The 51,102-nt window shown below is 60.4% G+C and carries 56 protein-coding genes, 4 tRNA genes and 1 pseudogene (1 of these 61 cut by a window edge); 56 read left to right on the top strand and 5 right to left on the bottom strand.

Translation table 11 applies throughout. The features are described from left to right. Positions 1-232: 232 nt before the first annotated feature. From AB3X86_RS29810 to dsbD, 50 genes and pseudogenes are all read left to right on the top strand, one after another. Positions 233-318 (top strand) — tRNA-Tyr (locus AB3X86_RS29810). Between the two features lie 40 nt (positions 319-358). After that, positions 359-432 (top strand) — tRNA-Gly (locus AB3X86_RS29805). 16 nt (positions 433-448) lie between these two features. Continuing rightward, positions 449-523, top strand: a tRNA-Thr gene (locus AB3X86_RS29800). A 62-nt stretch (positions 524-585) separates the two neighbouring features. After that, complete coding sequence (gene tuf / locus AB3X86_RS29795) at positions 586-1,776, top strand: elongation factor Tu (protein WP_013090760.1); 1,191 nt, start codon at positions 586-588, stop codon at positions 1,774-1,776. 64 nt (positions 1,777-1,840) lie between these two features. Beyond that, a tRNA-Trp gene (locus AB3X86_RS29790) sits at positions 1,841-1,916 on the top strand. Between the two features lie 35 nt (positions 1,917-1,951). After that, on the top strand, positions 1,952-2,332 hold the full coding sequence (gene secE, locus AB3X86_RS29785) for a preprotein translocase subunit SecE (RefSeq protein WP_368598748.1): 381 nt from the start codon (positions 1,952-1,954) through the stop codon (positions 2,330-2,332). A 1-nt stretch (position 2,333) separates the two neighbouring features. Continuing rightward, the gene (gene nusG, locus AB3X86_RS29780) at positions 2,334-2,891 is read left to right on the top strand and encodes a transcription termination/antitermination protein NusG (RefSeq protein ID WP_075303275.1); all 558 of its coding nucleotides are present in this window, start codon (positions 2,334-2,336) and stop codon (positions 2,889-2,891) included. A 160-nt stretch (positions 2,892-3,051) separates the two neighbouring features. After that, a complete protein-coding gene (gene rplK / locus AB3X86_RS29775; protein WP_368598747.1) occupies positions 3,052-3,483 on the top strand; it encodes a 50S ribosomal protein L11 in 432 nt (143 codons plus the stop codon). Beyond that, positions 3,484-4,182 carry a 50S ribosomal protein L1 gene (gene rplA, locus AB3X86_RS29770; RefSeq protein WP_013090766.1) on the top strand — a complete coding sequence of 233 codons (699 nt, stop codon included), beginning with the start codon at positions 3,484-3,486 and terminating at the stop codon, positions 4,180-4,182. A gap of 304 nt (positions 4,183-4,486) precedes the next feature. Next, entirely contained in the window at positions 4,487-4,990 is a 504-nt protein-coding gene (gene rplJ, locus AB3X86_RS29765) for a 50S ribosomal protein L10 (protein WP_176110093.1), read from the top strand. Positions 4,991-5,053: 63 nt separating this feature from the next. Beyond that, on the top strand, positions 5,054-5,431 hold the full coding sequence (gene rplL / locus AB3X86_RS29760; RefSeq protein ID WP_018420143.1) for a 50S ribosomal protein L7/L12: 378 nt from the start codon (positions 5,054-5,056) through the stop codon (positions 5,429-5,431). Between the two features lie 369 nt (positions 5,432-5,800). Next, positions 5,801-9,907, top strand: coding sequence for a DNA-directed RNA polymerase subunit beta (rpoB, locus tag AB3X86_RS29755; protein WP_368598746.1), 4,107 nt, complete (start codon positions 5,801-5,803; stop codon positions 9,905-9,907). 21 nt (positions 9,908-9,928) lie between these two features. After that, entirely contained in the window at positions 9,929-14,167 is a 4,239-nt protein-coding gene (gene rpoC / locus AB3X86_RS29750; protein ID WP_368598745.1) for a DNA-directed RNA polymerase subunit beta', read from the top strand. A 225-nt stretch (positions 14,168-14,392) separates the two neighbouring features. After that, positions 14,393-16,240 (top strand): DNA helicase RecQ, encoded by a 1,848-nt coding sequence (gene recQ / locus AB3X86_RS29745; RefSeq protein WP_368598744.1) that lies wholly within the window; start codon positions 14,393-14,395, stop codon positions 16,238-16,240. A 220-nt stretch (positions 16,241-16,460) separates the two neighbouring features. After that, the gene (gene rpsL, locus AB3X86_RS29740) at positions 16,461-16,841 is read left to right on the top strand and encodes a 30S ribosomal protein S12 (RefSeq protein WP_006053290.1); all 381 of its coding nucleotides are present in this window, start codon (positions 16,461-16,463) and stop codon (positions 16,839-16,841) included. A 181-nt stretch (positions 16,842-17,022) separates the two neighbouring features. Beyond that, positions 17,023-17,493, top strand: a complete 471-nt coding sequence (gene rpsG, locus AB3X86_RS29735) for a 30S ribosomal protein S7 (RefSeq protein WP_006053291.1) — start codon at positions 17,023-17,025, stop codon at positions 17,491-17,493. Positions 17,494-17,626: 133 nt separating this feature from the next. Continuing rightward, positions 17,627-19,729 (top strand): elongation factor G, encoded by a 2,103-nt coding sequence (gene fusA / locus AB3X86_RS29730; RefSeq protein ID WP_013090761.1) that lies wholly within the window; start codon positions 17,627-17,629, stop codon positions 19,727-19,729. Positions 19,730-19,777: 48 nt separating this feature from the next. Continuing rightward, on the top strand, positions 19,778-20,968 hold the full coding sequence (gene tuf / locus AB3X86_RS29725; protein ID WP_013090760.1) for an elongation factor Tu: 1,191 nt from the start codon (positions 19,778-19,780) through the stop codon (positions 20,966-20,968). Between the two features lie 127 nt (positions 20,969-21,095). Further along, the gene (rpsJ, locus tag AB3X86_RS29720; protein WP_006998489.1) at positions 21,096-21,407 is read left to right on the top strand and encodes a 30S ribosomal protein S10; all 312 of its coding nucleotides are present in this window, start codon (positions 21,096-21,098) and stop codon (positions 21,405-21,407) included. Positions 21,408-21,606: 199 nt separating this feature from the next. Further along, complete coding sequence (rplC, locus tag AB3X86_RS29715) at positions 21,607-22,266, top strand: 50S ribosomal protein L3 (RefSeq protein ID WP_176124239.1); 660 nt, start codon at positions 21,607-21,609, stop codon at positions 22,264-22,266. Beyond that, positions 22,266-22,886 (top strand): 50S ribosomal protein L4, encoded by a 621-nt coding sequence (gene rplD / locus AB3X86_RS29710; protein ID WP_008923346.1) that lies wholly within the window; start codon positions 22,266-22,268, stop codon positions 22,884-22,886. Before rplC ends, rplD begins: the two co-directional genes overlap by 1 nt. Next, the gene (gene rplW, locus AB3X86_RS29705; RefSeq protein WP_008923345.1) at positions 22,883-23,197 is read left to right on the top strand and encodes a 50S ribosomal protein L23; all 315 of its coding nucleotides are present in this window, start codon (positions 22,883-22,885) and stop codon (positions 23,195-23,197) included. The genes rplD and rplW overlap by 4 nt, the downstream gene beginning before the upstream one ends. Positions 23,198-23,199: 2 nt before the next feature. Continuing rightward, on the top strand, positions 23,200-24,027 hold the full coding sequence (gene rplB / locus AB3X86_RS29700; protein ID WP_008923344.1) for a 50S ribosomal protein L2: 828 nt from the start codon (positions 23,200-23,202) through the stop codon (positions 24,025-24,027). A gap of 10 nt (positions 24,028-24,037) precedes the next feature. Continuing rightward, positions 24,038-24,313: a 30S ribosomal protein S19 gene (gene rpsS, locus AB3X86_RS29695; protein WP_006998484.1), complete on the top strand. Its 276-nt coding sequence runs from the start codon at positions 24,038-24,040 to the stop codon at positions 24,311-24,313. Positions 24,314-24,325: 12 nt separating this feature from the next. Beyond that, entirely contained in the window at positions 24,326-24,655 is a 330-nt protein-coding gene (gene rplV / locus AB3X86_RS29690) for a 50S ribosomal protein L22 (protein WP_007730533.1), read from the top strand. A gap of 11 nt (positions 24,656-24,666) precedes the next feature. Further along, a complete protein-coding gene (gene rpsC, locus AB3X86_RS29685; protein ID WP_176110098.1) occupies positions 24,667-25,473 on the top strand; it encodes a 30S ribosomal protein S3 in 807 nt (268 codons plus the stop codon). A 2-nt stretch (positions 25,474-25,475) separates the two neighbouring features. Further along, on the top strand, positions 25,476-25,892 hold the full coding sequence (gene rplP, locus AB3X86_RS29680) for a 50S ribosomal protein L16 (protein ID WP_008923342.1): 417 nt from the start codon (positions 25,476-25,478) through the stop codon (positions 25,890-25,892). 10 nt (positions 25,893-25,902) lie between these two features. After that, positions 25,903-26,097, top strand: coding sequence for a 50S ribosomal protein L29 (gene rpmC / locus AB3X86_RS29675; RefSeq protein WP_007180130.1), 195 nt, complete (start codon positions 25,903-25,905; stop codon positions 26,095-26,097). Next, complete coding sequence (gene rpsQ / locus AB3X86_RS29670) at positions 26,094-26,366, top strand: 30S ribosomal protein S17 (protein WP_007180129.1); 273 nt, start codon at positions 26,094-26,096, stop codon at positions 26,364-26,366. The genes rpmC and rpsQ overlap by 4 nt, the downstream gene beginning before the upstream one ends. A 290-nt stretch (positions 26,367-26,656) precedes the next feature. Continuing rightward, complete coding sequence (rplN, locus tag AB3X86_RS29665) at positions 26,657-27,025, top strand: 50S ribosomal protein L14 (RefSeq protein ID WP_006998478.1); 369 nt, start codon at positions 26,657-26,659, stop codon at positions 27,023-27,025. A 9-nt stretch (positions 27,026-27,034) separates the two neighbouring features. Further along, positions 27,035-27,343, top strand: a complete 309-nt coding sequence (gene rplX, locus AB3X86_RS29660) for a 50S ribosomal protein L24 (protein WP_008923340.1) — start codon at positions 27,035-27,037, stop codon at positions 27,341-27,343. 16 nt (positions 27,344-27,359) lie between these two features. Continuing rightward, the gene (rplE, locus tag AB3X86_RS29655; protein ID WP_176110099.1) at positions 27,360-27,899 is read left to right on the top strand and encodes a 50S ribosomal protein L5; all 540 of its coding nucleotides are present in this window, start codon (positions 27,360-27,362) and stop codon (positions 27,897-27,899) included. A 7-nt stretch (positions 27,900-27,906) separates the two neighbouring features. Further along, positions 27,907-28,212: a 30S ribosomal protein S14 gene (gene rpsN / locus AB3X86_RS29650; RefSeq protein WP_090802162.1), complete on the top strand. Its 306-nt coding sequence runs from the start codon at positions 27,907-27,909 to the stop codon at positions 28,210-28,212. A 14-nt stretch (positions 28,213-28,226) separates the two neighbouring features. Beyond that, positions 28,227-28,622 (top strand): 30S ribosomal protein S8, encoded by a 396-nt coding sequence (gene rpsH, locus AB3X86_RS29645; protein ID WP_006052216.1) that lies wholly within the window; start codon positions 28,227-28,229, stop codon positions 28,620-28,622. Positions 28,623-28,640: 18 nt separating this feature from the next. Continuing rightward, entirely contained in the window at positions 28,641-29,171 is a 531-nt protein-coding gene (rplF, locus tag AB3X86_RS29640) for a 50S ribosomal protein L6 (protein WP_176110100.1), read from the top strand. Between the two features lie 12 nt (positions 29,172-29,183). Next, entirely contained in the window at positions 29,184-29,549 is a 366-nt protein-coding gene (gene rplR, locus AB3X86_RS29635) for a 50S ribosomal protein L18 (RefSeq protein ID WP_008923336.1), read from the top strand. 14 nt (positions 29,550-29,563) lie between these two features. Then, on the top strand, positions 29,564-30,082 hold the full coding sequence (gene rpsE, locus AB3X86_RS29630) for a 30S ribosomal protein S5 (RefSeq protein WP_004197945.1): 519 nt from the start codon (positions 29,564-29,566) through the stop codon (positions 30,080-30,082). Between the two features lie 11 nt (positions 30,083-30,093). Continuing rightward, complete coding sequence (gene rpmD, locus AB3X86_RS29625) at positions 30,094-30,276, top strand: 50S ribosomal protein L30 (protein WP_008923335.1); 183 nt, start codon at positions 30,094-30,096, stop codon at positions 30,274-30,276. Between the two features lie 29 nt (positions 30,277-30,305). Next, positions 30,306-30,740 (top strand): 50S ribosomal protein L15, encoded by a 435-nt coding sequence (gene rplO / locus AB3X86_RS29620; RefSeq protein WP_368598743.1) that lies wholly within the window; start codon positions 30,306-30,308, stop codon positions 30,738-30,740. A 46-nt stretch (positions 30,741-30,786) separates the two neighbouring features. After that, positions 30,787-32,133 carry a preprotein translocase subunit SecY gene (gene secY, locus AB3X86_RS29615; protein ID WP_013090753.1) on the top strand — a complete coding sequence of 449 codons (1,347 nt, stop codon included), beginning with the start codon at positions 30,787-30,789 and terminating at the stop codon, positions 32,131-32,133. Positions 32,134-32,141: 8 nt separating this feature from the next. Further along, positions 32,142-32,360 (top strand): translation initiation factor IF-1, encoded by a 219-nt coding sequence (infA, locus tag AB3X86_RS29610; RefSeq protein ID WP_004521905.1) that lies wholly within the window; start codon positions 32,142-32,144, stop codon positions 32,358-32,360. A 20-nt stretch (positions 32,361-32,380) separates the two neighbouring features. Beyond that, complete coding sequence (gene rpmJ / locus AB3X86_RS29605; RefSeq protein WP_004199844.1) at positions 32,381-32,497, top strand: 50S ribosomal protein L36; 117 nt, start codon at positions 32,381-32,383, stop codon at positions 32,495-32,497. A 41-nt stretch (positions 32,498-32,538) separates the two neighbouring features. Further along, entirely contained in the window at positions 32,539-32,904 is a 366-nt protein-coding gene (rpsM, locus tag AB3X86_RS29600) for a 30S ribosomal protein S13 (protein ID WP_008923332.1), read from the top strand. A gap of 28 nt (positions 32,905-32,932) precedes the next feature. After that, complete coding sequence (gene rpsK / locus AB3X86_RS29595; RefSeq protein ID WP_006052224.1) at positions 32,933-33,337, top strand: 30S ribosomal protein S11; 405 nt, start codon at positions 32,933-32,935, stop codon at positions 33,335-33,337. Between the two features lie 147 nt (positions 33,338-33,484). Then, positions 33,485-34,108, top strand: coding sequence for a 30S ribosomal protein S4 (rpsD, locus tag AB3X86_RS29590; protein WP_013090752.1), 624 nt, complete (start codon positions 33,485-33,487; stop codon positions 34,106-34,108). 124 nt (positions 34,109-34,232) lie between these two features. Further along, positions 34,233-35,210 carry a DNA-directed RNA polymerase subunit alpha gene (rpoA, locus tag AB3X86_RS29585; RefSeq protein ID WP_007730697.1) on the top strand — a complete coding sequence of 326 codons (978 nt, stop codon included), beginning with the start codon at positions 34,233-34,235 and terminating at the stop codon, positions 35,208-35,210. 190 nt (positions 35,211-35,400) lie between these two features. Continuing rightward, complete coding sequence (gene rplQ / locus AB3X86_RS29580) at positions 35,401-35,793, top strand: 50S ribosomal protein L17 (RefSeq protein ID WP_013090750.1); 393 nt, start codon at positions 35,401-35,403, stop codon at positions 35,791-35,793. A 450-nt stretch (positions 35,794-36,243) separates the two neighbouring features. Continuing rightward, positions 36,244-37,544 (top strand): annotated as a pseudogene (ltrA, locus tag AB3X86_RS29575) (group II intron reverse transcriptase/maturase). Between the two features lie 232 nt (positions 37,545-37,776). After that, complete coding sequence (gene cutA, locus AB3X86_RS29570) at positions 37,777-38,103, top strand: divalent-cation tolerance protein CutA (protein WP_368598750.1); 327 nt, start codon at positions 37,777-37,779, stop codon at positions 38,101-38,103. Then, on the top strand, positions 38,096-39,976 hold the full coding sequence (gene dsbD, locus AB3X86_RS29565; protein ID WP_368598742.1) for a protein-disulfide reductase DsbD: 1,881 nt from the start codon (positions 38,096-38,098) through the stop codon (positions 39,974-39,976). The genes cutA and dsbD overlap by 8 nt, the downstream gene beginning before the upstream one ends. Before the next feature lie 123 nt (positions 39,977-40,099). Here dsbD and hemB read toward each other — a convergent pair whose 3' ends face one another. Together hemB and yihA are read right to left on the bottom strand one after the other, a co-directional pair. After that, positions 40,100-41,098 (bottom strand): porphobilinogen synthase, encoded by a 999-nt coding sequence (gene hemB / locus AB3X86_RS29560; protein ID WP_013090747.1) that lies wholly within the window; start codon positions 41,096-41,098, stop codon positions 40,100-40,102. Between the two features lie 285 nt (positions 41,099-41,383). Beyond that, the gene (gene yihA / locus AB3X86_RS29555) at positions 41,384-42,046 is read right to left on the bottom strand and encodes a ribosome biogenesis GTP-binding protein YihA/YsxC (protein ID WP_368598741.1); all 663 of its coding nucleotides are present in this window, start codon (positions 42,044-42,046) and stop codon (positions 41,384-41,386) included. A 220-nt stretch (positions 42,047-42,266) separates the two neighbouring features. On the opposite strand from yihA, the gene AB3X86_RS29550 reads away from it, so the two are divergent. The 5 genes from AB3X86_RS29550 (at position 42,267) to msrQ (ending at position 48,375) form a co-directional block, all read left to right on the top strand. After that, complete coding sequence (locus AB3X86_RS29550) at positions 42,267-42,920, top strand: cytochrome c (protein WP_368598740.1); 654 nt, start codon at positions 42,267-42,269, stop codon at positions 42,918-42,920. Between the two features lie 118 nt (positions 42,921-43,038). Next, the gene (locus AB3X86_RS29545) at positions 43,039-45,249 is read left to right on the top strand and encodes a cytochrome c biogenesis protein ResB (RefSeq protein ID WP_368598739.1); all 2,211 of its coding nucleotides are present in this window, start codon (positions 43,039-43,041) and stop codon (positions 45,247-45,249) included. A gap of 4 nt (positions 45,250-45,253) precedes the next feature. Beyond that, positions 45,254-46,462 (top strand): c-type cytochrome biogenesis protein CcsB, encoded by a 1,209-nt coding sequence (ccsB, locus tag AB3X86_RS29540; protein WP_368598738.1) that lies wholly within the window; start codon positions 45,254-45,256, stop codon positions 46,460-46,462. A gap of 205 nt (positions 46,463-46,667) precedes the next feature. Further along, the gene (gene msrP / locus AB3X86_RS29535; protein ID WP_176124245.1) at positions 46,668-47,663 is read left to right on the top strand and encodes a protein-methionine-sulfoxide reductase catalytic subunit MsrP; all 996 of its coding nucleotides are present in this window, start codon (positions 46,668-46,670) and stop codon (positions 47,661-47,663) included. Positions 47,664-47,673: 10 nt separating this feature from the next. Next, a complete protein-coding gene (gene msrQ, locus AB3X86_RS29530; protein ID WP_368592726.1) occupies positions 47,674-48,375 on the top strand; it encodes a protein-methionine-sulfoxide reductase heme-binding subunit MsrQ in 702 nt (233 codons plus the stop codon). A 120-nt stretch (positions 48,376-48,495) separates the two neighbouring features. Here msrQ and lysA read toward each other — a convergent pair whose 3' ends face one another. After that, positions 48,496-49,758, bottom strand: coding sequence for a diaminopimelate decarboxylase (lysA, locus tag AB3X86_RS29525; protein ID WP_368598737.1), 1,263 nt, complete (start codon positions 49,756-49,758; stop codon positions 48,496-48,498). A 9-nt stretch (positions 49,759-49,767) separates the two neighbouring features. Then, positions 49,768-50,112: a lipoprotein gene (locus tag AB3X86_RS29520; protein WP_368598736.1), complete on the bottom strand. Its 345-nt coding sequence runs from the start codon at positions 50,110-50,112 to the stop codon at positions 49,768-49,770. Positions 50,113-50,147: 35 nt separating this feature from the next. Here AB3X86_RS29520 and cyaY point away from each other — a divergent pair, with 35 nt between their 5' ends. Then, on the top strand, positions 50,148-50,468 hold the full coding sequence (gene cyaY / locus AB3X86_RS29515; RefSeq protein ID WP_368598735.1) for an iron donor protein CyaY: 321 nt from the start codon (positions 50,148-50,150) through the stop codon (positions 50,466-50,468). Between the two features lie 101 nt (positions 50,469-50,569). On the opposite strand, the gene AB3X86_RS29510 is transcribed toward cyaY, so the two are convergent. Next, positions 50,570-51,102, bottom strand: partial view of a penicillin-binding protein 1A gene (locus AB3X86_RS29510; protein WP_368598734.1) — the 3' portion only. It continues 1,864 nt past the right edge of the window; only the last 533 of its 2,397 coding nucleotides appear in the window; its start codon lies beyond the right edge, outside the window — the gene reads right to left on this strand; its stop codon occupies positions 50,570-50,572.

Raw genomic sequence — 51,102 nt, 5'->3', positions numbered from 1 at the left:
CCGAACAGGACCGTGAAACGACTCCACGCCGATGATAGTGCGGATTGCCCGTGTGAAAGTAGGTAATCGTCAGGCTCCCCCAAAAGCCAGAAACCCCACCCGCAGCGGTGGGGTTTTTGCGTTTACGGAAAGCTAACAGCCAATCACTATATAAGTGAGAGCGTTGGGATCGGAACGGTCAAGCAGGTCTTGACAAAAGGATGTTGTTCCCCCATAATCATCAGTTCTCTGCGGAGGGGTGCCCGAGTGGCTAAAGGGGGCAGACTGTAAATCTGTTGGCTTACGCCTACGTTGGTTCGAATCCAACCTCCTCCACCAGAATGCAAGTTGCAGTAGTTGTTGGGAATCCATGATCCTTGCGGGTGTAGCTCAATGGTAGAGCAGAAGCCTTCCAAGCTTACGACGAGGGTTCGATTCCCTTCACCCGCTCCAGCAGCACAGATGTAGCGCCCATGTGGCTCAGTGGTAGAGCACTCCCTTGGTAAGGGAGAGGTCGGCAGTTCGATCCTGCCCATGGGCACCAGAAGTAATCGGTGATTGTTTGCGCCCGGCGCAACGTACGGAAAATCCTCTTAGGAGTCGAAAATGGCCAAGGGTAAGTTTGAGCGGACCAAGCCGCACGTGAACGTGGGCACGATCGGTCACGTTGACCACGGCAAGACCACGCTGACGGCAGCGATCACGACGGTTCTGACGCAGAAGTTTGGCGGCGAAGCGAAGGCGTACGACCAGATCGACGCGGCGCCGGAAGAAAAAGCGCGCGGCATTACCATCAACACCGCGCACGTCGAGTACGAAACGGCTAACCGCCACTACGCACACGTTGACTGCCCGGGCCATGCTGACTACGTGAAAAACATGATCACGGGTGCGGCGCAGATGGACGGCGCGATCCTGGTGTGCTCGGCTGCTGACGGCCCGATGCCGCAAACGCGTGAGCACATCCTGCTGGCGCGTCAGGTTGGCGTTCCGTACATCATCGTGTTCCTGAACAAGTGCGACATGGTGGACGACGCTGAGCTGCTGGAGCTCGTCGAGATGGAAGTTCGCGAACTTCTGTCGAAGTACGACTTCCCGGGCGACGACACGCCGATCATCAAGGGTTCGGCCAAGCTGGCGCTGGAAGGCGACAAGGGCGAGTTGGGCGAAGTGGCGATCATGAACCTGGCCGACGCGCTGGACACGTACATCCCGACGCCGGAGCGCGCGGTTGACGGTTCGTTCCTGATGCCGGTGGAAGACGTGTTCTCGATCTCGGGTCGTGGCACGGTGGTGACGGGCCGCGTCGAGCGTGGCGTGATCAAGGTCGGCGAGGAAATCGAGATCGTCGGCATCCGTGCAACGGCCAAGACGACCTGCACGGGTGTGGAAATGTTCCGCAAGCTCCTCGATCAGGGTCAGGCCGGCGACAACGTTGGTATCCTGCTGCGCGGCACGAAGCGTGAAGACGTGGAGCGTGGTCAGGTTCTGGCCAAGCCGGGTTCGATCAACCCGCACACGCACTTCACGGCTGAAGTGTACGTGCTGAGCAAGGACGAAGGCGGCCGTCACACGCCGTTCTTCAACAACTACCGTCCGCAGTTCTACTTCCGTACGACGGACGTGACGGGCTCGATCGAGTTGCCGAAGGACAAGGAAATGGTGATGCCGGGCGACAACGTGTCGATCACGGTGAAGCTGATCAACCCGATCGCGATGGAAGAAGGCCTCCGCTTCGCAATCCGCGAAGGCGGCCGTACGGTCGGCGCTGGTGTCGTCGCAAAGATCATCGAGTAACGCCAGACAGTTCTCGACAATCGGTTGTATCGGGGTTGGCGGTGTCGTCAACCCCAAATGGTTTAGGGGTATAGCTCAACTGGCAGAGCGTCGGTCTCCAAAACCGAAGGTTGGGGGTTCGATTCCCTCTGCCCCTGCCAACTATCGCGTCGTAGTGGCGCTTCGTTAAGGTGTTATGGCGAATCCTTCCGTCGAAACTGTAAATACATCCGGCGACAAGATGATGTTGATCGCCGGTGTGTTGCTGGTCTTGGCCGGGTTCGTGGGGTTCTTCTGGCTTGGTGGCCAGGAATGGTACATCCGCGGAGCTGCCTTGGCCATTGGTGCGATCGCGGGTGCCGCAGTCGGGCTTCTCTCGGCGCCGGGCAAGGGTTTCATCGCTTTCGCCAAAGACTCGTATAAAGAAGTCCGTAAGGTCGTTTGGCCGACTCGCAAAGAAGCCACGCAAACGACGCTTGTAGTGTTCGGCTTCGTAGTCGTGATGGCCATCTTTCTCTGGGTTTGTGATAAATCCATCGAGTGGGCGATTTTCTCGGCGATTCTGGGTTGGAAATGATATGAGTGATACTCCGGCATCCCCGAGTGGCAAGCGTTGGTACGTGGTGCACGCATACTCAGGTATGGAGAAGAGTGTGCAGCGAGCGCTCCAGGAGCGCATCGAGCGGGCTGGCATGCAGGATCAGTTCGGGCAGATCCTCGTTCCCACAGAAGAAGTTGTTGAGGTAAAGGGTGGTCACAAATCAGTGACGGAACGTCGTTTTTTTCCCGGCTACGTTTTGGTCGAGATGGAAATGACAGATGAAACGTGGCACCTCGTGAAGAACACGGCGAAGGTGACCGGCTTCGTAGGCGGGGCGCGCAACCGCCCGAGTCCGATTTCCCCTCGGGAAGTTGAAAAGATCATGTCGCAGATGCAGGAGGGCGTGGAGAAACCGCGTCCGAAGACCCTGTTCGAAGTAGGCGAGATGGTGCGGGTAAAAGAAGGCCCGTTCACAGATTTCAACGGCAGCGTCGAAGAAGTGAACTACGAAAAGTCGCGAGTCCGTGTTTCCGTTACGATCTTCGGCCGGGCAACGCCGGTCGAGTTGGAATTCGGTCAGGTCGAAAAGTTGTAGTCCAAGTTTTACGGAACGCATCGCTAGGTGCATTCCGTATTTCGCGCTTACGGTCCGCGTAATGGCCGTTGAGGAGCGTAATTAGCCAACTGTCGGCGAACACGCGCTACTACTCACTGAGCGTCCGCACGTAGGTCGGCGTTCCAAAGAGGTTCTCGAAATGGCAAAGAAAATTATCGGCTTTATCAAGCTGCAGATTCCTGCAGGTAAAGCCAACCCGTCGCCGCCGGTTGGTCCGGCACTGGGTCAGCGCGGCCTGAACATCATGGAGTTCTGCAAGGCGTTCAACGCGCAGACTCAAGCAATGGAGCCGGGTCTGCCGATTCCTGTCGTGATTACGGCATTCGCAGACAAGAGCTTCACGTTCGTCCTGAAGACGCCGCCGGCAACGGTTCTGATCAAGAAGGCAGCGAAGCTCGACAAGGGTTCGAGCAAGCCGCATACCGACAAGGTCGGCAAGATGACCCGCGCTCAAGCCGAAGATATCGCCAAGACCAAGATGCCCGATCTGACGGCTGCTGATCTGGATGCAGCGGTTCGTACAATCGCTGGTAGCGCCCGCTCGATGGGCATCACCGTGGAGGGCGTGTAAATGGCTAAGCTTTCGAAGCGTCTGCAAGCATTTGCAGCCAAAGTGGATCGTCAGAAGCTGTATCCGATTGAGGATGCTCTGTCGCTCGTGAAGGAATGTGCAAGCGCGAAGTTTGACGAGTCGATCGACGTCGCCGTGCAACTCGGGATCGACGCAAAGAAGTCGGATCAAGTGGTTCGTGGGTCGGTCGTGTTGCCGGCTGGCACCGGTAAGTCGGTGCGCGTCGCTGTGTTCGCGCAGGGGGACAAGGCTGAGCAGGCTCGTGCCGCTGGTGCTGACGTCGTGGGTATGGAAGACCTGGCTGAACAGGTCAAGGCCGGCAACTTGAACTTCGACATCGTAATCGCTTCGCCGGACACGATGCGTATTGTCGGTACGCTCGGTCAGATCCTGGGGCCGCGAGGCCTGATGCCGAACCCGAAGGTTGGCACGGTCACCCCGGACGTCGCGACTGCGGTCAAGAACGCCAAGGCGGGTCAGGTGCAATTCCGTGTCGACAAGGCCGGTATCATCCACGCAACGATCGGCCGTGCTTCGTTCGAACCGGCAGCCCTGCGCAACAACCTGAACGCGCTGATCGAAGCGCTGCAAAAGGCGAAGCCGGCAACGAGCAAGGGCGTGTACCTCCGCAAGGTCGCGCTGTCGAGCACGATGGGTGTGGGCGTTCGCGTCGACCAGACGTCGATCGCTGCACAGTAATGAATTTGGCCGCTCTGGTGCGAATCGGGGCGGTTTTTTAAGGGCTTTGGGCGGTTGCGAGGTGGCAGTCTGCATTGCGCAACCGGTTGTCAAAGACCGTTGGCGGGCACGCAGCGGGTAGGCGGGTCCTTAATGTAAGGCCAACGCAGATGGCGAACCCGAAAAGGTTTTGTAGTGATGAAGCCGTCCGATGTCCGTAGGAATGCGGGCTTAAGACGGTCGAAATACTCCTGACTGGTCGGACGCCGTTATTGAACGCGGTACACAAGGCGCACGCTGCGTGTATCGAATCTGGAGGTTAACCGTGCCACTCAACAAAGAAAGCAAGCAGGCCGTCGTCGCTGAGGTTGCCGCGCAAGTCGCGAAAGCTCAGACCGTGGTTCTGGCTGAGTATCGTGGAATCGCGGTTGGCGATCTGACCAAGCTACGCGCGAAAGCGCGCGAGCAACAGGTTTACCTTCGCGTGTTGAAGAACACGCTGGCGCGTCGCGCCGTTGAGGGTACCCCGTTTGCTCCGCTGGCAGAGCAGATGACTGGCCCCCTGATCTACGGCATCTCGGAAGATGCAATTGCTGCTGCTAAGGTCGTCAATGACTTCAGCAAGGGCAATGACAAGTTGGTCATCAAGGCTGGTTCCTACGAAGGCAAGGTGATGGACAAGGCTGGCGTGCAAGCGCTGGCAAACATCCCGAGCCGCGAGGAACTGCTCTCCAAGCTGTTGTTCGTTATGCAGGCACCTGTTTCGGGCTTTGCGCGCGCCTTGGCCGCGCTGGCAGAAAAGAAACAAGGCGAAGAAACCGCTGCGTAATGCACTTCAGTCGAGCGTAATTGATCGCTGGCTGTATCCGAATTCAATTTAGGAGTATTTCAAATGGCAATCGCAAAAGAAGACATCCTCGAAGCCGTAGGCTCGATGTCGGTTCTGGAACTGAACGAGCTGGTCAAGGCGTTCGAAGAAAAGTTTGGCGTGTCGGCAGCTGCTGTTGCAGTGGCAGGCCCGGCAGGTGCAGCCGGCGGCGCAGCTGCTGCTGAAGAGCAGACCGAATTCACGGTCATCTTGGCTGAAACCGGTGCAAACAAGGTTTCGGTAATTAAGGCTGTTCGCGAACTGACGGGTCTCGGCCTGAAGGAAGCGAAGGATCTGGTCGATGGTGCACCGAAGCCCGTTAAGGAAGCGGTGCCCAAGGCTGCTGCTGAAGAAGCCAAGAAGAAGCTGGAAGAAGCCGGCGCGAAGGTTGAAATCAAGTAAGCTTCAACGCGCTGTGCGAAGGCTGGCGGTTTTTCACCGCCGGCCTTTTTGTGCTTTGTGGAGGACGCGTTTTTGCAGGTGTACGCCAGCAGAAATGTAATTTCCAGAAGCCAAAGAAAAACGCCTTCCGTAATATTGACCGGTGTTTCTCTTTGTCTTCTGAAGCGACTGCAGAAGGCAAGTTTGGTCGGGTAGCGGGCAACACAGGCATCCGCTGCCGTCAGCCAGCGGTTGGTAGCGGCCAACCACCAAGCTTCTAGGCTCGTTCAAGCCATCGGACGGCCATCGGGTCTCAGTCGGTGAACACTCGGGTTGTCTCATCAAGGTATCCTGCCTCGACAACTATGCCCGCCGTGATTCGGAGATCGTATGCAATATTCCTTCACCGAGAAGAAGCGTATTCGCAAGAGTTTTGCGAAGCGCCCCATCGTTCACCAAGTACCTTTCCTGCTGGCTACCCAGCTTGAATCATTCAGCACGTTTCTGCAAGCAGATACGTCGTCTACGCAACGCAAGCCGGAAGGCCTGCAGGCCGCGTTTACTTCTGTTTTCCCGATCGTTTCGCACAACGGCTTCGCGCGTCTCGAGTTCGTCAGCTACATGCTGTCGCCGCCAGCATTCAACATCAAGGAATGCCAGCAGCGCGGTCTGACGTACTGCTCGGCGCTGCGCGCCAAGGTACGTCTGGTGCTGCTCGACAAGGAATCGCCGAGCAAGCCGGTCGTCAAGGAAGTGAAGGAGCAGGAAGTGTACATGGGCGAAATCCCGCTCATGACACCGACCGGTTCGTTCGTCATCAACGGCACGGAACGCGTGATCGTTTCGCAGCTGCACCGTTCGCCGGGTGTGTTCTTCGAGCACGACAAGGGCAAGACGCACAGCTCGGGCAAGTTGTTGTTTTCGGCACGTATTATTCCTTACCGTGGCTCGTGGCTCGACTTCGAGTTCGACCCGAAGGACGTGCTTTACTTCCGCGTCGACCGCCGCCGTAAGATGCCGGTCACGATCCTGCTGAAGGCAATCGGCCTGACGCCGGAACAGATCCTCGCAAACTTCTTCGTGTTCGACAATTTCACGCTGATGCCGGAAGGCGCGCAGATGGAATTCGTGCCGGAGCGTCTGCGCGGTGAAGTCGCGCGCTTCGATATCACGGACCGCGACGGCAACGTGATCGTCCAGAAGGACAAGCGGATCAACGCCAAGCACATTCGCGATCTCGACAACGCGAAGACCAAGTTCATCTCGGTACCGGAAGATTATCTGCTCGGCCGCGTGCTCGCGAAGAACGTAATCGACGGCGATACGGGCGAAGTCATCGCGAATGCGAATGACGAAATCACGGAATCCGTGCTCGAGAAGCTGCGCGAAGCGAAGATCAAGGACATCCAGACGCTCTACACGAACGATCTGGACCAGGGTCCGTATATCTCGTCGACGCTGCGTATCGACGAAACGGCCGACAAGATGGCCGCGCGCATTGCAATCTATCGCATGATGCGTCCGGGCGAGCCGCCGACCGAAGAAGCGGTCGAGGCGTTGTTCAACCGCCTGTTCTACAGCGAAGAAGCGTACGACCTGTCGAAGGTGGGTCGTATGAAGTTCAACCGCCGCGTCGGCCGTGACGAAATCGTCGGCCCGATGACGCTGCAGGACGACGACATCCTCGCGACGATCAAGATCCTCGTGGAACTGCGCAACGGCAAGGGCGAAGTGGACGACATCGACCACCTCGGCAACCGTCGTGTGCGTTGCGTCGGCGAACTCGCAGAGAACCAGTTCCGTGCGGGCCTCGTGCGTGTCGAACGTGCTGTGAAGGAACGCCTCGGCCAGGCCGAAAGCGAAAACCTGATGCCGCACGACCTGATCAACTCCAAGCCGATCTCGTCGGCGATTCGCGAGTTCTTCGGTTCGTCGCAGCTGTCGCAGTTCATGGACCAGACCAACCCGCTGTCGGAAATCACGCACAAGCGTCGTGTTTCCGCGCTGGGCCCGGGCGGTCTGACGCGTGAGCGCGCCGGCTTCGAAGTCCGCGACGTGCATCCGACCCACTACGGCCGCGTGTGCCCGATCGAAACGCCGGAAGGTCCGAACATCGGTCTGATCAACTCGCTCGCTCTGTACGCGCACCTGAACGAATACGGCTTCCTCGAAACGCCGTATCGCAAGGTTGCGGACGGCAAGGTGACCGACCAGATCGACTACCTGTCGGCGATCGAAGAAGGCCGTTACGTGATCGCTCAGGCGAACGCGGCGGTGGCCGACGACGGCACGCTGACCGACGAACTCGTGTCGTCGCGTGAAGCGGGCGAAACGCTGATGGTCACGCCGGACCGCATCCAGTACATGGACGTAGCACCGTCGCAGATCGTGTCGGTCGCTGCCTCGCTGATTCCGTTCCTCGAGCACGACGACGCGAACCGCGCATTGATGGGCTCGAACATGCAGCGTCAGGCGGTGCCGTGTCTGCGTCCGGAAAAGCCGGTTGTCGGTACGGGCATCGAGCGCACCGTGGCGGTCGACTCGGGCACGACGGTTCAGGCACTGCGTGGCGGTGTGGTCGATTACGTCGACGCGGGCCGTATCGTGATTCGCGTGAACGACGACGAAGCGGTCGCAGGTGAAGTTGGTGTCGACATTTACAACCTGATCAAATACACGCGTTCGAACCAGAACACGAACATCAACCAGCGTCCGATCGTGAAGATGGGCGACAAGGTTGCGCGAGGTGACGTGCTGGCTGACGGCGCATCGACCGATCTGGGCGAGCTCGCGCTCGGCCAGAACATGCTGATCGCGTTCATGCCGTGGAACGGCTACAACTTCGAAGACTCGATCCTGATCTCGGAGAAGGTGGTGGCGGACGACCGTTACACGTCGATCCACATCGAAGAACTGAATGTCGTTGCTCGCGACACGAAGCTCGGACCGGAAGAAATCACGCGCGACATCTCGAACCTCGCGGAAGTGCAGCTTGGCCGTCTCGACGAGTCGGGCATCGTGTACATCGGCGCGGAAGTCGAAGCGGGCGACGTGCTGGTCGGCAAGGTCACGCCGAAGGGCGAAACCCAGCTGACGCCGGAAGAAAAGCTGCTGCGCGCGATCTTCGGTGAGAAGGCATCTGACGTGAAGGACACGTCGCTGCGTGTGCCGTCGGGCATGAGCGGTACCGTGATCGACGTTCAGGTGTTCACGCGTGAAGGCATCCAGCGCGACAAGCGCGCCCAACAGATCATCGACGATGAACTGAAGCGCTATCGTCTCGACCTGAACGACCAGCTGCGTATCGTAGAAGGCGATGCGTTCCAGCGTCTCGCGCGAATGCTCGAAGGCAAGGTTGCGAACGGCGGTCCGAAGAAGCTCGCGAAGGGCACGAAGATCGAGCGCGCTTACCTCGAAGATCTGGACCACTACCACTGGTTCGACATCCGCCTCGCGGATGAAGAAGCAGCGGCCCAGCTCGAAGCGATCAAGAACTCGATCGAAGAGAAGCGTCACCAGTTCGACCTTGCGTTCGAAGAGAAGCGCAAGAAGCTCACCCAGGGCGACGAACTGCCGCCGGGCGTGCTGAAGATGGTCAAGGTGTATCTGGCAGTGAAGCGCCGTCTGCAGCCTGGCGACAAGATGGCAGGCCGTCACGGTAACAAGGGTGTCGTGTCGAAGATCGTGCCGATCGAAGACATGCCGTACATGGCCGACGGCCGTCCGGCTGACGTCGTTCTGAACCCGCTCGGCGTGCCGTCGCGGATGAACGTGGGTCAGGTTCTCGAAGTGCATCTGGGTTGGGCCGCGAAGGGTCTCGGCTGGCGTATCGGCGAAATGCTGCAGCGGCAGGCGAAGATCGCTGAACTGCGCGAATTCCTGATCAAGATCTACAACGAATCGGGCCGCGCCGAAGAGCTGGACAGCTTCAGCGACGACGAAATCCTCGAACTGGCGAAGAATTTGCGCGAAGGTGTGCCGTTTGCAACGCCGGTGTTCGACGGTGCGACGGAAGAAGAAATGTCGCGCGCGCTGGATCTGGCGTTCCCGGACGAGATCGCTGACAACCTCGGCATGACGCCGTCGAAGAACCAGGTGCGTCTGTTTGACGGCCGCACGGGCGAGATGTTCGAACGGACGGTGACGGTCGGCTACATGCACTACCTGAAGCTGCACCACCTGGTCGACGACAAGATGCACGCGCGCTCCACGGGTCCGTACTCGCTCGTGACGCAACAGCCGTTGGGCGGTAAGGCGCAGTTCGGTGGCCAGCGTTTCGGTGAAATGGAAGTGTGGGCGCTCGAAGCGTACGGCGCATCGTACGTGCTGCAGGAAATGCTGACGGTGAAGTCGGACGACGTGACGGGCCGGACCAAGGTTTACGAGAACCTGGTCAAGGGCGATCACGTGATCGATGCCGGCATGCCTGAGTCGTTCAACGTGTTGGTGAAGGAAATCCGGTCGCTGGGTATCGACATCGACCTGGACCGGAACTAATCGGACTACTGGAGAGAAGCGATGAAAGCTTTGCTCGATCTATTCAAGCAAGTCCAACAACCTGAAGTTTTTGACGCGATCAAGATCGGTCTGGCCTCGCCGGACAAGATCCGTTCGTGGTCGTTCGGTGAAGTCAAAAAGCCGGAAACCATCAACTACCGCACGTTCAAGCCGGAGCGCGATGGTCTGTTCTGCGCGAAGATTTTCGGTCCGATCAAGGACTACGAATGCCTTTGCGGCAAGTACAAGCGCCTGAAGCACCGCGGCGTGATCTGCGAGAAGTGCGGCGTCGAAGTGACGCTCGCGAAGGTGCGTCGCGAGCGCATGGGCCACATTGAACTGGCCTCGCCGGTTGCGCACATCTGGTTTCTGAAGTCGCTGCCGTCGCGTCTGGGCATGGTGCTCGACATGACGCTGCGCGACATCGAGCGCGTGCTGTACTTTGAAGCATACGTGGTGATCGATCCGGGCATGACGCCGCTCAAAGCGCGGCAGATCATGACTGAAGAGGATTACTACAACAAGGTCGAGGAATACGGCGACGAATTCCGTGCCGAAATGGGCGCGGAAGGTATTCGCGAGCTGCTGCGCGCGATCAACATCGACGAGCAGGTCGAAATGCTGCGCACGGAGCTGCGCAACACCGGCTCGGAAGCGAAGATCAAGAAGTACGCGAAGCGCCTGAAGGTGCTCGAGGCATTCCAGCGTTCGGGCATCAAGCCGGACTGGATGGTCCTCGAAGTGCTGCCGGTGCTGCCACCGGAACTGCGTCCGCTGGTGCCGCTCGACGGCGGCCGTTTCGCGACGTCGGACCTGAATGACCTGTATCGCCGCGTGATCAACCGTAACAACCGGTTGAAGCGTCTGCTCGAGCTGAAGGCGCCTGAGATCATCGTCCGCAACGAAAAGCGGATGCTGCAGGAAGCCGTCGACTCGCTGCTCGACAACGGCCGTCGCGGCAAGGCGATGACCGGCGCGAACAAGCGTCCGTTGAAGTCGCTCGCAGACATGATCAAGGGTAAGGGCGGTCGCTTCCGTCAAAACCTGCTCGGTAAGCGCGTCGACTACTCGGGCCGTTCGGTGATCGTGGTCGGCCCGACGCTGAAGCTGCATCAGTGCGGTCTGCCGAAGCTGATGGCGCTCGAACTGTTCAAGCCGTTCATCTTCAACAAGCTCGAAGTGATGGGTGTCGCTACCACCATCAAGGCTGCGAAGAAGGAAGTCGAGAACCAGACGCCGGTCGTGTGGGACATCCTTGAAGAGGTGATCCGCGAACATCCGGTCATGCTGAACCGCGCGCCGACGCTGCACCGTCTCGGCATCCAGGCTTTCGAGCCGGTGCTGATCGAAGGTAAGGCGATACAGCTGCACCCGCTCGTCTGCGCGGCGTTCAACGCCGACTTCGACGGTGACCAGATGGCCGTTCACGTGCCGCTGTCGCTCGAAGCGCAGATGGAAGCGCGCACGCTGATGCTCGCGTCGAACAACGTGCTGTTCCCGGCCAACGGCGATCCGTCGATCGTGCCGTCGCAGGACATCGTGCTCGGCCTGTACTACGCGACGCGTGAAGCGGTGAACGGCAAGGGCGAAGGCCTGACGTTCACGGGCGTGTCGGAAGTGCTGCGCGCGTACGAGAACAAGGAAGTCGAGCTTGCATCGCGCGTCAACGTGCGGATCACCGAAATGGTCCACAACGAAGACAAGTCGGAAGGCGCGCCGGCGTTCGTGCCGAAGATCACGCTGTACGCGACCACGGTTGGCCGCTCGATCCTGTCGGAAATCCTGCCGCCGGGTCTGCCGTTCTCGGTGCTGAACAAGCCGCTGAAGAAGAAGGAAATCTCGCGTCTGATCAACACCGCGTTCCGCAAGTGCGGTCTGCGTGAGACGGTGATTTTCGCCGACCAGCTGATGCAGTCGGGCTTCCGCCTGGCAACGCGCGCCGGTATTTCGATCTGCGTCGACGACATGCTCGTGCCGCCGCAGAAAGAAACCATCGTCGGCGATGCCGCGAAGAAGGTGAAGGAATACGACCGTCAGTACATGTCGGGTCTCGTCACCGCGCAGGAACGCTATAACAACGTGGTCGACATCTGGTCGGCAACGTCGGAAGCGGTCGGCAAGGCGATGATGGAGCAGCTGTCGACGGAACCGGTCATGGACCGTGACGGCAACCAGACGCGTCAGGAGTCGTTCAACTCCATCTACATGATGGCGGACTCGGGCGCTCGTGGTTCCGCGGTTCAGATCCGTCAGCTGGCTGGTATGCGCGGCCTGATGGCGAAGCCGGACGGTTCGATCATCGAGACGCCGATTACGGCGAACTTCCGCGAAGGTCTGAACGTGTTGCAGTACTTCATCTCGACCCACGGCGCACGTAAGGGTCTGGCTGATACGGCACTGAAGACCGCGAACTCGGGTTACTTGACGCGTCGTCTGGTCGACGTGACGCAGGATCTGGTCGTCGTCGAGGAAGATTGCGGCACGTCCAACGGCGTGGCAATGAAGGCGCTCGTGGAAGGCGGCGAAGTGGTCGAAGCGCTGCGTGACCGTATTCTGGGTCGCGTGGCCGTGGCTGACATCGTCAACCCGGAATCGCAGGAAACGCTTTTCGAAGCGGGCACGCTGCTCGACGAAGACGCGGTCGAAGATATCGAACGCCTCGGCATCGACGAAGTCCGCGTGCGCACGCCGCTCACCTGCGAAACCCGTTATGGTCTGTGCGCGGCCTGCTACGGTCGCGACCTTGGCCGCGGCTCGCTGGTGAACGTCGGCGAAGCGGTCGGCGTTATCGCAGCGCAGTCGATCGGTGAACCGGGCACGCAGCTCACGATGCGTACGTTCCACATCGGTGGCGCGGCGTCGCGTGCGGCGGTGGCTTCCTCGGTCGAAGCGAAGTCGAACGGTACGGTGCGTTTCACGTCGACGATGCGTTACGTTACGAATGCGAAGGGCGAGCAGATCGTCATCTCGCGTTCGGGCGAAGCGATGATCACCGACGATCACGGCCGCGAGCGCGAGCGTCACAAGGTGCCGTACGGCGCCACGCTGCTGCAGCTCGACGGCGCGCAGATCAAGGCCGGCACGCAACTGGCCACCTGGGATCCGATGACGCGTCCGATCATCACCGAGTACGGTGGTACGGTGAAGTTCGAGAACGTCGAGGAAGGCGTGACGGTCGCGAAGCAGATCGACGACGTGACGGGTCTGTCAACGCTCGTCGTGATCGACGTGAAGCGTCGTGGTTCGCAGGCGTCGAAGACGGTGCGTCCGCAGGTCAAGCTGCTCGATGCGAACGGCGAGGAAGTGAAGATCCCGAACACCGAGCACTCGGTGCAGATCGGCTTCCAGGTCGGCGCGCTGATCACCGTGAAGGACGGTCAGCAGGTGCAGGTCGGTGAAGTGCTTGCACGTATCCCGACCGAATCGCAGAAAACGCGTGACATTACCGGTGGTCTGCCGCGTGTGGCGGAACTGTTCGAAGCACGTTCGCCGAAGGATGCAGGTATCCTGGCGGAAGTCACGGGTACGACGTCGTTCGGTAAGGACACGAAGGGCAAGCAGCGTCTCGTTATCACGGACCTCGAGGGCAACCAGCACGAGTTCCTGATCGCGAAGGAAAAGCAGGTTCTGGTGCACGATGGTCAGGTCGTCAACAAGGGCGAAATGATCGTCGACGGACCGGCGGATCCGCACGACATCCTGCGTCTGCAGGGCGTCGAGGCGCTGTCGCGCTACATCGTGGACGAAGTGCAGGACGTGTACCGTCTGCAAGGCGTGAAGATCAACGACAAGCACATTGAAGTGATCGTGCGTCAGATGCTGCGCCGCGTCCAGATCACGGACAACGGCGATACGCGTTTCATCCCGGGCGAACAGGTCGAGCGGTCGGACATGCTCGACGAGAACGACCGTATGATCGCGGAAGACAAGCGTCCGGCAACGTACGAAAACGTGCTGCTCGGTATCACGAAGGCGTCGCTGTCGACCGATTCGTTCATCTCCGCGGCGTCGTTCCAGGAAACGACCCGCGTGCTGACCGAAGCGGCGATCATGGGCAAGCGCGACGACCTGCGTGGCCTGAAGGAAAACGTGATCGTCGGCCGTCTGATTCCGGCCGGTACCGGCCTCGCGTTCCACAAGGCGCGCAAGAGCAAGGAACTAGCCGACCGCGAGCGTTTCGATCAGATCGCAGCGGAAGAGTCGTTCGAATTCGGTACGCCGGAAACCCCGGCTGCAGAGCAGCAGCACTCGGGCGAGTAAGCGCTGGCGGCGCAAGCCGCCTTGCCTGACGAGCCACGAAAGCCGCTCAGTTTCGACTGAGCGGCTTTTTTTTGCTCATTTTTGCGCGTGCATCGGTGCCAGGCGCCGGCGCATCCCTAGGCCGGATGGCCAAGGTTGTCGCAAAGCGCGGGCGCGGCGCGAATGCGTTGGTAAAATTCGTCTCACCGCCTGCGTGCCGTTCCCTTCGCCGTCTCTGTCAAATACATGTCCCGTCCGCTCGAAATCCTCAACGAAGTCTTTGGTTATCCCGCGTTCAGAGGGCAGCAGGGCGAAATTGTCGAGCACGTCGCCGATGGCGGCGATTGCCTCGTGCTGATGCCGACGGGCGGCGGCAAATCGCTGTGCTATCAGATTCCGTCGCTGGTGCGGCGCGAACGCGGCTTTGGCACCGGCATCGTGGTGTCGCCGCTGATCGCGTTGATGCAGGATCAGGTGGCCGCGTTGACCGAAGTCGGCGTGCGGGCCGCGTACCTGAACTCGACGCTGTCGAGCGCGGAGGCGATGGCCACCGAGCGGGCGCTTCGCGACGGCGACATCGATCTGCTCTACGTTGCACCGGAGCGGCTGATGACGTCGCGCTTCCAGGAACTGCTCGAGCGCACGCGCATCGGTCTTTTCGCGATCGACGAAGCGCACTGTGTGTCGCAATGGGGACACGATTTCCGGCCCGAATATATCCAGCTGTCGGTGCTGCACGAGCGCTTTCCGAATGTGCCCCGCATTGCGCTGACGGCGACCGCCGACGCGATCACGCGCGACGAAATCATCCACCGTCTCGCGCTCGAGGATGCGCGCGTGTTCGTGTCGAGTTTCGATCGGCCGAACATTCGCTATCGCATTGCCGAAAAAGACAACGCACGTACGCAGCTGCTCGACTTCATCCGCGCCGAGCATATGAAGGCCGACGGCACGACCGACGCGGGCGTTGTCTATTGCCTGTCGCGCCGCAAGGTCGAGGAGACCGCCGACTGGCTGAAGGAAAAGGGCATGCGCGCGCTGCCATACCACGCCGGCATGGAATTCGAAGTGCGCCAGAAGCATCAGGAAATGTTCCAGCGCGAGGAAGGCATCGTGATGTGCGCGACGATCGCGTTCGGCATGGGCATCGACAAACCCGACGTGCGGTTCGTCGCCCATCTCGATTTGCCGAAGAGCGTCGAAGGGTACTACCAGGAGACCGGCCGCGCGGGCCGGGACGGGCTGCCGTCGAATGCGTGGATGGCCTACGGGCTCGGCGACGTCGTGCAGCAGCGCAAGATGATCGACGAATCCGAAGCCGATGACGCCCACAAGCGCGTCCAGACCGGCAAGCTCGATGCGCTGCTCGGTTTGTGCGAAACCGCGACCTGCCGACGGGTGCGCCTGCTCGCGTACTTCGGCGAAACGAGCCAACCGTGCGGCAACTGCGACAACTGCCTCGAGCCGCCCCCGACCTGGGATGCGACGCGCGAGGCTCAGATGGCGCTGTCGTGCGTGTTTCGCGCGCAGCGCGCGAGCGGCTTTCATTTTGGCGCCGGACATCTGATCGATATTTTGCGCGGCAACCGCAGCGAGAAAATCCTGCAGCGCGGGCACGAGAAGCTGACCACGTTTGGTATCGGCGCAGCGCTCGGTGAGCCGGAGTGGCGTGCGATCTTCCGTCAGCTAGTTGCATTCGGCTACCTGACTGTCGACCACGAGGGCTTCGGTTCGCTCGTGCTCACGGAGGCGAGCAAGCCGGTGCTAAAGGGCGAGCAGAAGGTGACGATGCGGCGCTACGTCAAGCCCACACGCACGCGTCAATCGGCGGGGCGTACGAGCGAACGCGCCGATCCGACCATCGGCATGGGCCCTCGCGAGCGCGCCCGCTGGGAGCGTCTACGCATGTGGCGCACCGAAACCGCGAAAAGCGACGGCGTGCCGGCTTATGTGATTTTCCATGACGCGACGCTTGCGGAAATCGCCCGTCTCGGCCCGGATTCGATCGAGGATCTGCGTGGGATTCCTGGCATGGGCGCCCGTAAACTTGACCGTTTCGGTTACGAATTGCTAAGCGTCGTAGCTGCCGACTGACCTCATCCGGCTGTTTCGCCGGATTGACAGGGATGCGAAACATCGCAACCTGTTGACTCCCTTAGTATTTTCGGAATATTATGCTAGGTTCCGGTTCTTGGCATGCGTGCGCGCGGCTTCAGTTCGTGCGCAGGTAGGCCAACCGGAAGTTCGATGCGCAGGCGTTTCCGCTTTGCCCGGAAACAGATGCGTCGATTTTGTTCAATTTCAGGAATAAACAATGCCAACCATCAATCAACTGGTTCGCAAAGGCCGCACGTCCGAAACGACGAAGAGCAAGAGCCCGGCCTTGCAGGACTGCCCCCAGCGTCGCGGCGTGTGCACCCGTGTGTACACCACGACGCCGAAGAAGCCGAACTCGGCACTCCGTAAGGTCGCCAAAGTTCGCCTGACGAATGGCTTCGAAGTCATTTCGTATATCGGTGGTGAAGGCCACAACCTGCAGGAACACTCGGTCGTGCTGATTCGCGGCGGCCGTGTGAAGGACTTGCCGGGTGTGCGTTACCACATGGTTCGCGGCTCGCTGGATACCCAAGGCGTCAAGGATCGTAAGCAGGCTCGCTCGAAGTATGGTGCGAAGCGTGCCAAGGCTGGCAAGTAATTAGCCCGTCAATCGTAGTTTCAGGTCGCCTGCAAAGGCGGTAATAGCGATGGTGCCGGAGTCGCCGGTGCTATCGAGTAAGTGGTCACCCGACCAGGCTGGTTAGTCTTACGGATGAATCGGGTTAGTTGGTGGCCGCGGGGCTGCAATCAGCTCCAACTGAAAAGGTAAAGGAAGAAACATGCCGCGTCGTCGCGAAGTCCCCAAGCGGGAAGTGTTGCCGGATCCGAAGTTCGGCAACGTTGATGTAGCAAAATTCATGAACGTCCTGATGCTCTCCGGCAAGAAGTCGGTCGCCGAGCGTATCGTGTACGGCGCTTTCGAACAGATCCAGACCAAGGGTGGCAAGGACCCGCTGGAGGTGTTCACGGTGGCGCTCAACAACGTCAAGCCGGTGGTCGAAGTGAAGAGCCGCCGCGTTGGTGGTGCGAACTATCAGGTTCCGGTCGAAGTGCGCCCGTCGCGTCGTATGGCATTGGCGATGCGTTGGCTGCGTGAAGCCGCGAAGAAGCGCAGCGAGAAGTCGATGGCCCTGCGTCTGGCAGGTGAACTCTCCGAAGCGGCCGAAGGCCGTGGCGGCGCGATGAAGAAGCGCGACGAAGTTCACCGGATGGCAGAAGCCAACAAGGCGTTCTCGCACTTCCGTTTCTAAGCTTTCCCGACCCCGGGTTTAGCGGAATAACGGAAAGAAATTCCGGGCGGGTGCGCTTCAAGGGCGCCTCGCCCGTTTGTGTTACAGCGCGATGGGTATCTCTCGCATCGCGCCATCCCAATAGAGGATCAAAGTGGCTCGCAAGACTCCTATCGAGCGCTACCGTAACATCGGTATTAGCGCTCACATCGACGCCGGCAAAACGACGACGACCGAGCGCATTCTGTTCTACACGGGCGTGAACCACAAGATTGGTGAAGTTCACGACGGCGCTGCCACCATGGACTGGATGGAGCAGGAACAGGAACGCGGCATCACGATTACTTCCGCTGCTACCACGGCATTCTGGAAGGGCATGGCGGGCGACCGCGCCGAGCACCGCATCAACATCATCGACACCCCGGGTCACGTCGACTTCACGATCGAAGTCGAGCGCTCGATGCGCGTGCTCGATGGCGCGTGCATGGTGTACTGCGCTGTGGGCGGTGTGCAGCCCCAGTCGGAAACCGTGTGGCGTCAAGCTAACAAGTACAAGGTTCCCCGTCTCGCGTTCATCAACAAGATGGACCGTACCGGGGCGAATTTCTTCAAGGTCTACGACCAGCTCAAGCTGCGTCTTAAGGCGAACCCGGTTCCGGTCGTCGTGCCTATTGGCGCGGAAGAGAACTTCACGGGCGTCGTCGATCTGATGAAGATGAAGGCGATCATTTGGGACGACGCGTCCCAAGGTACCAAGTTCTCGTACGAAGACATCCCGGCAGAACTCGTCGACACGTGCAACGAATGGCGTGAAAAGATGGTCGAAGCCGCGGCTGAAGCGAACGAAGACATGATGAACAAGTACCTCGAGTCGGGCGAACTGACCGAAGAGGAAATCATCAAGGGTCTGCGCGACCGTACGATCGCTTGCGAGATCCAGCCGATGCTGTGCGGCACCGCGTTCAAGAACAAGGGTGTGCAGCGCATGCTGGACGCCGTGCTCGACTTCCTGCCGTCGCCGATCGACATTCCGCCGGTTACCGGCGAACTGGAAAACGGTGAAAAGGCGGAGCGCCGCGCGGCCGACGACGAAAAGTTCTCGGCACTGGCATTCAAGATCATGACCGACCCGTTCGTCGGCCAGCTGATCTTCTTCCGAGTGTACTCGGGCGTCGTCAATTCGGGCGACACGGTGCTGAACGCGACCAAAGACAAGAAGGAACGTCTGGGTCGTATTCTGCAGATGCACGCGAACCAGCGCGAAGAAATCAAGGAAGTGCGCGCAGGCGACATCGCTGCCGCGGTCGGCCTGAAAGAGGCGACCACGGGCGACACGCTGTGCGATCCGCAGAACCCAATCGTGCTCGAACGCATGATTTTCCCGGAACCGGTGATTTCGCAGGCTGTCGAGCCGAAGACCAAGGCTGACCAGGAAAAGATGGGTCTGGCACTGAACCGCCTGGCCCAGGAAGATCCGTCGTTCCGCGTTCAGACGGACGAAGAATCGGGTCAAACGATCATTTCGGGTATGGGCGAACTGCACCTCGAAATTCTGGTCGACCGGATGAAGCGTGAATTCGGCGTGGAAGCGACCGTCGGCAAGCCGCAGGTGGCTTACCGCGAAACGATCCGCAGCACGGCGGCTGACGTTGACGGCAAGTTCGTCAAGCAGTCGGGCGGCCGCGGTCAGTACGGTCACGCAGTCATCACGCTCGAGCCGAACGAACAAGGCAAGGGTTACGAGTTCCTCGACGAGATCAAGGGCGGCGTGATTCCGCGTGAATACATTCCGGCAGTCGACAAGGGTATCCAGGAAACGCTGAAGGCTGGTGTGCTGGCAGGCTTCCCGGTCGTTGACGTGAAGGTTCACCTGACGTTCGGTTCGTACCACGACGTTGACTCGAACGAAAATGCGTTCCGCATGGCCGGTTCGATGGCGTTCAAGGAAGCAATGCGTAAGGCAAGCCCGGTCATCCTCGAACCGATGATGGCTGTGGAAGTCGAAACGCCGGAAGATTACATGGGCAACGTGATGGGCGACCTGTCGGGCCGTCGCGGTATCGTCCAGGGCATGGAAGACATGGTTGGTGGCGGCAAGATCGTTCGCGCCGAAGTACCGCTGTCGGAAATGTTCGGCTACTCGACGTCGCTGCGTTCGCTGACGCAGGGTCGTGCAACGTACACGATGGAGTTCAAGCACTACGCTGAAGCTCCGCGCAACGTGTCGGAAGCGATCATCAACGCGAAGTCGAAGTAATCGCGCGGCAAAGTCATTCAACGATTAACTTACTGAAAGAAGAGAAACATGGCTAAAGGTAAATTCGAACGGACCAAGCCGCACGTGAACGTGGGCACGATCGGTCACGTTGACCACGGCAAGACCACGCTGACGGCAGCGATCACGACGGTTCTGACGCAGAAGTTTGGCGGCGAAGCGAAGGCGTACGACCAGATCGACGCGGCGCCGGAAGAAAAGGCGCGCGGCATTACCATCAACACCGCGCACGTCGAGTACGAAACGGCTAACCGCCACTACGCACACGTTGACTGCCCGGGCCATGCTGACTACGTGAAGAACATGATCACGGGTGCGGCGCAGATGGACGGCGCAATCCTGGTGTGCTCGGCTGCTGACGGCCCGATGCCGCAAACGCGTGAGCACATCCTGCTGGCGCGTCAGGTTGGTGTTCCGTACATCATCGTGTTCCTGAACAAGTGCGACATGGTGGACGACGCTGAGCTGCTGGAGCTCGTCGAGATGGAAGTTCGCGAACTTCTGTCGAAGTACGACTTCCCGGGCGACGACACGCCGATCATCAAGGGTTCGGCCAAGCTGGCGCTGGAAGGCGACAAGGGTGAGTTGGGCGAAGTGGCGATCATGAACCTGGCCGACGCGCTGGACACGTACATCCCGACGCCGGAGCGCGCGGTTGACGGTTCGTTCCTGATGCCGGTGGAAGACGTGTTCTCGATCTCGGGTCGTGGCACGGTGGTGACGGGCCGCGTCGAGCGTGGCGTGATCAAGGTCGGCGAGGAAATCGAGATCGTCGGCATCCGTGCAACGGCCAAGACGACCTGCACGGGTGTGGAAATGTTCCGCAAGCTCCTCGATCAGGGTCAGGCCGGCGACAACGTTGGTATCCTGCTGCGCGGCACGAAGCGTGAAGACGTGGAGCGTGGTCAGGTTCTGGCCAAGCCGGGTTCGATCAACCCGCACACGCACTTCACGGCTGAAGTGTACGTGCTGAGCAAGGACGAAGGCGGCCGTCACACGCCGTTCTTCAACAACTACCGTCCGCAGTTCTACTTCCGTACGACGGACGTGACGGGCTCGATCGAGTTGCCGAAGGACAAGGAAATGGTGATGCCGGGCGACAACGTGTCGATCACGGTGAAGCTGATCAACCCGATCGCGATGGAAGAAGGCCTCCGCTTCGCAATCCGCGAAGGTGGCCGTACGGTCGGCGCTGGTGTCGTCGCAAAGATCATCGAGTAAAATCGCAGATTGCTGTAGCAGTATGTAGCGCCCGGGCTCGGGCGCTCGCTCTCCGCAAGCACCCGAGCCTACGTTCTTTTTCTACTCGGCGGTGCAATATCGCCTCGCTCTTTCCAAGGAATTTGTCATGCAGAACCAGAAAATCCGCATCCGCCTGAAGGCTTTCGACTATCGCCTGATCGATCAATCGGCAGCTGAAATCGTCGACACGGCGAAGCGGACTGGCGCAATCGTTCGTGGCCCGGTGCCCCTGCCGACCCGCATTCAACGCTTCGACATTTTGCGTTCGCCGCACGTCAACAAGACGTCGCGCGATCAGCTCGAAATCCGCACGCACCAGCGTCTGATGGACATCGTCGACCCGACGGACAAGACCGTTGATGCGCTCATGAAGCTCGATTTGCCGGCTGGCGTCGACGTTGAAATCAAGCTGCAATAAGGCTTCAGCCCTTGTCCGGCGATCCGGGCAGCGCTAAGTCTTTGATTGCTTGCGGAAAACGAAAAGGCTCGCTATACTAGTGAGCTTTTCGCGCATTTGCGTAAAAAGTCGGTGTGCTGCAGCATGGTCTCATGCCCGAAACGGCGCCGACATTTTGTAAATTAGCCCCGACCAATCGCAGTCGGGAATGGAGAAAACGATGAGCCTTGGACTCGTAGGTCGCAAGGTTGGCATGACCCGTATCTTCACGGCTGAGGGGGATTCGATTCCCGTCACCGTGCTGGACGTGTCCGACAACCGCGTGACGCAGATCAAGACTGTTGAAACCGACGGCTACACGGCCGTGCAGGTTGCCTTCGGTACGCGCCGCGCATCGCGCGTGACGAAGCCGTTGGCAGGTCATCTCGCCAAAGCCGGCGTTCAAGCCGGTGAAATCCTCAAAGAATTTCAGATCGACCCCGCTAAGGCTGCCGAGTTGTCGAACGGCACCGTAGTTGGTCCCGAGCTGTTCGAAGTGGGCCAGAAGGTCGACGTGCAAGGCGTGTCGATCGGTAAGGGCTACGCCGGTACCATCAAGCGTTACAACTTCTCGTCGGGCCGTGCCTCGCACGGTAACTCGCGCTCGCACAACGTGCCGGGCTCGATCGGTATGGCGCAGGATCCGGGTCGTGTTTTCCCGGGTAAGCGCATGACTGGTCACATGGGTGACGAGAAGGTAACGGTGCAAAACCTCGAAATCGCTCGTATCGACGCTGACCGCAAGCTGCTGCTGGTCAAGGGCGCCGTTCCGGGTGCGAAGGGTGGCAAGGTATTCGTTACGCCGGCCGTGAAGACGCGTGCCGTGAAAGGAGCGAAATAATGGAACTTAAGCTCCTGAATGCCAATGGTCAGGAAGGTGCGGGCGTTAGCGCGTCGGACGTCGTGTTCGGCCGCGATTATAACGAAGCCCTCATTCACCAGGTGGTGGTTGCGTACCAGGCGAACGCCCGTAGCGGCAACCGCGCGCAGAAAGATCGTGAGCAGGTCAAGCACACGACCAAGAAGCCGTGGCGCCAGAAGGGTACAGGCCGCGCCCGCGCCGGTATGTCGTCGAGCCCGCTGTGGCGCGGCGGTGGCCGCATCTTCCCGAATTCGCCGGAAGAAAACTTTTCGCACAAGGTCAACAAGAAGATGCATCGCGCAGGTCTCTGCTCGATCTTCTCGCAGCTGGCCCGCGAAGGCCGCATCTCGGTGGTCGACGAGCTGACGCTCGAGGCGCCGAAGACGAAGCTGCTGGCCGAAAAATTCAAGGCGATGGGTCTCGACTCCGTGCTGGTGATTACCGACACGGTTGACGAAAACCTGTACCTCGCGTCGCGCAATCTCGCCCACGTGGCGGTTGTCGAGCCGCGTTACGCCGACCCGCTGTCGCTGATCTACTTCAAGAAAGTCCTGATCACGAAGGCTGCGGTCGCCCAGATCGAGGAGTTGCTGTCATGAGCGAGATTCGCAAGAACGATCATCGTTTGATGCAGGTCCTGCTCGCGCCGGTGGTCTCCGAAAAGGCGACGCTGGTTGCCGACAAGAACGAGCAGGTTGTGTTCGAAGTCGCGCCGGATGCTACGAAGCAGGAAGTGAAAGCTGCAGTCGAGCTGCTGTTCAAGGTGGAAGTCGACTCCGTCAACGTGCTGGTCGCGAAGGGCAAAGCCAAGCGCTTTGGCCGCTTCATGGGCAAGCGCAAAGACGTGAAGAAGGCGTACGTCTGCCTGAAGCCCGGCCAGGAAATCAACTTTGAAGCGGAGGCCAAGTAATCATGGCAATCGTGAAAGTTAAGCCGACTTCGCCGGGCCGCCGCGCGATGGTCAAGGTGGTCAACAAAGAACTGCACAAGGGCAAGCCGTTTGCGGCACTGCTCGACACGCAGTCGTCGACCGCCGGCCGTAACAACAACGGTCACATCACTACGCGTCACAAGGGCGGTGGTCACAAGCATCACTATCGTGTCGTCGACTTCCGTCGCACGAAGGATGGTATTCCGGCAAAGGTCGAACGTCTTGAGTACGACCCGAACCGTAGCGCGAACATCGCGCTGGTTCTGTACGCAGACGGCGAGCGCCGCTACATCATCGCTCCAAAGGGTGTCACCGTCGGTCAGCAACTGATGTCGGGTTCGGAAGCGCCGATCCGCGCAGGTAACACGCTGCCGATCCGCAACATTCCGGTCGGTACGACGATTCACTGCATCGAAATGCTGCCGGGCAAGGGCGCGCAAATGGCGCGTTCGGCTGGCACGTCGGCGATGCTGCTCGCTCGCGAAGGCGTCTACGCGCAGGTTCGTCTGCGTTCGGGCGAAATCCGCCGCGTGCACGTTGAATGTCGCGCGACGATCGGAGAAGTGGGCAACGAAGAGCACAGCCTCCGTCAAATCGGTAAGGCGGGCGCGAACCGCTGGCGGGGCATCCGCCCGACGGTGCGTGGCGTTGCAATGAACCCGGTCGACCACCCGCACGGTGGTGGCGAAGGCAAGACTGCGGCAGGCCGCGATCCGGTGAGCCCGTGGGGCACGCCGACGAAGGGCTATCGTACCCGCAGCAACAAGCGCACGACGAGCATGATCGTCCAGCGCCGTCACAAGCGTTAAGGAGTAGGCAATGGCACGTTCTATTAAGAAAGGTCCGTTCTGCGACGCCCATTTGCTGAAGAAGGTTGAGGCGGCTGCAGCATCGCGTGACAAGAAACCGATCAAGACCTGGTCGCGTCGCTCGACGATCCTGCCGGACTTCATCGGTCTGACGATCGCCGTTCACAATGGCCGTCAACACGTTCCGGTGTATGTCACGGAAAACATGGTCGGCCACAAGCTTGGCGAGTTCGCACTGACCCGTACGTTCAAGGGTCACGCGGCCGACAAGAAGGCCAAGAAATAAGGGGCAATCAAGATGGAAGTGAAAGCAATTCATCGCGGTGCCCGCATCTCGGCGCAAAAAACGCGCCTTGTGGCTGACCAGATCCGCGGTTTGCCGGTCGACAAGGCGCTGAACGTTCTGACGTTCTCGCCGAAGAAGGCTGCGGGAATCGTGAAGAAGGTCGTGCTGTCGGCGATCGCGAATGCGGAGCACAACGAAGGTGCCGATATCGACGAGCTCAAGATCACGAGCATCTACGTCGACAAGGCAGCATCGCTGAAGCGATTTACCGCGCGCGCCAAGGGCCGTGGTAACCGCATCGAGAAGCAATCCTGTCACATCACTGTGACGGTCGGGAATTAAGGGGTCATACGATGGGACAGAAAATTCATCCGACTGGCTTCCGTTTGGCCGTCAGCCGCAATTGGGCTTCGCGTTGGTACGCGAACAACAACAATTTCGCGGCGATGTTGCAGGAAGACATCGGTGTTCGTGAGTACCTGAAGAAGAAGCTGAAAAACGCGTCCGTCGGCCGCGTTGTGATCGAGCGTCCTGCAAAGAACGCGCGTATCACGATTTTCAGCTCGCGTCCGGGTGTCGTGATCGGTAAGAAGGGTGAAGACATCGAACTGCTGAAGTCCGAGCTGCAAAAGCGCATGGGCGTTCCGGTTCACGTCAACATCGAAGAAATTCGCAAGCCGGAAACCGACGCGCAACTGATCGCTGATTCGATCACGCAGCAGCTCGAGCGCCGGATCATGTTCCGTCGTGCGATGAAGCGTGCGATGCAGAACGCGATGCGTCTGGGTGCTCAAGGCATCAAGATCATGAGCGCAGGCCGTCTGAACGGTATCGAAATCGCTCGCACGGAATGGTACCGCGAAGGTCGCGTGCCGCTTCACACGCTGCGTGCAGATATCGACTACGCAACGTCGGAAGCAAAGACGACGTACGGCATCATCGGCGTGAAGGTGTGGGTCTACAAGGGCGATACGCTCGGCCGCAATGACGCACCGGTGGTCGAAGAAGTCGCCGAAGAAAAGCGTCCGCGCCGCAACGCACGTCCGGGTGGCGATCGCCGTCCGCGTCGTGATGGTGAAGGTGGTGGCCCGGCAGGTGCGCGCCGTGGCGCTCCTCGTCGTGCTGGCGGTACCGGCGGCGACGGGAAGACTGGAGAATAACGATGCTGCAACCGAAACGCAGAAAGTATCGCAAAGAGCAGAAAGGTCGTAACACCGGCGTTGCTACCCGCGGCAACGCGGTGTCGTTCGGTGAGTTCGGCCTGAAGGCTGTCGGTCGTGGCCGTCTGACCGCGCGCCAGATTGAAGCGGCGCGTCGTGCAATGACGCGTCACATCAAGCGCGGTGGCCGCATCTGGATCCGGATCTTCCCGGACAAGCCGATCTCGACCAAGCCGGCGGAAGTTCGTATGGGTAACGGTAAAGGTAACCCAGAGTACTACGTCGCTGAGATTCAACCGGGCAAGATGCTGTACGAAATGGACGGCGTAACCGAAGAACTGGCGCGCGAAGCGTTCCGTCTGGCTGCAGCGAAGCTGCCGCTGAAGACGACGTTTATCGTGCGTCAGCTCGGCGCCTAAGGAGCAAATGATGAAGGCTTCCGAACTTCACCAGAAAGATCAGGCCGCGCTCAACAAGGAGCTGTCGGACCTGTTGAAGGCGCAATTCGGCCTGCGCATGCAACTCGCGACCCAGCAGCTCACGAACACGAGCCAGCTGAAGAAGGTTCGTCGCGACATCGCACGTGTGCGGACCGTCCTGACTGAGAAGGCGAACCAGAAATGAACGATAGCGTAAAAACCTCGCTCAAGCGGACGCTGGTCGGCAAGGTCGTCAGCAACAAGATGGACAAGACGGTTACCGTGCTGGTCGAGCACCGCGTGAAGCACCCGATCTACGGCAAGTACGTCGTGCGTTCGAAGAAGTACCACGCGCATGACGACGCGAACACGTACAACGAGGGCGACCTCGTTGAGATCCAGGAAACTCGTCCGATTTCGAAGACGAAGGCTTGGGTTGTGGCTCGCCTGGTCGAGGCTGCTCGCGTCATCTGATGTCGCAAAGCAGTAGAAGTAGTTGAAATCGCAGTAAGTTTCGCTTGCAAGACCGGGATTATTTGATATAATCTCGGTCTTCCCTCTTTATGGGAGCCCCGTCGCGGGCGAAGTTGGTGGGGGAAGCGGTCCGGGCGCCAGCCTGTACCGAAGGATTCACCGGATTGCGATGGCGGGTTTCGTTTGCCGTCGCTGCTGTTCTAACCCAAGCAGCCGATCGGCTGACGGGACCAAGACTGACCGGGAAGCACCATGGTGGTGTGACCGGATTAAGTTGGGAAAGATAAACCATGATCCAGACCGAAACTCGGCTTGAAGTGGCCGACAACACGGGTGCACGTGAAGTCATGTGCATCAAGGTGCTCGGCGGCTCGAAGCGTCGTTATGCCAGCATTGGCGACATCATCAAGGTGACCGTCAAAGAGGCAACGCCGCGCGGGCGCGTGAAGAAAGGCGAAATCTACAACGCCGTGGTGGTTCGCACCGCCAAGGGCGTGCGCCGCCAGGACGGCTCGCTGATCAAGTTCGACGGCAACGCAGCTGTGTTGCTCAACACCAAGCTCGAACCGATCGGCACCCGTATTTTCGGGCCAGTCACGCGCGAGTTGCGTAGCGAACGATTCATGAAGATCGTTTCGCTGGCGCCTGAAGTGCTGTAAGGAGTCGCGATGAACAAGATTCGCAAGGGTGACGAAGTTATCGTCATCACTGGCAAAGATAAGGGCAAGCGTGGCGTTGTGCTGGCCGTTCACGGCGAGACCGTGACCGTCGAGGGCATCAATCTCGTCAAGAAGCACGTCAAGCCGAACCCGATGAAGGGTACGACGGGCGGCGTGGAAGCCAAGACGATGCCGCTGCAAATTTCGAACGTCGCATTGGTCGACGCGAATGGCAAGCCATCGCGTGTAGGCATCAAGGTCGAAGGAGACAAGAAGGTCCGTTTCCTGAAGACGACCGGTGCCGTGCTGAGCGCCTGACGCTGCGGAGTAAAAAATGGCTCGTTTGCAAGAGTTTTACAAAGAAAAGGTTGTACCCGGCCTCATCGAGAAGTTCGGTTACAAGTCCGTGATGGAAGTACCGCGCATCACCAAGATCACCCTGAATATGGGTCTTGGTGAAGCCGTCGCTGACAAGAAGATCATCGAAAACGCGGTTGGCGATCTGACGAAGATCGCAGGTCAGAAGCCGGTGATCACGAAGGCGCGCAAGGCAATTGCTGGCTTCAAGATCCGTCAGGGCTATCCGATCGGCGCCATGGTCACGCTGCGTGGCCAGGCAATGTACGAATTCCTCGACCGTTTCGTGACGGTTGCGCTCCCCCGTGTGCGCGACTTCCGTGGCGTGTCGGGTAAGGCGTTTGATGGTCGCGGCAACTACAACATCGGTGTGAAAGAGCAGATCATTTTCCCCGAAATCGATTACGACAAGATCGACGCACTGCGTGGGCTGAACATCAGCATCACGACGACTGCGAAGACTGACGACGAAGCAAAGGCTCTGCTCGCCGGCTTCAAGTTCCCGTTCAGAAACTGAGGTTACCGTGGCTAAACTGGCACTGATCGAACGTGAAAAGAAGCGTGCTCGCCTCGCCGCCAAGTACGCTCCCAAGCGTGCTGCACTGAAGGCAATCATTGGCGACACGAGCAAGTCGGAAGAAGAGCATTACGCAGCACGTCTGGAACTGCAGCAACTGCCGCGCAACTCTAACCCGACCCGTAAGCGCAACCGTTGCGCAATTACCGGTCGTCCGCGCGGGACGTTCCGTAAATTCGGCCTGGCGCGTAACAAGATTCGTGAAATCGCGTTCCGCGGCGAGATCCCTGGCCTGACCAAGGCGAGCTGGTAATAGGAGAAACATAAATGAGCATGAGTGATCCTATCGCCGATATGCTGACTCGCATCCGCAATGCGCAGATGGTCGAGAAGGTTTCGGTGACTATGCCCTCGTCGAAAGTCAAGGTTGCGATTGCGCAGGTCCTGAAGGACGAAGGTTATATCGACGATTTCGCAGTGAAGTCCGAAGGTGCGAAGTCGGAATTGAACATCGTGTTGAAGTATTACGCTGGCCGCCCGGTCATCGAGCGCATCGAACGCGTCTCGAAGCCTGGTCTGCGTGTGTACCGCGGCCGTAACGACATCCCCGTGGTCATGAATGGCCTCGGCGTGGCAATCGTGTCGACGCCCAAGGGCGTGATGACGGACCGCAAGGCACGTGCAACGGGCGTTGGCGGCGAAGTCATCTGCTACGTCGCTTAAGGCCGAAAGGAGAGAAACATGTCTCGAGTAGGTAAGAGCCCGATCGCGCTGCAAGGCGCGGAAGTGGCCCTGAGCGCCGACAGCATTACTGTCAAGGGTCCGCTGGGTACGATTTCGCAGGCTGCCAACAGTCTCGTGAAGGTGGTTAACGACAACGGCACGCTGAAGTTCGAGCCGGTCGACGGAAGCCGCGAAGCGAATGCGATGTCGGGCACCATGCGCGCACTGGTTGCGAATATGGTGTACGGCGTGACGAAGGGTTTCGAGCGCAAGCTGACGCTGGTTGGCGTCGGTTATCGCGCACAGGCGCAAGGCGACAAGCTGAACTTGTCGTTGGGTTTCTCGCACCCGGTGGTGCACCAGATGCCGGCTGGCGTCAAGGCAGAAACCCCGTCGCAAACCGAAATCGTGATCAAGGGGATCAACAAGCAACAAGTCGGTCAAGTCGCTGCAGAAGTGCGCGGCTACCGTCCGCCGGAGCCCTATAAGGGCAAGGGCGTGCGTTACGCCGATGAGGTTGTGATCCTCAAAGAAACGAAGAAGAAGTAAGGGTGCGCAATCATGGATAAGACTCAATCTCGCCTGCGCCGCGCTCGTCAGACGCGTATCAAGATCGCTGAGCTGCAGGTCGCGCGTCTCGCCGTGCATCGCACGAACACGCACATCTATGCGCAAGTGTTCTCGCCGTGCGGCACCAAGGTGCTCGCCAGCGCGTCGACGCTCGAAGCCGAAGTGCGTGCGCAACTGGCCGATCAATCGGGCAAGGGCGGCAACGTTGCTGCTGCAACCCTGATCGGCAAGCGCATTGCAGAAAAGGCTAAGGCTGCCGGCATCGAATCCGTCGCCTTCGACCGTTCGGGTTTCCGTTACCACGGCCGCGTGAAAGCGTTGGCTGATGCGGCGCGCGAAGCCGGACTCAAGTTCTAAGGGAAGAATTCGTCATGGCAAAGATGCAAGCTAAAGTTCAGGCTGACGAACGCGACGACGGCCTTCGTGAAAAGATGATCTCGGTCAACCGCGTGACCAAGGTCGTGAAGGGTGGCCGTATTCTCGGCTTCGCTGCACTGACCGTGGTTGGCGACGGTGATGGCCGCGTCGGTATGGGCAAGGGCAAGGCGAAGGAGGTGCCGGTCGCTGTCCAGAAGGCGATGGAACAGGCTCGCCGCAACATGTTCAAGGTGCCGCTGAAGAACGGTACCCTGCAACACGAAGTGCATGGTAAGCACGGCGCATCAACGGTTCTCCTCGCTCCGGCGAAGGACGGTACCGGCGTGATCGCTGGCGGTCCGATGCGCGCAGTGTTCGACGTGATGGGCGTGCAGAACGTCGTGGCCAAGAGCCACGGTTCGACGAACCCGTACAACCTCGTTCGTGCGACGCTCGACGGCCTGCGCAAGCAGTCCACGCCGGCCGACATCGCTGCGAAGCGCGGCAAGTCCGTCGAAGAAATTCTGGGCTAAAGGTGGACACCATGTCTGATAAAACTGTCAAGGTCCAGCTCGTCAAGAGCCTGATCGGCACCCGTGAATCGCACCGCGCAACGGTGCGTGGCTTGGGCCTGCGCCGACTCAACTCGGTTAGCGAGTTGCAGGATACGCCGGCTGTGCGCGGCATGATCAACAAGGTTTCGTACCTCGTTAAGGTCATCAGCTAAGCGGCTGACCAGGACTCAAGGAGTTGATAATGGAATTGAATAACCTGAAGCCGGCTGAAGGCGCGAAGCACGCAAAGCGTCGCGTTGGTCGCGGCATCGGCTCCGGCCTCGGCAAGACCGCAGGCCGTGGTCACAAGGGTCAGAAGTCGCGTTCGGGCGGCTTTCACAAGGTTGGCTTCGAAGGCGGTCAAATGCCGCTGCAACGTCGCCTGCCGAAGCGTGGCTTCACCTCGCTGACGAAGGAATTCGTCGGTGAAGTGCGTCTCTCGGATCTGGAGAAGCTGCCGGTTGACGAAATCGATCTGCTGGCTCTGAAACAAGCCGGCCTGGTCGGCGAGCTGATCCGTAGCGTCAAGATCATCGCGACCGGCGAGCTCAAGCGCAAGGTCGTTGTGAAGGGCTTGGGTGCGACGAAGAGCGCACGTGCTGCTATTGAAGCAGCCGGTGGCTCGTTTGCCGAGTAACGCGCAAGTTATTTGCCGTCACTAGCATTTGCATCGGAGAAGGTACTTGGCTAACAGCCCGAGTCTCGCAAAACCCGGTCGCAGCGCGGCGAAGTTTGGCGATCTGCGTCGGCGAGCAGTATTCCTGCTGCTGGCGCTGGTCGTCTACCGCATCGGCGCGCATATTCCGGTGCCGGGTATCGACCCGGACCAACTGGCGAAGTTGTTCCAAAGCCAGTCGGGCGGCATCCTTGGCATGTTTAACATGTTCTCGGGTGGCGCACTTTCGCGGTTCACCATTTTCGCGTTGGGGATCATGCCGTACATTTCGGCGTCGATCATCATGCAGTTGCTGGCGATTGTCTCGCCGCAACTCGAAGCGCTGAAAAAGGAAGGGCAGGCAGGTCAGCGGAAGATTACGCAGTACACGCGGATCTTTACGGTCGTGCTGGCGACATTTCAGGCGTTCGGCATTGCCGTGGCGCTCGAAAATCAGCCTGGCCTCGTGATTGATCCGGGGATGGTTTTCCGGTTGACGACGGTCGTGACGCTTGTGACCGGCACGATGTTCCTGATGTGGCTGGGGGAGCAAATCACGGAGCGCGGGCTCGGCAATGGTATCTCGATCATCATTTTCGGCGGTATTGCGGCGGGCTTCCCGAACGCAATCGGTGGTCTCTTTGAACTGGTGCGAACCGGCTCGATGAGTATCATCTCGGCGATTATCGTCGTCGCGCTGATTGCTGCTGTGACGTATCTGGTGGTGTTCATCGAACGCGGCCAGCGCAAGATTCTTGTGAATTACGCAAAGCGGCAGGTAGGCAACAAGATTTACGGCGGGCAGTCTTCGCATTTGCCGCTGAAGCTGAACATGTCGGGCGTGATTCCGCCGATCTTCGCATCGTCGATCATTCTCTTCCCGGCAACTATCCTGAACTGGTTCAGTTCGGGTTCGCGTACCAGCTGGTTCGCAGACACGTTGCACAATGTGGCCGAAGCCCTGAAGCCCGGTCAACCCGTGTACGTGTTGCTGTACGCGTTGGCGATCGTTTTCTTCTGCTTCTTCTACACCGCACTGGTGTTCAACAGCAGGGAAACGGCCGACAACCTGAAAAAGAGTGGCGCTTTCGTCCCTGGCATCCGCCCGGGCGATCAGACGGCGCGATATATCGACCGCATCCTTACGCGTCTGACGCTGGCCGGTGCGATCTACATCGTGTTCGTTTGCCTGCTGCCCGAATTTCTGGTGCTGCGCTGGAACGTGCCGTTTTATTTTGGTGGAACGTCGCTGCTGATCATTGTCGTCGTCACAATGGATTTCATGGCGCAGGTGCAGTCGTACGTTATGTCGCAACAGTATGAATCGCTGCTGAAGAAAGCTAATTTCAAAGGCGGCGGCGTCCCGATGCGTTGAAAGGACTTATGGCCAAAGACGATGTGATCCAGATGCAGGGCGAAGTAATTGAAAACCTGCCTAACGCTACCTTCAGGGTGAAGCTGGAAAACGGCCATGTCGTGTTGGGACACATATCCGGCAAGATGCGGATGCACTACATCCGAATCCTGCCGGGCGACAAGGTGACGGTTGAATTGACGCCTTACGATCTGTCGCGTGCGCGGATCGTGTTCCGGGCGAAGTGATTTGAAAAAAGGGTAATATCATGAAAGTGATGGCATCGGTTAAGCGCATTTGCCGCAATTGCAAGATCATCAAGCGCAAAGGCGTTGTGCGCGTGATTTGCAGCTCTGATCCGCGCCACAAACAGCGTCAAGGCTGAACGCCGCGCTTTTGCTTGCGCTTTTTGTTTGAGGAAAAACAATGGCTCGTATCGCAGGGGTTAACATCCCGAATCACCAGCATACTGAAATCGGCCTGACGGCTATTTACGGTATCGGTCGCACGCGCTCGCGCGACATTTGCGTCGCTGCTGGTGTGGCATTTTCGAAGAAGGTCAAAGACCTGACTGACGCAGACCTCGAAAAGCTGCGTGAAGAAGTCGGCAAGTTCATCGTTGAAGGCGATTTGCGCCGTGAAACGACGATGAACATTAAGCGCCTGATGGATCTCGGCTGCTATCGTGGCGTGCGGCATCGTAAGGGTCTGCCCCTGCGCGGCCAGCGTACGCGTACGAATGCCCGTACGCGCAAGGGTCCGCGTCGTGCAGCGCAATCGCTGAAGAAGTAAGCGGAACTGACAGTTACAGGAAAACGTAATGGCTAAGGCTTCGAACAACTCCGCGGCGCAACGCGTTCGCAAGAAGGTCAAGAAGAACGTCGCCGAGGGCGTGGTTCACGTTCACGCGTCGTTCAACAACACCATCATCACGATCACCGACCGTCAAGGCAACGCGCTTGCTTGGGCAACGTCGGGTGGCCAGGGCTTCAAGGGTTCGCGTAAGTCGACCCCGTTTGCAGCTCAGGTCGCAGCTGAATCGGCTGGTCGAGTGGCGATGGAATACGGCGTGAAGAACCTCGAAGTGCGGATCAAGGGCCCCGGTCCTGGCCGCGAATCGGCGGTGCGCGCGTTGCATGGTCTTGGCATCAAGATTACCGCGATCTCCGACGTGACGCCGGTCCCGCATAACGGCTGCCGTCCGCCGAAGCGTCGTCGTATCTAAGACGCTGGTTTTGCGAGCGCCTGTTGCCGCCTTGCGCGGCGGCGGGCTGCGCGCGTTATTGAATAGACTAAGCCCACCGTTCGACCCAAAGGGTTCGGACTAGCGCGAGTGGAAGCATTCGCGTGATTAATTACAGAAGGAATCAACGTGGCACGTTATATCGGCCCCAAGGCCAAGCTGTCCCGCCGTGAAGGCACTGACCTCTTCCTGAAGAGCGCGCGCCGCTCGCTCGCTGACAAGTGCAAGCTGGACAGCAAGCCCGGCCAGCACGGCCGTACTTCGGGCGCGCGTACGTCCGACTATGGCACGCAGTTGCGCGAGAAGCAAAAAGTAAAGCGTATCTACGGTGTCCTCGAGCGCCAGTTCCGTCGCTACTTCGCTGAAGCAGACCGCCTGAAGGGCAACACGGGTGAAAACCTGCTGCAACTGCTCGAATCGCGTCTGGACAACGTCGTGTATCGGATGGGCTTCGGCTCGACGCGTGCTGAAGCACGTCAGCTGGTTGGCCACAAGGCGATCACGGTGAACGGCGTCGTGACGAACATCCCGTCGATGCAAGTGAAGGCTGGCGACGTCGTTGCCGTGCGCGAACAGAAGCGCAAGCAGGCTCGCATCATCGAGGCGTTGTCGCTCGCCGAACAAGGCGGCATGCCGAGCTGGGTCGCGGTCGACGCGAAGAAGTTCGAAGGTACCTTCAAGCAGAAGCCGGAACGCAGCGACATCGCTGGCGACATCAACGAAAGCCTGATCGTCGAATTGTATTCGCGGTAATCGGATTGACGGCCGGGGCGTCCTGATTGCGTTGCGCAAGGGGGCGTCTCGGCTGTTTATTTTCAGGTTGTTACCGGTCAGCCTTATCGGTGTAACGAGCCGAGGGTATTGAAAAGGAAAACCTATGCAAACCAGTTTGTTGAAGCCCAAGATCATTGCAGTTGAATCGCTTGGCGAGAGCCACGCGAAAGTGGTCATGGAACCGTTTGAACGCGGTTACGGCCACACCTTGGGTAACGCGCTTCGGCGCGTGCTGTTGTCGTCGATGGTCGGCTATGCCCCGACCGAGGTGACGATTGCAGGCGTCGTGCATGAGTATTCGACGCTCGACGGTGTGCAAGAGGACGTGGTCAACCTGTTGTTGAACCTGAAGGGCGTCGTCTTCAAGCTGCATAACCGTGACGAAGTGACGGTTACGCTGCGTAAGGAAGGCGAAGGCGTGGTCACAGCGGGCGATATCGAACTCGCACATGACTGCGAAGTCATCAATCCGGATCACGTGATTGCGCATCTGTCGAAGGGTGGCAAGCTCGACGTGCAGATCAAGGTGGAAAAGGGCCGCGGCTATGTGCCGGGCAATGTGCGTCGTTACGGTGAAGAGTCGGCCAAGATCATCGGCCGAATCGTGCTGGACGCGTCGTTTTCGCCGGTTCGTCGCGTGAGCTACGCGGTCGAAAGCGCCCGCGTCGAGCAGCGCACCGACCTCGACAAGCTCGTGATGAACATCGAAACCAACGGTGTGATTTCACCGGAAGAAGCGATCCGCCAATCGGCGCGCATTCTGGTCGATCAGCTGTCGGTGTTCGCGGCGCTGGAAGGTACCGAAGCAGCGGCGGAAGCGCCGTCGCGCGCACCGCAGATCGATCCGATCCTGCTGCGCCCGGTCGACGATCTCGAACTGACGGTTCGTTCCGCGAACTGCCTGAAGGCCGAAAACATCTACTACATCGGCGACCTGATCCAACGTACCGAGAACGAGCTGCTCAAGACTCCGAATCTCGGTCGCAAGTCGCTGAACGAGATCAAGGAAGTTCTGGCATCGCGCGGTCTGACGCTCGGCATGAAGCTCGAGAACTGGCCGCCGGCTGGTCTCGACAAGTAAGCGGACAATTCGGTCGGGGGTAAGTCGCGATTGCACTGCTGCACTAGACTGGCAAGGACGCGGATTTTCCTTTAAAATCCGCGTCTTGTCTTTTTTAACTACCGGCCCGTGCGCTCACTGTTTGCTGCCGACGCTGCAGAACGAGTGCGATAGAAGAGCTGGACCAAAACTTTGAACTGAAGGAATTAACATGCGTCACCGTCATGGTCTGCGGAAACTGAACCGCACGAGCAGCCACCGTCTGGCAATGCTCCGTAACATGTCCAACTCGCTGATCGAGCACGAAGTCATCAAGACCACGCTGCCGAAGGCGAAGGAACTCCGTAAAGTCGTCGAGCCGCTGATCACGCTCGGCAAGAAGCCGTCGCTGGCAAACCGTCGTCTGGCGTTCAACCGCCTGCGCGACCGTGACTCGGTCACGAAGCTGTTCGACGTGCTCGGCCCGCGCTACGCAAACCGTCCAGGCGGCTACCTGCGCGTGCTGAAGTTCGGCTTCCGCGTTGGCGATAACGCGCCGATGGCACTGGTCGAACTCCTCGACCGTCCGGAAGTTGAAGAAACGGAAGTGCAAGAAGCTGAGTAAGCTTTTTGGTTTGAACGAAAAGCCAGGCGCATCGCCTGGCTTTTTTGTTTGTGCGCCCAGCATGGCCGCACTCTTGCGGGTGTAAGTCCCGCCATAAGCTGGTCATAGCGAATGAAGTGAAGCGCAACTGCATGAAGGCGACCGGGTGTGGGGAGGAAGCGAGCAGCGTAAATCCCGAGCCGATGAACAAGAACCGTATAGAAGGCGCTGTGGAGCAGGGCGAGTGGGCAAACAACCACAAAGCTCTCGTGACCAAGGCGAAGCGGCGTAGATACGGCGGTTGTGCGATGAAGGAATGCGTTCTTACCTGGGGAGATCTCGCCTCATGCCGGAAAGGGCGACGGCGTCGAGCCGGAGCGAGAAGTCAGCAGAGGCCGTAGTAGTCACAGGACAGGTCGATGAGACCGAAGCTGGTGACGAAGGGCCGAACGTGAAGGAGTGTCCAGCGACATGTCGATGCGACAGGAATTGCGTCAGATGCCCGCGCAAGCGGGGCGAGCGGGAGGCACACGCGGTGAACCTGCGTCCATGCCCGTGAGCGACGAAGCCTGTTGCCCGCGCCATGAATCCGGGGGCACAGGGTCATCGCTGCTGATGGCGGCGCTGACGAGAGCGAACCTGAAGCAGGCGTTCAACGGGTACGGGTCAACAGGGGACGGTCTGGACATTGACCAGGCGTCGCGCCATCTGGCGACGGCGTGGCCCGCGATCCGTGAACAGTTGCTGAAGGGGACGTACCGGCCCAGTCCGCTACGGCGGGTGACGATCCCGAAACCGGACGGAGGCGAGCGCGAGCTTGGCATCCCAACGGTCACGGACCGGCGATCCAACAGGCGCTGCCGCAGGTGCTGCAAGCGGTTCTGGACCCCACCTTCAGCGAGCACAGCTATGGCTTCCGGCCTGGGCGACGTGCGCACGACGCGGTGTTTGCCGCGCAGTCGCATGTGCAGTCGGGCCGGCGAATCGTGGTGGATGTTGATCTGGAACGTATTGGGGACGCCGAAGTGATCCGGCTGATCCGGGCGTATCTGAACAGCGGCATCATGGATGGCGGCGTGGTTCAGCAGCGCGAACAGGGCACGCCGCAGGGCGGGCCGCTATCGCCAATGCTGGCGAACGTGCTGCTCGATGAGGTGGACAAGGAACTGGAGCGGCGAGGCCACTGCTTCGCGCGCTATGCCGACGATGCGAATGTCTACGTTCGCAGCCGCCATGTAGGGGAGCGGGTAATGGCGCTGCTGCGCCGTCTGTTTGGGCGACTGCGGTTGAAGGTCAACGAGACCGAAAGCGCGGTGGCCAGTGTGTTCGGTCGCAAGTTTCTGGGCTACAGCCTGTGGGTAGCGTCCGGCGGTGTCATCAAGCGCAAGGTGGCGACCAAACCGCTGCTGGCGTTCAAACGCCGCATTCGTGAACTGACCGGCCGTAACGGCGGGCGCAGCATGAAGGACGTGGTGGAACGGTTACGGCCCTATGTGCTGGGCTGGAAGGCGTACTTCCGGTTGGCGCAAACGCCACGAGTCTGGCTGGGTCTAGACAAGTGGACGCGTCACCGGTTGCGTGTCATCCAGCTTAAGCAATGGCGCCGCGGCCCGACCATCTACCGGGAACTGCGTGCGCTGGGGGCACCGCCCGCTGTGACGCAACAGGTGGCGGCGAACAGTCGCCGCTGCTGGCGTAACAGCGACAAGCTCCTGAATAGCGTGCTGACTCTCGGATACTTCGATCGGCTGGCTGTGCCACGCCTCTCATAACCTCAACTTCCCGAACCGCCCGGTGCCGACGCGCACGCCGGGTGGTGTGGCAGGGGTACGGCCTCATGGCCGTCCCCTATGCCGATTTGGCGGCGAATTTTTCATCGATGCGGCAAGCCGTGCCGCGGTGACCAAATGCCGCGGCCGCGCTGCGGGGCGCTCTGCGAGGCGATATGGCCAGGTGATACGATATCGGCATCGAAATCCTGCGTCGCCGGAGCCTGGTGTGAGTGTGAGAGTGACCTTGGTACTGACGACGGTGCCGGATGCGGCCGTCGCTGAAAAACTCGCCGCCAGCGCGCTCGCCGCGCGCCTTTGTGCATGCGTCACGCAGTTAGGAAGCGTGCATTCAAGCTATCACTGGCAGGGCGCGATCGAAACCGCGCAGGAAATCCAGCTGTTGTTCAAGACCAGCGCCGCTCGCGCGCTCGAACTTGAACAATACATTCAGGCTCACCATCCCTACGACACGCCGGAAATCCTCTCATGGCAAGCGACGGCCTCGGCCGCCTACGGCCAGTGGATCACTGCTGAAACCCAACGCCCTCTTCATGTTTAACGGTCTCGACCGGCGCGCGCTCGCTACGCTGCGCACCGCATTCTTTCTGCTCGGCTGCGTGTTCCTCGCGCAACTCGCCACCCTCGCGCGCGCCGCGGACGACTTCCTCGACCCGTCGGTCGCGTTCCGGTTCAGTGCGACCGAGCAGCCCGGGCAAGTCGTCGTCACCTACAAGATTGCGGATGGTTACTACATGTACCGCGAGCGCTTCGCTTTCGCGACCCGCAACGGCACAGCGACGCTTGGCGAGCCTCAACTGCCCGACGGTCACGTGAAGTTCGATCAGACATTCAACAAGAATGTCGAGACGTATCGCAACGAGGTGACGATTCATATTCCGGTGAAGCAGGCAGCCGGACCGTTCGATCTCGCGGTGACGTCGCAGGGCTGCGCCGACGCTGGCATCTGCTACCCCCCCATGGAGCGCGTTTATCACGTGAGCGGCGAGGCGCTGCAGCCGGCTGGCCGCGCAGCAGCGGGTGCAACCGCCCACCAATTCGCGCCCACTGATGACGAACCGTGGTACGAACGCGCGACCAGCGCCGACTACGCGCAGACGCTGCTACAGCGAGGCGGTTTCTTTGCGATCGTAGGGCTTTATTTTGTTGCGGGCGCAATTCTGAGCCTGCTGCCGTGCTCGTATCCGATGATTCCGATCCTGTCTGCGATCATCATCGGTGAGGGCGCGCGCGTCACGCGTGGGCGTGGTTTCGCGCTGTCGGTCGCGTATGTAATCGGGATGGCGCTCGTCTACACGGTGCTGGGCGTCGCGGCGGCACTCGTCGGGCAGAGTCTCGGCGCATGGCTGCAGAATCCGTGGGTGCTGGGCGCGTTCGGCGGCCTTCTGACGATTTTCGCGCTGTTGCTGATCGCCGGTGTGGATCTCGAACTGCCGCCGCGCTGGCGCGATCGCATGTCGAGCGTGTCAGCGGGACGCTCGGGCGGCAAATTTACCGCGGTCGCCGTGATGGGCGCGCTGTCGGCGCTGGTTGTCGGCGCGTGCATGACCGCACCGCTTTTTGCGGTGCTCGCGTTCATCGCGCACACCGGCAACGCCGTGCTCGGTGGCGCGGCGCTCTTCTCGATGGGTATCGGGCTCGGGCTGCCGCTGCTAATTATTGGCCTCGGCGCGGGCATGCTGCTGCCGCGCGCGGGCAAGTGGATGGACAGCGTAAAAGTGTTTTTCGGCGTGGTTCTGCTCGCCGCGGCGCTGTGGATCGTTTGGCCGGTGCTCGGCGGCCCGGCGACGATGCTGTTGAGTGCGCTCTGGCTGCTGATCGCGGCGGTCGCCCTCGGCCTGTTTTCCAGGTCGGTCGCGGGCTGCTCGATATGGCACCGGTTCGGGCGAGCGGTCGGAGTCGTGATGGCCGTCTGGGCGGCCGCGCTTCTAATTGGCCTCGCCGCGGGATCGTCGGACCCGCTGCGCCCGCTGGCGGTGCTCGCGGCTCGCGCCGGCAATCAGGCGGGCATCGCGAAAGATGGCTCCAGCGCGGTCGCAACGGCGTCGCAAAGCGATTTGACGTTCGCACCGGTTCGTTCATCGGAGCAGCTTGACCAGGCCGTCAAAACGGCCGCACAACCTGCCATGCTCGATTTTTACGCGGACTGGTGCGTGAGCTGCAGGGAAATGGAGAAATTCACCTTCAGCGACCCGCGCGTTCAGGCGAAGCTGAAGCAGATGAATCTGCTGCGCGCCGACGTCACTGCGAACAATACCGACGATCAGGCGCTGCTCAAGCGCTTCAACCTGTTCGGGCCGCCGGGGATTATTTTCTTCGATCAGGAGGGCAAGGAAGTGCTGCGGGTGGTCGGCTACGAATCGGCGGATAAATTCCTGCGCACACTGGATCGGGCGAGTGCGTCGGGGGTGTAATCGAACGTCGCGGGGTGCTGAAAGGCCGCTCCGGCGCAAACGAGCAGCAAAAAAAGGAGGCGAAACCCAAGGTTCGTCTCCTTTTTGTTGTCTCGACAGTCGCGTGCTAAATCGCGCGTTGATTTACTTTTGCGATCGCAGGATCTTCGCGGCATCCAGCGCGAAATACGTCAGCACGCCGTCCGCGCCGGCACGCTTGAATGCCAGCAGCGATTCCATCATGACCTTGTCGTGATCGAGCCAGCCGTTCTGCGCGGCGGCCTTCAGCATCGCGTATTCGCCGCTCACCTGGTACACGTAGGTAGGAAACTGGAACTCGTCCTTCACGCGACGCACGATGTCCAGATACGGCATGCCCGGCTTGACCATCACCATGTCCGCGCCTTCGTTGATGTCGGCCTGCACTTCGCGCAGCGCCTCGTTCGAATTGGCCGGGTCCATCTGGTAGGTCATCTTGTTGCTCTTGCCGAGGTTCGTCGCGGAACCGACGGCATCGCGGAACGGGCCGTAGAACGCCGAAGCGTACTTCGCCGCGTACGCCATGATGCGGGTGTGGATGTGGTCCTCGCTCTCGAGCATTTCGCGGATCGCGCCGATGCGGCCGTCCATCATGTCTGACGGCGCGACGATGTCGACGCCGGCTTCCGCCTGCGCACGCGCTTGCTCGACGAGGATTTCGACGGTCTCGTCGTTCATCACGTAGCCGGCTTCGTCGAGCACGCCGTCCTGACCGTGGCTCGTGTACGGATCGAGCGCGACATCGGTGAGCACGCCGAGCTCCGGAAAATTCTTCTTCAATTCACGCACCGCGCGAGGGATCAGACCCGCTGGGTTGGCCGCTTCGCGGCCTTCGGGCGTCTTCAGCGAGGGCTCGATCGCGGGAAACAGCGACAGCACCGGCACGCCCAGTTCGACGCACTGCTCCGCGACGCCCATCAGCAGATCGACCGACACGCGCTCGACGCCCGGCATCGACGGCACCGCTTGTCGAACGTTGGTGCCTTCGACGATAAATACCGGGTAAATCAGGTCGTTCGTGGTGAGGATGTTTTCGCGCATCATGCGGCGCGAGAAGTCGTCACGGCGCATGCGGCGCGGACGGTAGTGCGGGTAGAAGCTCATATCGAATCGAAGATCGTGGATAGGTGGAGTGGACAAATGGCACCTGGCTCCGCTCCCGGAAACTTTTCGAGACAATGGTATATCATACCGATCGAGCAAGGCGCCTAGCGCTGACCTCCCCGCTTCTCCTCCCTGAGCGGGTGCCTGTCGTTTTTCGATTAGGCTGTTTGACCCGCCGTTCAAGCGGCGGGTTTTTTTATGGGTGGCCGGAAATGCGCCCTCGTACGGGTATTCAAGGCATATCACGCGTCACGCGCGCTGAGGGATTCCGGTATCGATAGTGATTCAGCCCGCAGCCGGCTTTTCACCTGCTTCGTCCACCGCGCCGGGGATCAGCCAGCTCTCGATCAGCTCATGCGCTTCGTCGAGGCCCGTTCGTTTGAGCGCCGAAAAGAGCTGTGCGGTCAACTCGCCGCGATAGCCGGCGGCTCGATATTCGGCCAATCCCTTCTGCGCGGTGCGCAACGCGTTCGTGCTTTCCTGACGCGTCAATTTGTCGCATTTGGTGAGCAGCGTGTGGATCGGTTTGCCGGTCGGCGCGAACCACTCGATCATGCGTCGATCGAGCTCCGTCAGTGGGCGGCGCGAATCCATCATCAGGATCATGCCGCGCAGTTGCGAGCGCGATTGCAGGTACGTGGACAGCAACGCTTCCCAGTGAGCCTTCGCCGCCCCCGGCACCTCCGCATAACCGTAGCCCGGCAGGTCGACCAGATAGCCGGCCGGTTCATCTGCCTTGCCAACCGAAAAGTAATTAATGTGCTGCGTGCGGCCAGGCGTCTTACTCGCGAACGCAAGTCGCTTCTGATTGCAGAGCACGTTGATCGCGGTCGACTTGCCTGCGTTCGAGCGTCCTGCGAAAGCGATCTCGGGCTGCGCGGTGGCCGGCAGGTCACGCAAATGATTGACGGTGGTATAGAAGCGGGATTCGTGGAGCAGGAAGGGCATGGTGGAAGCCAGATTGGAGACGCCGCGGAGCCCGCAGCGGGAACGGGGTCAAGCCCGACTGGCGTCTAAGCGATTAGCGAGTTATTGTACAATACGATGGTTTACTGAAAACCTTGGGAGCCCGCCCCACGTGCCTTGGCGGCTCCTGGCGGTCACTCGGTCGCCGTCGTCGTACTTTGCAGAACCTCTAAAATCCCACAAGACGAGACAGGGTGTGCGAATGAATCGACTGTGCAAGACTCTGATGGTGCTTCATGTAACGGCAGGTCTTTCAGGTTTGGCAATTCAGGCACGAGCAGCAGATCCGGCAAAGCCGGACATCAATCGGGGGCAGGCAATCGCGGTACAAGTGTGCGCGTCTTGTCACGGGGCAGACGGCAACAGCGCCGGCGGTGCATATCCGAAGCTCGCGGGCCAGCATCCTGAGTATCTCGTCAAGCAGCTCCGAGATTTCAAGACGCAGCCGGGCGCCAAACAGGCCGCGCGCAATAATGCGATCATGGCAGGCATGGCCGCCGCGCTCTCCGATCAGGACATGATCAACGTTGCGGCTTACTTCTCGACGCAGACGCCCAAGCCGGGCTATGCGCACAACAAGAACACGGTCGCGGTGGGGCAGCAGATCTATCGCGGTGGGATTGCCGACCGGGGCGTGCCCGCCTGCGCGGCCTGCCACGGCCCCACGGGACAGGGTATTCCGATCCAGTTTCCGCGCCTGTCGGGACAGTGGGCCGAGTACTCGGTGACGCAGCTGACCGCGTTCACGCAAGGTCCGGGCGCTCGTAATAACAGCGACGCGATGCATGCGATAGCATCGCGTTTGTCGGACAACGAGATCAAGGCGGTTGCCGACTACATCGCGGGTCTGCATTAAGCGGTTCGCCCGCGCGAATCCAACCGGCCCGGCGAGGCCGGTGAAAAACAAGAAAAGGGTGAGGGTGTCGTAGCTACGACAGCCCTTCACCCTTTTTTGCTGTTCAGTCGGAGTTTGAATGAGCGTCACCACGTCGGGTCTGCAGTCGAAGTCGGGCAATCGCGTCATGCGCAGCTCCATCGAGCTCCTGAGCTCGATGCGTTTCGCCATTGCGCTGCTCGTGATTCTGTCGATCGCCAGCATCATCGGTACCGTCCTCACGCAGGACGATCCGTATCCCAATTACGTCAACCAGTTCGGTCCGTTCTGGGCGGACATCTTCCGCGCGCTGAGCCTCTACACGGTGTACAGCTCGTGGTGGTTCATGCTGATTCTCGGCTTCCTGATGGTGTCGGTGTCGCTCTGCGTGATCCGCAATGCGCCGAAGATGCTCGCCGATGCGAAGAGCTGGAAGGACAAGGTTCGCGAAGGCAGCCTGCGTGCGTTCCATCACAAGGGCGAGTTCGCCGTGCACGGCACGCGCGCGCAGACTGCGGCAGTGCTCGCGAAACTGTCGGCGAAGCTCGGCTACAAGTTCGTCACGCGTGAGTCGGATGGCGCGACGCTGATCGCCGCAAAGCGTGGCACGCTGACGAAGTTCGGCTACATCTCCGCGCACCTCGCGATCGTCGTGATCTGCCTCGGCGGCCTGCTCGACAGCAATCTGCCGATCAAGCTGCAAATGTGGCTGTTCGACAAGTCCCCGATCAACTCGAACACCGTTATCAGCGAGATTTCGCCCGAGCATCGGCTGTCGCAGTCGAACCCGACGTTCCGCGGCTACGCGTGGGTGCCCGAGGGGCAGCACGTGTCGACCGCGATCCTGAATCAGCCCAACGGTTCGCTGATCCAGGACCTGCCGTTTTCGATCGAACTGAACAAGTTCATCGTCGATTACTACACGACCGGCATGCCGAAGCTGTTCGCGAGCGACATCGTCGTGGTCGATCACAAGACCGGCGCGCGCGTGCCGGCGCGCGTCGAGGTCAACAAGCCATTCGAATACGACGGCGTGTCGATTTATCAGTCGAGTTTCCAGGACGGCGGCTCGCAGATGCAGATGACCGCCTTCCCGATGTCCGGCGCGAGCGCGAAACCCGCGCCGTTTGGCGGCACGATCGGCGGCAGCGCGCCGTTGAGTTCAGCCACGCCGCTCGCCGACGGCCAGACCGTCGAATTCACCGACTTCCGCGCGATCAACGTCGAAAACATCTCCAACGCCAATGGCCAGAACGATGCGCGCGGGGTCGCAGCGCAGCACTCGCTGAAGGAAGCGTTCGACGAGCGTCTCGGCTCCGGCGCGAAATCCTCGAAGCCGCTCGACCTGCACAACGTCGGCCCGTCGGTGCAGTACAAGATTCGCGGCAAGGATGGACAGGCGCGCGAGTACAACAACTACATGCTGCCCGTCGACGTGAACGGCGAGAAGATGTTCCTCGCCGGCATGCGCCTGAATCCGGACGATCCGTTCCGCTACCTGCGCATTCCCGCCGACAGCGGCGGCACGCTCAAGGAATGGATGAACCTGCGCGCCACGCTCGAAGACCCGAACCAACGCGCCATCGCCGCTCATCAGTTCGCGCAGCGCTCGGTGCCGGGCTTGAATGCGGAGCTGCAGCAGCATCTGGAGGAAAGCGCATTGCGCGTGCTGACCCTTTTTGCGGGCGCCGACGCCAGCATGAAGATGCCGAACGGCGAAACGCTCGGCGGCTTCCAGGCAGTCGCTGGGTTTATCGACCGCTCGGTACCGAAAGGCGAGCAGGAAAAGGCCGCGGGCCTGCTGCTTCGGATGCTCGAAGGTGTCACGTGGGATCTATGGCAACTGTCGCGCCAGCGGCTCGGCGAGCCCGCCGCGCCGGCCAATGCGGACACGAGCCGCTTCATCCAGAGCTCGCTTAATGCGATATCCGACAGCTTTCTGTATGGATCGCCGGTCTATTTGCAGCTTGACTCGTTCAAGCAGGTGCAAGCTTCGGTATTTCAGTTGACGCGCGCGCCCGGCAAAAAAGTCGTGTATCTTGGCAGCCTGCTTCTCGTATTGGGCATCTTCTCGATGTTCTACGTTCGCGAACGGCGTCTGTGGTTCTGGCTCAAGGACACGGACCACGGCATGAACGTCGTGATGGCGATGTCGAGCGCGCGTAAGACGCTAGACTTCGAGAAGGAGTTCGTCCAGACGCGCGACGCCGTGAGCGCCGCACTGGGCGCGAAACTCATCGAAGCAGCCGATGCCAGCCCGGCCGCTCAGGCCGCCGCCCCGTCGGCAAGCTCACAGGATTCGACCCGGTAAGATCATGGACTTGACTCAGGTTTCCTCCTCTTCTTCTGCTTCACGCGCCGACAAGGCGTTTGCGAGCAGCACGCCCGAACTCCAGCAATTCGACGAACGGCCGTTCCTGAAACGCCTGGGTATCTTTGACTGGCTGTTCGCACTCGCGCTGGTCGGGGGCGCCGGCTTTGCGCTGTCGCGCTATTACCCGTTCATGAACTACTACGACAAACTGGTGCTGGTGTGCTCGGTGCCGGTTTTCGTGGTGCTCGGCTGGCGCTGGAAGCCGGTGCGTCCGCTGATGGTGGGAATCGCCGCTCTTTCGCTGCTTGCGATCCAGATCTACCAAGGCGATCTGAGCCGCGCCGACAACGCGTTCTTCCTCAAGTATTTCCTGTCCAGCCAGTCCGCGATCCTGTGGATGAGCGCGCTGTTCGTCTTCGCGACCGTGTTCTACTGGATCGCCTTGCTGTCGCGCTCGCCGACCGGCGCCGCGATCGGCTCGAAGATGACGTGGGTGGCGGTGCTGATGGGCTTCGTCGGCATGATGGTGCGCTGGTACGAGTCGTACTTGATCGGCTCGGACGTAGGCCATATTCCGATTTCGAATCTGTATGAAGTTTTCGTGCTGTTCAGCCTGATCACCGCGCTTTTCTATCTGTACTACGAGCAGCACTACAACACGCGCGCGCTCGGCGCGTTTGTGCTGCTCGTGATCAGCGCGGCCGTCGGCTTCCTGATGTGGTACTCGGTCTCCCGCGATGCGCAGCAGATCCAGCCGCTCGTGCCGGCGCTGCAGAGCTGGTGGATGAAGATTCACGTCCCGGCGAACTTCATCGGGTATGGCAGCTTCGCGCTGTCGGCGATGGTCGGCGTCGCATATCTGGCGAAGGAACGCGGCGTCCTTGCGGATCGTCTGCCGGCGCTCGACGTGCTCGACGACGTGATGTACAAGTCGATCGCGGTCGGCTTCGCGTTCTTCACGATCGCGACGATTCTCGGCGCGCTGTGGGCCGCCGAAGCGTGGGGCGGCTACTGGAGCTGGGACCCGAAGGAGACGTGGGCGCTGATCGTCTGGCTGAACTATGCGGCCTGGCTGCACATGCGTCTGATGAAGGGCCTGCGCGGCGCTATCGCCGCGTGGTGGGCGCTGACCGGCCTGCTGGTCACGAGCTTCGCGTTCCTTGGCGTGAACATGTTCCTGTCGGGCTTGCATAGCTACGGCAAGCTGTAAGATCCGCCGCGCTGAACCGACTAAGAACCGCCGCGTGCTTTGCACCGGCGGTTTTTTCATGGTGGACGGAATATTCGTCGCGCCCCGGTGTTCACCAATCAAGCACCTGAGCAGGTACCCGTGGATGACAGGCGCCCCCAAACGGGCGATCATCAATATGGCACCGCAACGCGGATGACGCGGCGGGCCGGCAAGGAGCAGCACGATGTGGATCAAGCGAAGCGACAGAATTCAACTGACCGGCGATGACATCGCGCGCAGCGAAATCGCGCCGCGGCACGTGTTCGAGAACCGCCGACGCATCCTGCAGGCAGCGGGCGCGATGGCGCTCGGCAGCCTCGTCGGCGTGAGCGGCGAGGCGCTCGCGACATACTCGTCGCCCGATCCGAAGGCGCAGAAGCTCGCGGCGAAAACCAACACCAGGTTCGTCGCGCTCGACAAGATCACGCCGTACAAGGACATCACCACCTACAACAATTTCTACGAGTTCGGCACCGACAAATCCGACCCCTCGCAGCACGCGGGCACGTTGCGGCCGCATCCGTGGAAGGTGAGCGTAGAGGGCGAGATCAAGAATCCGAAGGTCTATGACATCGACGACCTGCTGAAGCTCGCGCCGCTCGAGGAACGTGTGTACCGTCATCGCTGCGTCGAAGGCTGGTCGATCGTGGTGCCGTGGATCGGCGTCTCGCTTTCTGAGTTAATTAAACGCGTCGAGCCGACCGGCAATGCGAAGTACGTGCAATTCATCACGCTCGCCGATCCGTCGCAGATGCCCGGGCTGTCGCAGCCCATACTCGAGTGGCCGTACTCGGAAGGCCTGCGGATGGACGAAGCGATGCATCCACTGACGCTGCTGACGATGGGCCTCTACGGCCAGGTGCTGCCAAATCAGAACGGCGCGCCGGTGCGCGTGGTGGTGCCGTGGAAGTACGGCTTCAAGAGCGCGAAGTCGCTCGTGAAAATCCGTTTCGTCGAGAAGCAGCCGCCGACCAGCTGGAACACGTACGCATCGAACGAATATGGTTTTTATTCGAATGTGAATCCGAATGTCGATCATCCGCGCTGGAGCCAGGCTACGGAACGGCGTATCGGCGAAGACGGCTTTTTTACGCCGAAGCGCAAGACACTGATGTTCAACGGTTACGGCGATCAGGTCGCATCGCTCTATCAAGGCATGGACCTGAAGAAGAACTTCTAAGGCGAGCGCGATGGCAACCGACACGCAAACTGTCACCCGCAGCGAGCCTGCGACACGGCGCACGGCGCCGATGTCGGCGGCCAAGCCGCGGGCCGCGGGCGGCGCGCGCTGGGTCGTCCCGGCGAAAGTCGCGGTCTTCGTCGCGGCGCTCTATCCGCTCGCACGCCTCGTGCTGTTTGGCCTGACCGACCGGCTCGGTTCGAATCCGATCGAATTCATCACCCGCTCGACGGGCCTGTGGACGCTCGTGTTCCTGTGCATCACGCTAGCGGTGACGCCGCTGCGCCGTCTGACCGGCGTCGCCGCGCTCGTGCGTTTCCGTCGGATGCTCGGACTCTATACGTTCTTCTATGCGACGCTGCATTTCACCACGTACCTGTGGTTCGACAAGTGGTTCGATGTGGCGGAGATACTGAAGGACATCGGCAAGCGGCCCTTCATCACGGTGGGCTTCGCCGCCTTCGTGCTGCTGATCGCGCTTGCGGTCACGTCGCCGCGCGCGATGGTGCGCAAGCTCGGACGTCGCTGGCAGACGCTGCATCGTGCGATTTACGTGATCGGCGCGCTCGCCATCCTGCATTTCTGGTGGATGAAGGCAGGCAAGCACGATCTGCTGCTGCCGAAGATTTACGGCGCGGTGATGATCGCGCTGCTGGGGTGGCGGCTGGTGGTGTGGATACGTGAGCGAAGGATGACAACGCGCCGACGGTGATTGCGCGAACCTTTCGCGTCACGCACGCTGCTGCAAAGAAAAATGGCGATGCCGAGGAGGCATCGCCATTTTTTGTTGCTGCGCTTCATTTACCGTTGGCTCTGCAGCCAGCCCCGACGTTTACGCCGGCAGAATCGTTTCGCCCGCAAACAGCTGGCCGATTTCTTCGCGCGCGCGAACTACGTGCGCTTGTGTACCATCCACCATCACTTCGGCGGCGCGCGCACGGGTGTTGTAGTTCGAGCTCATCACGAAGCCATACGCGCCGGCCGAACGGATCGCGAGCAGATCGCCGGGCTCGACCGCGAGCAGCCGTTCGCGGCCGAGCCAGTCGCCGCTTTCGCAGACCGGGCCCACCACGTCATAGACGTGCGCAGGGACGCCGCGCTTCACGACCGGCTCGATTGCGTGATACGCGTCGTACATCGCGGGGCGTGCAAGATCGGTCATTGCCGCGTCGACGATCGCGAAGTTCTTGTCCTCGCCCGGCTTCAGATACTCGAGACGCGTGAGCAGCACACCCGCGTTGCCGACCAGCGAGCGGCCAGGTTCGAAATAGACTTCGCGGTGACCGTGGCCGCGCGCTTCGATGCGATCGAGCACCGTGCGCACGAACTCGCCGATTTCCGGCGGCGTCTCGTCGTCGTATGTGATGCCGAGGCCGCCGCCGACGTCGATATGGCGAATCGTCACGCCGTCCTGCTCGATCTGCTCCACGAGCTCCAGCACTTTGTCGATTGCGTCGAGGTAAGGCGCGACTTCGGTGATTTGCGAGCCGATATGGCAGTCGATGCCGACCACCTCGAGATTCGCCATCGCCGCGGCCGCCTGATAAGTGGCACGTGCATCCTCGAACGCGACGCCGAACTTGTTCGTCTTCAGGCCGGTGGAAATGTACGGATGCGTTTTCGCGTCGACGTCGGGATTCACGCGCAGCGACACCGGCGCCTTCTTGCCCATCTCGCCCGCCACCGCGTTGAGTCGATCGAGCTCGGGAATCGATTCGACGTTGAAGCATTTGACGCCCGCCGCGAGCGCGTCGCGCATTTCGCTCGTCTGCTTGCCGACGCCCGAAAACACGGTGTTTTCCGCTTTGCCGCCGGCCGCGAGCACGCGCGCGAGTTCGCCGCCCGACACGATGTCGAAGCCCGCGCCGAGCCGCGCGAATACGTTCAGCACCGCCAGATTGCTATTGGCCTTGACGGCCACGTGCACGCTCGCGCGACGCCCGGCGCAAGCGCCCGCATAGGCGTACCACGCCGCGGTGAGCGCGGCGCGCGAATAGACGTACAGCGGCGTGCCGAACTGCTCGGCGAGGGAAACGGCGGACACGCCTTCGGCGTGCAATACGCCGTCGACGTAGTCAAATGCGGATCGAGTCATGCGAAAGTCTTATTGAGCGGAAGGGACGGCGGAGGCGGGCAGCGGCACTGCGGGAGCCGATGCCGCCGAAGCGGGCGGCGTCTTGAGTTGGTCTTCGGGGGCGAGCGTGAGCGGCGTACCCGAGGTGTCCGGGATCGAATCCGTGTCGGCGGTATTGCCGGTAGCCGGCTGCGTTTGATCGGTCGACGGTGTTTGCGTGCGATGAGCCGGCGGGGCAGGCAGCGGCGGTACGGTTGGCAGATAAAGCGAGCCGCGTTGGCCGCAGCCGGTGAGCGCACAACCTGCGAGAATGGCTAAAACCGCTACAATCGCGCGGCCGGGCGCTGCCGCGCGCATCCGAGTTACGACTCGCATGACTGTCCCTGAATGAATAATCGATGGAGTTTAGCATGTCCGATAGTGATTACCTGACCCGTGCGGAAGCCGTACTGGCCGCCATCGAGAGCGCGCTCGACGACATCGACGCCGACATCGAGCTCGAGCGCAGCGGTAACGTTCTGACGCTCGAATTCGAGAACCGCACGAAGATCATCGTCAATCTTCAGCCGCCGATGAGCGAGATCTGGATCGCGGCGAAGGCCGGTGGTTTTCACTTCCGTTTCGTCGACGGCGAATGGCGCGACACGCGCAACGGCTCGGAGTTTTTCGCGGCGCTGTCGCAGTATGCGACCGAGCAGGCTGGCGAGCCGGTGCAGTTCGCCGCGCAATGAGCGTGGCGCGACAAGCGCGAAGCACGAGACGCTCTCAAAACAAAACCGCCGCGTAATCAACGCGGCGGTTTTTTCTTTTCTGACGGGACGTCGACGCGGCCTCAGTGCCCGCGGAACAGATTCATGATGTCCTGCTTCTCCTGCTCGCCGACCTGTTCCGGCGCGGCGGCCGCGGCGCTCGCCTGGGCGTCGAGCGTCGCCTGACTGACGCCGACCGTTGCGATGAACCCGTGGCCCGGCGTGAAATCGTCGAAATAAAGCTCCGAGCCGATTTCGCTGACGTCGTCGGGGCGTGCCATCTTGTACTCGGGCACACCCTTCAGCGCGCGTCCCATGTACTCGATCCACACTGGCAGCGCGAGGCCGCCGCCGGTTTCCTTGTCGCCGAGGCTGCGCGGATTGTCGTAGCCGATCCACGCGATCGCGGTGAGCGTGTGCTGATAGCCGGCGAACCACGCGTCGCGGGAATCGTTGGTCGTGCCGGTCTTGCCGGCGAGATCGGTGCGCTTGAGCACGTTGCTCTTCGCGCCGGTGCCGTGCTGCGCGACGCTTTGCAGCAGGCTGTTCATCACATAGGCGTTGCGCGGTTGGATTGCATACGGTGCGTTTCGGCCGGCCACGAGCGGCTGCGCTT

It is taken from the genome of Paraburkholderia sp. BR14374, from assembly GCF_040948685.1.
GTDB classification, from domain to species: Bacteria; Pseudomonadota; Gammaproteobacteria; order Burkholderiales; family Burkholderiaceae; genus Paraburkholderia; species Paraburkholderia youngii.
This window is presented reverse-complemented; position numbering and strand designations above follow the sequence as displayed.

Bases quoted from the DNA above. Each gene is read 5' to 3' on its own strand.
- tuf (WP_013090760.1), top strand. From the start codon at position 19,778: ATGGCTAAAGGTAAATTCGAACGGACCAAGCCGCACGTGAACGTGGGC.
- rplO (WP_368598743.1), top strand. From the start codon at position 30,306: ATGGAATTGAATAACCTGAAGCCGGCTGAAGGCGCGAAGCACGCAAAG.
- rplR (WP_008923336.1), top strand. From the start codon at position 29,184: ATGGATAAGACTCAATCTCGCCTGCGCCGCGCTCGTCAGACGCGTATC.
- secE (WP_368598748.1), top strand. From the start codon at position 1,952: ATGGCGAATCCTTCCGTCGAAACTGTAAATACATCCGGCGACAAGATG.
- yihA (WP_368598741.1), bottom strand. From the start codon at position 42,046: ATGCCCTTCCTGCTCCACGAATCCCGCTTCTATACCACCGTCAATCAT.
- rpoC (WP_368598745.1), top strand. From the start codon at position 9,929: ATGAAAGCTTTGCTCGATCTATTCAAGCAAGTCCAACAACCTGAAGTT.
- rpoA (WP_007730697.1), top strand. From the start codon at position 34,233: ATGCAAACCAGTTTGTTGAAGCCCAAGATCATTGCAGTTGAATCGCTT.
- rplW (WP_008923345.1), top strand. From the start codon at position 22,883: ATGAGCGAGATTCGCAAGAACGATCATCGTTTGATGCAGGTCCTGCTC.
- rplD (WP_008923346.1), top strand. From the start codon at position 22,266: ATGGAACTTAAGCTCCTGAATGCCAATGGTCAGGAAGGTGCGGGCGTT.
- rplP (WP_008923342.1), top strand. From the start codon at position 25,476: ATGCTGCAACCGAAACGCAGAAAGTATCGCAAAGAGCAGAAAGGTCGT.
- rpsS (WP_006998484.1), top strand. From the start codon at position 24,038: ATGGCACGTTCTATTAAGAAAGGTCCGTTCTGCGACGCCCATTTGCTG.
- rpmJ (WP_004199844.1), top strand. From the start codon at position 32,381: ATGAAAGTGATGGCATCGGTTAAGCGCATTTGCCGCAATTGCAAGATC.
- AB3X86_RS29545 (WP_368598739.1), top strand. From the start codon at position 43,039: ATGAGCGTCACCACGTCGGGTCTGCAGTCGAAGTCGGGCAATCGCGTC.
- rplF (WP_176110100.1), top strand. From the start codon at position 28,641: ATGTCTCGAGTAGGTAAGAGCCCGATCGCGCTGCAAGGCGCGGAAGTG.
- msrP (WP_176124245.1), top strand. From the start codon at position 46,668: ATGTGGATCAAGCGAAGCGACAGAATTCAACTGACCGGCGATGACATC.
- cyaY (WP_368598735.1), top strand. From the start codon at position 50,148: ATGTCCGATAGTGATTACCTGACCCGTGCGGAAGCCGTACTGGCCGCC.
- dsbD (WP_368598742.1), top strand. From the start codon at position 38,096: ATGTTTAACGGTCTCGACCGGCGCGCGCTCGCTACGCTGCGCACCGCA.
- rplQ (WP_013090750.1), top strand. From the start codon at position 35,401: ATGCGTCACCGTCATGGTCTGCGGAAACTGAACCGCACGAGCAGCCAC.
- rplB (WP_008923344.1), top strand. From the start codon at position 23,200: ATGGCAATCGTGAAAGTTAAGCCGACTTCGCCGGGCCGCCGCGCGATG.
- infA (WP_004521905.1), top strand. From the start codon at position 32,142: ATGGCCAAAGACGATGTGATCCAGATGCAGGGCGAAGTAATTGAAAAC.
- AB3X86_RS29520 (WP_368598736.1), bottom strand. From the start codon at position 50,112: ATGCGAGTCGTAACTCGGATGCGCGCGGCAGCGCCCGGCCGCGCGATT.
- rpsL (WP_006053290.1), top strand. From the start codon at position 16,461: ATGCCAACCATCAATCAACTGGTTCGCAAAGGCCGCACGTCCGAAACG.
- rplK (WP_368598747.1), top strand. From the start codon at position 3,052: ATGGCAAAGAAAATTATCGGCTTTATCAAGCTGCAGATTCCTGCAGGT.
- recQ (WP_368598744.1), top strand. From the start codon at position 14,393: ATGTCCCGTCCGCTCGAAATCCTCAACGAAGTCTTTGGTTATCCCGCG.
- rplA (WP_013090766.1), top strand. From the start codon at position 3,484: ATGGCTAAGCTTTCGAAGCGTCTGCAAGCATTTGCAGCCAAAGTGGAT.
- rplN (WP_006998478.1), top strand. From the start codon at position 26,657: ATGATCCAGACCGAAACTCGGCTTGAAGTGGCCGACAACACGGGTGCA.
- rplV (WP_007730533.1), top strand. From the start codon at position 24,326: ATGGAAGTGAAAGCAATTCATCGCGGTGCCCGCATCTCGGCGCAAAAA.
- rplX (WP_008923340.1), top strand. From the start codon at position 27,035: ATGAACAAGATTCGCAAGGGTGACGAAGTTATCGTCATCACTGGCAAA.
- rpsJ (WP_006998489.1), top strand. From the start codon at position 21,096: ATGCAGAACCAGAAAATCCGCATCCGCCTGAAGGCTTTCGACTATCGC.
- lysA (WP_368598737.1), bottom strand. From the start codon at position 49,758: ATGACTCGATCCGCATTTGACTACGTCGACGGCGTATTGCACGCCGAA.
- rplL (WP_018420143.1), top strand. From the start codon at position 5,054: ATGGCAATCGCAAAAGAAGACATCCTCGAAGCCGTAGGCTCGATGTCG.
- rpsH (WP_006052216.1), top strand. From the start codon at position 28,227: ATGAGCATGAGTGATCCTATCGCCGATATGCTGACTCGCATCCGCAAT.
- AB3X86_RS29550 (WP_368598740.1), top strand. From the start codon at position 42,267: ATGAATCGACTGTGCAAGACTCTGATGGTGCTTCATGTAACGGCAGGT.
- rpsG (WP_006053291.1), top strand. From the start codon at position 17,023: ATGCCGCGTCGTCGCGAAGTCCCCAAGCGGGAAGTGTTGCCGGATCCG.
- nusG (WP_075303275.1), top strand. From the start codon at position 2,334: ATGAGTGATACTCCGGCATCCCCGAGTGGCAAGCGTTGGTACGTGGTG.
- rplE (WP_176110099.1), top strand. From the start codon at position 27,360: ATGGCTCGTTTGCAAGAGTTTTACAAAGAAAAGGTTGTACCCGGCCTC.
- rpsK (WP_006052224.1), top strand. From the start codon at position 32,933: ATGGCTAAGGCTTCGAACAACTCCGCGGCGCAACGCGTTCGCAAGAAG.
- tuf (WP_013090760.1), top strand. From the start codon at position 586: ATGGCCAAGGGTAAGTTTGAGCGGACCAAGCCGCACGTGAACGTGGGC.
- rpsC (WP_176110098.1), top strand. From the start codon at position 24,667: ATGGGACAGAAAATTCATCCGACTGGCTTCCGTTTGGCCGTCAGCCGC.
- rplC (WP_176124239.1), top strand. From the start codon at position 21,607: ATGAGCCTTGGACTCGTAGGTCGCAAGGTTGGCATGACCCGTATCTTC.
- rpmC (WP_007180130.1), top strand. From the start codon at position 25,903: ATGAAGGCTTCCGAACTTCACCAGAAAGATCAGGCCGCGCTCAACAAG.
- msrQ (WP_368592726.1), top strand. From the start codon at position 47,674: ATGGCAACCGACACGCAAACTGTCACCCGCAGCGAGCCTGCGACACGG.
- rpoB (WP_368598746.1), top strand. From the start codon at position 5,801: ATGCAATATTCCTTCACCGAGAAGAAGCGTATTCGCAAGAGTTTTGCG.
- ccsB (WP_368598738.1), top strand. From the start codon at position 45,254: ATGGACTTGACTCAGGTTTCCTCCTCTTCTTCTGCTTCACGCGCCGAC.
- hemB (WP_013090747.1), bottom strand. From the start codon at position 41,098: ATGAGCTTCTACCCGCACTACCGTCCGCGCCGCATGCGCCGTGACGAC.
- rpsM (WP_008923332.1), top strand. From the start codon at position 32,539: ATGGCTCGTATCGCAGGGGTTAACATCCCGAATCACCAGCATACTGAA.
- rpsQ (WP_007180129.1), top strand. From the start codon at position 26,094: ATGAACGATAGCGTAAAAACCTCGCTCAAGCGGACGCTGGTCGGCAAG.
- rpsE (WP_004197945.1), top strand. From the start codon at position 29,564: ATGGCAAAGATGCAAGCTAAAGTTCAGGCTGACGAACGCGACGACGGC.
- rpmD (WP_008923335.1), top strand. From the start codon at position 30,094: ATGTCTGATAAAACTGTCAAGGTCCAGCTCGTCAAGAGCCTGATCGGC.